Annotated in this window: 53 protein-coding genes, 4 tRNA genes, 1 pseudogene and 1 riboswitch (1 of these 59 running past the window's edge); of the genes and pseudogenes, 23 read left to right on the top strand and 35 right to left on the bottom strand. The window is 66.3% G+C overall.

Going from position 1 to position 55,382, the window contains the following annotated elements; translation table 11 throughout:
* The 4 genes from C7I84_RS23645 to C7I84_RS23630 all read left to right on the top strand — a co-directional run.
* Positions 1–1,366, top strand: partial view of a GcvT family protein gene (locus tag C7I84_RS23645; protein WP_106774686.1) — the 3' portion only. Its footprint begins 1,088 nt before the window's first position; 1,366 of the gene's 2,454 nt are visible here — the last part of the coding sequence; its start codon lies beyond the left edge, outside the window; its stop codon occupies positions 1,364–1,366.
* A 2-nt stretch (positions 1,367–1,368) separates the two neighbouring features.
* Positions 1,369–2,055, top strand: a complete 687-nt coding sequence (locus tag C7I84_RS23640; RefSeq protein WP_106774685.1) for an HAD-IA family hydrolase — start codon at positions 1,369–1,371, stop codon at positions 2,053–2,055.
* Position 2,056: 1 nt separating this feature from the next.
* Positions 2,057–3,238, top strand: a complete 1,182-nt coding sequence (locus C7I84_RS23635) for a pyridoxal phosphate-dependent aminotransferase (RefSeq protein ID WP_106774684.1) — start codon at positions 2,057–2,059, stop codon at positions 3,236–3,238.
* A gap of 148 nt (positions 3,239–3,386) precedes the next feature.
* Complete coding sequence (locus tag C7I84_RS23630) at positions 3,387–5,831, top strand: GcvT family protein (protein ID WP_106774683.1); 2,445 nt, start codon at positions 3,387–3,389, stop codon at positions 5,829–5,831.
* A 40-nt stretch (positions 5,832–5,871) separates the two neighbouring features.
* Here C7I84_RS23630 and C7I84_RS23625 read toward each other — a convergent pair whose 3' ends face one another.
* Positions 5,872–6,507 (bottom strand): LysE family translocator, encoded by a 636-nt coding sequence (locus C7I84_RS23625; protein ID WP_106774682.1) that lies wholly within the window; start codon positions 6,505–6,507, stop codon positions 5,872–5,874.
* A gap of 233 nt (positions 6,508–6,740) precedes the next feature.
* Between C7I84_RS23625 and C7I84_RS23620 the strand changes: the two genes are divergently transcribed.
* Positions 6,741–8,006 (top strand): serine hydrolase domain-containing protein, encoded by a 1,266-nt coding sequence (locus C7I84_RS23620; protein ID WP_245428583.1) that lies wholly within the window; start codon positions 6,741–6,743, stop codon positions 8,004–8,006.
* A 111-nt stretch (positions 8,007–8,117) separates the two neighbouring features.
* Here the strand turns inward: C7I84_RS23620 and C7I84_RS23615 are convergent, their stop codons facing one another.
* The 3 genes from C7I84_RS23615 to C7I84_RS23605 all read right to left on the bottom strand — a co-directional run bounded on the left by C7I84_RS23615 (position 8,118) and on the right by C7I84_RS23605 (position 12,042).
* Positions 8,118–9,695, bottom strand: coding sequence for a trimethylamine methyltransferase family protein (locus tag C7I84_RS23615; RefSeq protein WP_106774680.1), 1,578 nt, complete (start codon positions 9,693–9,695; stop codon positions 8,118–8,120).
* A 253-nt stretch (positions 9,696–9,948) separates the two neighbouring features.
* The gene (locus C7I84_RS23610) at positions 9,949–10,356 is read right to left on the bottom strand and encodes a DoxX family protein (RefSeq protein ID WP_425351388.1); all 408 of its coding nucleotides are present in this window, start codon (positions 10,354–10,356) and stop codon (positions 9,949–9,951) included.
* Between the two features lie 117 nt (positions 10,357–10,473).
* Positions 10,474–12,042 carry a serine hydrolase domain-containing protein gene (locus C7I84_RS23605; RefSeq protein ID WP_106774678.1) on the bottom strand — a complete coding sequence of 523 codons (1,569 nt, stop codon included), beginning with the start codon at positions 12,040–12,042 and terminating at the stop codon, positions 10,474–10,476.
* 506 nt (positions 12,043–12,548) lie between these two features.
* Between C7I84_RS23605 and C7I84_RS23595 the strand changes: the two genes are divergently transcribed.
* On the top strand, positions 12,549–13,247 hold the full coding sequence (locus tag C7I84_RS23595) for a corrinoid protein (protein ID WP_106774677.1): 699 nt from the start codon (positions 12,549–12,551) through the stop codon (positions 13,245–13,247).
* A gap of 70 nt (positions 13,248–13,317) precedes the next feature.
* On the opposite strand, the gene C7I84_RS23590 is transcribed toward C7I84_RS23595, so the two are convergent.
* Positions 13,318–13,455, bottom strand: coding sequence for an entericidin A/B family lipoprotein (locus C7I84_RS23590; protein ID WP_106774676.1), 138 nt, complete (start codon positions 13,453–13,455; stop codon positions 13,318–13,320).
* 63 nt (positions 13,456–13,518) lie between these two features.
* Here C7I84_RS23590 and C7I84_RS23585 point away from each other — a divergent pair, with 63 nt between their 5' ends.
* On the top strand, positions 13,519–14,142 hold the full coding sequence (locus tag C7I84_RS23585) for a DUF1638 domain-containing protein (RefSeq protein ID WP_106774675.1): 624 nt from the start codon (positions 13,519–13,521) through the stop codon (positions 14,140–14,142).
* On the opposite strand, the gene C7I84_RS23580 is transcribed toward C7I84_RS23585, so the two are convergent.
* Entirely contained in the window at positions 14,139–15,062 is a 924-nt protein-coding gene (locus tag C7I84_RS23580; RefSeq protein WP_106774674.1) for an NAD-dependent epimerase/dehydratase family protein, read from the bottom strand. The genes C7I84_RS23585 and C7I84_RS23580 overlap by 4 nt on opposite strands.
* Positions 15,063–15,244: 182 nt before the next feature.
* On the opposite strand from C7I84_RS23580, the gene C7I84_RS23575 reads away from it, so the two are divergent.
* A complete protein-coding gene (locus tag C7I84_RS23575) occupies positions 15,245–15,820 on the top strand; it encodes a DUF4893 domain-containing protein (protein WP_106774673.1) in 576 nt (191 codons plus the stop codon).
* A 168-nt stretch (positions 15,821–15,988) separates the two neighbouring features.
* On the top strand, positions 15,989–16,645 hold the full coding sequence (locus tag C7I84_RS23570) for an exopolysaccharide biosynthesis protein (RefSeq protein WP_245428582.1): 657 nt from the start codon (positions 15,989–15,991) through the stop codon (positions 16,643–16,645).
* A gap of 104 nt (positions 16,646–16,749) precedes the next feature.
* On the opposite strand, the gene C7I84_RS23565 is transcribed toward C7I84_RS23570, so the two are convergent.
* From C7I84_RS23565 to C7I84_RS23555, 3 genes are all read right to left on the bottom strand, one after another.
* Positions 16,750–16,823: transfer RNA gene (locus C7I84_RS23565), tRNA-Gly, on the bottom strand.
* A gap of 31 nt (positions 16,824–16,854) precedes the next feature.
* Positions 16,855–16,939 (bottom strand) — tRNA-Tyr (locus C7I84_RS23560).
* Positions 16,940–17,112: 173 nt separating this feature from the next.
* Positions 17,113–17,544, bottom strand: a complete 432-nt coding sequence (locus tag C7I84_RS23555; protein WP_106774671.1) for an SAM-dependent methyltransferase — start codon at positions 17,542–17,544, stop codon at positions 17,113–17,115.
* A gap of 295 nt (positions 17,545–17,839) precedes the next feature.
* Here C7I84_RS23555 and C7I84_RS23550 point away from each other — a divergent pair, with 295 nt between their 5' ends.
* Positions 17,840–18,691 carry a TrmH family RNA methyltransferase gene (locus tag C7I84_RS23550; protein WP_106774670.1) on the top strand — a complete coding sequence of 284 codons (852 nt, stop codon included), beginning with the start codon at positions 17,840–17,842 and terminating at the stop codon, positions 18,689–18,691.
* The gene (locus C7I84_RS30190) at positions 18,688–18,861 is read left to right on the top strand and encodes a hypothetical protein (RefSeq protein WP_165816191.1); all 174 of its coding nucleotides are present in this window, start codon (positions 18,688–18,690) and stop codon (positions 18,859–18,861) included. Before C7I84_RS23550 ends, C7I84_RS30190 begins: the two co-directional genes overlap by 4 nt.
* A gap of 366 nt (positions 18,862–19,227) precedes the next feature.
* On the opposite strand, the gene C7I84_RS23545 is transcribed toward C7I84_RS30190, so the two are convergent.
* The 3 genes from C7I84_RS23545 to gcl form a co-directional block, all read right to left on the bottom strand.
* Positions 19,228–20,112 carry a 2-hydroxy-3-oxopropionate reductase gene (locus C7I84_RS23545; protein ID WP_106774669.1) on the bottom strand — a complete coding sequence of 295 codons (885 nt, stop codon included), beginning with the start codon at positions 20,110–20,112 and terminating at the stop codon, positions 19,228–19,230.
* A gap of 167 nt (positions 20,113–20,279) precedes the next feature.
* Entirely contained in the window at positions 20,280–21,074 is a 795-nt protein-coding gene (gene hyi, locus C7I84_RS23540; protein ID WP_106774668.1) for a hydroxypyruvate isomerase, read from the bottom strand.
* A gap of 136 nt (positions 21,075–21,210) precedes the next feature.
* Positions 21,211–22,992, bottom strand: coding sequence for a glyoxylate carboligase (gene gcl, locus C7I84_RS23535; RefSeq protein WP_106774667.1), 1,782 nt, complete (start codon positions 22,990–22,992; stop codon positions 21,211–21,213).
* A gap of 189 nt (positions 22,993–23,181) precedes the next feature.
* Between gcl and bhcR the strand changes: the two genes are divergently transcribed.
* Positions 23,182–24,015: an HTH-type transcriptional regulator BhcR gene (gene bhcR, locus C7I84_RS23530; protein WP_106774666.1), complete on the top strand. Its 834-nt coding sequence runs from the start codon at positions 23,182–23,184 to the stop codon at positions 24,013–24,015.
* A 135-nt stretch (positions 24,016–24,150) separates the two neighbouring features.
* On the opposite strand, the gene C7I84_RS30180 is transcribed toward bhcR, so the two are convergent.
* Positions 24,151–24,318, bottom strand: a complete 168-nt coding sequence (locus C7I84_RS30180) for a hypothetical protein (RefSeq protein ID WP_165816189.1) — start codon at positions 24,316–24,318, stop codon at positions 24,151–24,153.
* Between the two features lie 163 nt (positions 24,319–24,481).
* Here C7I84_RS30180 and C7I84_RS23525 point away from each other — a divergent pair.
* The 3 genes from C7I84_RS23525 (at position 24,482) to C7I84_RS23515 (ending at position 27,137) form a co-directional block, all read left to right on the top strand.
* Positions 24,482–24,557, top strand: a tRNA-Thr gene (locus C7I84_RS23525).
* Positions 24,558–24,668: 111 nt separating this feature from the next.
* Positions 24,669–25,448, top strand: coding sequence for an NAD kinase (locus C7I84_RS23520; protein ID WP_245428581.1), 780 nt, complete (start codon positions 24,669–24,671; stop codon positions 25,446–25,448).
* 180 nt (positions 25,449–25,628) lie between these two features.
* Entirely contained in the window at positions 25,629–27,137 is a 1,509-nt protein-coding gene (locus tag C7I84_RS23515) for a DEAD/DEAH box helicase (RefSeq protein WP_165816188.1), read from the top strand.
* Positions 27,138–27,203: 66 nt separating this feature from the next.
* On the opposite strand, the gene C7I84_RS23510 is transcribed toward C7I84_RS23515, so the two are convergent.
* The 8 genes from C7I84_RS23510 to C7I84_RS23475 all read right to left on the bottom strand — a co-directional run bounded on the left by C7I84_RS23510 (position 27,204) and on the right by C7I84_RS23475 (position 33,345).
* Positions 27,204–28,007, bottom strand: a complete 804-nt coding sequence (locus C7I84_RS23510) for a class I SAM-dependent methyltransferase (protein WP_106774663.1) — start codon at positions 28,005–28,007, stop codon at positions 27,204–27,206.
* Position 28,008: 1 nt separating this feature from the next.
* The gene (locus C7I84_RS23505) at positions 28,009–28,452 is read right to left on the bottom strand and encodes a pseudoazurin (protein WP_425351386.1); all 444 of its coding nucleotides are present in this window, start codon (positions 28,450–28,452) and stop codon (positions 28,009–28,011) included.
* Positions 28,449–29,237 (bottom strand): ABC transporter ATP-binding protein, encoded by a 789-nt coding sequence (locus C7I84_RS23500; protein ID WP_106774661.1) that lies wholly within the window; start codon positions 29,235–29,237, stop codon positions 28,449–28,451. Before C7I84_RS23500 ends, C7I84_RS23505 begins: the two co-directional genes overlap by 4 nt.
* Entirely contained in the window at positions 29,234–30,259 is a 1,026-nt protein-coding gene (locus tag C7I84_RS23495) for a FecCD family ABC transporter permease (RefSeq protein ID WP_106774660.1), read from the bottom strand. Before C7I84_RS23495 ends, C7I84_RS23500 begins: the two co-directional genes overlap by 4 nt.
* Positions 30,256–31,272, bottom strand: a complete 1,017-nt coding sequence (locus C7I84_RS23490; protein WP_106774659.1) for an ABC transporter substrate-binding protein — start codon at positions 31,270–31,272, stop codon at positions 30,256–30,258. The genes C7I84_RS23495 and C7I84_RS23490 overlap by 4 nt, the downstream gene beginning before the upstream one ends.
* 195 nt (positions 31,273–31,467) lie before the next feature.
* A riboswitch (cobalamin riboswitch) is annotated at positions 31,468–31,678 on the bottom strand.
* A gap of 199 nt (positions 31,679–31,877) precedes the next feature.
* Positions 31,878–32,537 carry a YiaD family glycine zipper/OmpA-like lipoprotein gene (locus C7I84_RS23485; protein WP_106774658.1) on the bottom strand — a complete coding sequence of 220 codons (660 nt, stop codon included), beginning with the start codon at positions 32,535–32,537 and terminating at the stop codon, positions 31,878–31,880.
* 98 nt (positions 32,538–32,635) lie between these two features.
* The gene (locus tag C7I84_RS23480; protein ID WP_106774657.1) at positions 32,636–33,004 is read right to left on the bottom strand and encodes a GFA family protein; all 369 of its coding nucleotides are present in this window, start codon (positions 33,002–33,004) and stop codon (positions 32,636–32,638) included.
* A 98-nt stretch (positions 33,005–33,102) separates the two neighbouring features.
* Positions 33,103–33,345, bottom strand: coding sequence for a hypothetical protein (locus C7I84_RS23475; protein WP_106774656.1), 243 nt, complete (start codon positions 33,343–33,345; stop codon positions 33,103–33,105).
* Here C7I84_RS23475 and C7I84_RS31100 point away from each other — a divergent pair.
* A complete protein-coding gene (locus C7I84_RS31100; RefSeq protein WP_483423486.1) occupies positions 33,344–33,589 on the top strand; it encodes a hypothetical protein in 246 nt (81 codons plus the stop codon). The two genes, C7I84_RS23475 and C7I84_RS31100, sit on opposite strands and share 2 nt — an antisense overlap.
* Before the next feature lie 67 nt (positions 33,590–33,656).
* On the opposite strand, the gene C7I84_RS23465 is transcribed toward C7I84_RS31100, so the two are convergent.
* The 10 genes and pseudogenes from C7I84_RS23465 to C7I84_RS23420 all read right to left on the bottom strand — a co-directional run bounded on the left by C7I84_RS23465 (position 33,657) and on the right by C7I84_RS23420 (position 41,764).
* Positions 33,657–34,139, bottom strand: coding sequence for a hypothetical protein (locus C7I84_RS23465; protein WP_106774655.1), 483 nt, complete (start codon positions 34,137–34,139; stop codon positions 33,657–33,659).
* Positions 34,140–34,374: 235 nt separating this feature from the next.
* Positions 34,375–34,918, bottom strand: a pseudogene (locus C7I84_RS23460) (pyridoxal-phosphate dependent enzyme); the annotation flags it as partial.
* A 161-nt stretch (positions 34,919–35,079) separates the two neighbouring features.
* A complete protein-coding gene (locus tag C7I84_RS29805; protein ID WP_133170145.1) occupies positions 35,080–35,691 on the bottom strand; it encodes a hypothetical protein in 612 nt (203 codons plus the stop codon).
* A gap of 58 nt (positions 35,692–35,749) precedes the next feature.
* Positions 35,750–36,364, bottom strand: a complete 615-nt coding sequence (locus C7I84_RS23450) for a hypothetical protein (RefSeq protein ID WP_106774653.1) — start codon at positions 36,362–36,364, stop codon at positions 35,750–35,752.
* A complete protein-coding gene (locus C7I84_RS23445) occupies positions 36,361–37,242 on the bottom strand; it encodes a hypothetical protein (RefSeq protein WP_133170144.1) in 882 nt (293 codons plus the stop codon). The genes C7I84_RS23450 and C7I84_RS23445 overlap by 4 nt, the downstream gene beginning before the upstream one ends.
* Positions 37,243–37,255: 13 nt before the next feature.
* A tRNA-Ser gene (locus tag C7I84_RS23440) sits at positions 37,256–37,345 on the bottom strand.
* 340 nt (positions 37,346–37,685) lie between these two features.
* Entirely contained in the window at positions 37,686–38,279 is a 594-nt protein-coding gene (locus C7I84_RS23435; protein ID WP_106774651.1) for an ABC-type transport auxiliary lipoprotein family protein, read from the bottom strand.
* 99 nt (positions 38,280–38,378) lie between these two features.
* Entirely contained in the window at positions 38,379–39,752 is a 1,374-nt protein-coding gene (locus tag C7I84_RS23430) for an MlaD family protein (protein ID WP_106774650.1), read from the bottom strand.
* Between the two features lie 15 nt (positions 39,753–39,767).
* The gene (locus tag C7I84_RS23425) at positions 39,768–40,589 is read right to left on the bottom strand and encodes an ABC transporter ATP-binding protein (RefSeq protein WP_106774649.1); all 822 of its coding nucleotides are present in this window, start codon (positions 40,587–40,589) and stop codon (positions 39,768–39,770) included.
* Complete coding sequence (locus tag C7I84_RS23420) at positions 40,589–41,764, bottom strand: ABC transporter permease (protein WP_106774648.1); 1,176 nt, start codon at positions 41,762–41,764, stop codon at positions 40,589–40,591. Before C7I84_RS23420 ends, C7I84_RS23425 begins: the two co-directional genes overlap by 1 nt.
* A gap of 80 nt (positions 41,765–41,844) precedes the next feature.
* Between C7I84_RS23420 and dgcA the strand changes: the two genes are divergently transcribed.
* Positions 41,845–42,828, top strand: a complete 984-nt coding sequence (gene dgcA, locus C7I84_RS23415; RefSeq protein WP_106774647.1) for an N-acetyl-D-Glu racemase DgcA — start codon at positions 41,845–41,847, stop codon at positions 42,826–42,828.
* Here the strand turns inward: dgcA and C7I84_RS23410 are convergent.
* Positions 42,817–44,013, bottom strand: a complete 1,197-nt coding sequence (locus C7I84_RS23410; RefSeq protein ID WP_106774646.1) for an MFS transporter — start codon at positions 44,011–44,013, stop codon at positions 42,817–42,819. The two genes, dgcA and C7I84_RS23410, sit on opposite strands and share 12 nt — an antisense overlap.
* 142 nt (positions 44,014–44,155) lie before the next feature.
* A complete protein-coding gene (locus tag C7I84_RS23405) occupies positions 44,156–44,974 on the bottom strand; it encodes a UDP-2,3-diacylglucosamine diphosphatase (RefSeq protein WP_106774645.1) in 819 nt (272 codons plus the stop codon).
* Positions 44,975–45,097: 123 nt separating this feature from the next.
* Between C7I84_RS23405 and C7I84_RS23400 the strand changes: the two genes are divergently transcribed.
* Together C7I84_RS23400 and C7I84_RS23395 are read left to right on the top strand one after the other, a co-directional pair.
* Positions 45,098–45,877: an SDR family oxidoreductase gene (locus C7I84_RS23400; protein WP_106774644.1), complete on the top strand. Its 780-nt coding sequence runs from the start codon at positions 45,098–45,100 to the stop codon at positions 45,875–45,877.
* Positions 45,878–45,942: 65 nt separating this feature from the next.
* Positions 45,943–48,255 (top strand): NADP-dependent malic enzyme, encoded by a 2,313-nt coding sequence (locus tag C7I84_RS23395; RefSeq protein WP_106774643.1) that lies wholly within the window; start codon positions 45,943–45,945, stop codon positions 48,253–48,255.
* Positions 48,256–48,269: 14 nt separating this feature from the next.
* On the opposite strand, the gene C7I84_RS23390 is transcribed toward C7I84_RS23395, so the two are convergent.
* A complete protein-coding gene (locus C7I84_RS23390) occupies positions 48,270–49,280 on the bottom strand; it encodes an isopenicillin N synthase family dioxygenase (RefSeq protein WP_106774642.1) in 1,011 nt (336 codons plus the stop codon).
* A 4-nt stretch (positions 49,281–49,284) separates the two neighbouring features.
* On the bottom strand, positions 49,285–49,632 hold the full coding sequence (locus C7I84_RS29800; RefSeq protein ID WP_133170143.1) for a hypothetical protein: 348 nt from the start codon (positions 49,630–49,632) through the stop codon (positions 49,285–49,287).
* A 302-nt stretch (positions 49,633–49,934) separates the two neighbouring features.
* Between C7I84_RS29800 and secG the strand changes: the two genes are divergently transcribed.
* The 4 genes from secG (at position 49,935) to C7I84_RS23370 (ending at position 55,342) form a co-directional block, all read left to right on the top strand.
* Positions 49,935–50,507 (top strand): preprotein translocase subunit SecG, encoded by a 573-nt coding sequence (gene secG, locus C7I84_RS23385; protein ID WP_106774641.1) that lies wholly within the window; start codon positions 49,935–49,937, stop codon positions 50,505–50,507.
* 247 nt (positions 50,508–50,754) lie between these two features.
* Positions 50,755–51,909 carry a L,D-transpeptidase gene (locus C7I84_RS23380; RefSeq protein WP_245428580.1) on the top strand — a complete coding sequence of 385 codons (1,155 nt, stop codon included), beginning with the start codon at positions 50,755–50,757 and terminating at the stop codon, positions 51,907–51,909.
* Between the two features lie 153 nt (positions 51,910–52,062).
* A complete protein-coding gene (locus C7I84_RS23375) occupies positions 52,063–53,691 on the top strand; it encodes a CTP synthase (protein ID WP_106774639.1) in 1,629 nt (542 codons plus the stop codon).
* A 346-nt stretch (positions 53,692–54,037) separates the two neighbouring features.
* Entirely contained in the window at positions 54,038–55,342 is a 1,305-nt protein-coding gene (locus C7I84_RS23370) for an SIR2 family protein (protein WP_106774638.1), read from the top strand.
* Positions 55,343–55,382 lie beyond the last annotated feature (40 nt).

The following is a 55,382-nucleotide window of genomic DNA, read 5'->3' as shown; positions in this document are numbered from 1 at the left end:
CGGCGGCGCCGGAAAAGTTCTGGCCGAATGGGTGACCGAAGGTCAAACCGAATGGGACATGTGGTCCTGCGACCCGCGCCGCTTCACCGCCTTCGCCGCCGACAAGGATTATTGCGTCGCCAAGGGGCTCGAAATCTACGGCAACGAATACGCCATCCATTTTCCGCGCCACGCCTGGCCGGCGGGCCGGGACCAAAAGCTGTCGCCGATCCATGACCGCATCGCCGCGCTTGGCGCCCAGTTCAACGCCTACAACGGCTGGGAGCGCGCCACCTGGTATGCGCAGCCCGGCGACGACGTGTCGGAGGAATCCACCCAGACCTTCGACCGCGCCGGCCCGTGGGAAAGGCGCATTCGCGGGGAATGCCTTGCCGTGCGCGACGCCGCCGGCATTTTGGACCTGCCGGGCTTCTCGCGCTTCCGCCTGCAAGGTTCTGGCGCGCGCGACTGGCTGTCCGGCCTGACCACCGGCATCGTGCCGAAACCCGGCCGCATCGGCCTTGCCTATTTCGCCGACGACAAGGGCCGCATCGTCACCGAAATGTCGATCATGGCGCTGGACGAGGATTTTTTCTTCCTGATCACCGCCGCGGTCGCGCAGAACCACGACTTTGAGTGGCTGACGAAGAATCTGCCGCAATCTCATGAGATGACGCTGGCCGACGTCACCGAGAACTTCGCCTGCCAGATTCTTACCGGCCCCAAATCGCGCGAAATTCTCGCCGAACTCACCGACGCCGACCTGGCAAAACCCTGGCTGTCGCACCAGTCCTGCCAGATCGCGGGCCGCTGGCTGCAACTGGTGCGCGTCTCTTTTGCCGGAGAACTCGGCTGGGAGCTGCACACCAAGGTCGAGGACACGCCGGCCGTCTTCGATGCCGTCTGGGCCGCCGGCCAGAAGCACGGGCTGAAACCCTTCGGCATGTTCGCGCTGGATTCGCTCCGGCTGGAAAAGGGCTACCGCGCCTGGAAGGGCGACCTGTCGACCGACTATTCGGTGCTGCAAGGCGGGCTTGAGCGTTTCGTCAAATGGGACAAGCCGGAATTCACCGGCCGGGCCGCCCTGCTCAACGAGAAGCAGCGGGGCGTGACGAAAAAATTCGTCACGCTGACGCTGGACGATCCCGGCCCCTGCGACGCGCCCACCATGTCCACCCTCTGGCACGACGGAAAGATCGTCGGCGAGACGACCTCGGGAGGCTGGGGCTATCGCGTGGAAAAATCGATCGCGCTGGGCATGCTGCGCGCCGACCTGGCCGTTCCCGGCACGAAGGTCGAGGTGGAGATTTTCGGCGACCGCTTTTCCGCCACGGTCCAACAGGACAAGCCGCTGTGGGACACCGACAATCTGAGGATTCGAGCGTAAAAATGACCCTGCCCTTTCCCGACCGCGCCTTTGGCGCCTTCCTGTTCGACATGGACGGCACGCTGCTGAGCTCCATCGCCGCCGCCGAGCGCGTCTGGGCGGCCTGGGCGACGCGCCACGGCCTCGACGTCGCCGCCTTCCTGCCGACCATCCACGGCGTGCGCGCCGTCGAGACCATTCGTGCCCTCGACCTGCCTGGCATCGACCTCCATGCCGAGGTCGCCGCCCTCACCCAAGCCGAACTCGACGACGTCGACGGCATCGAATCGATCGCCGGTGCCGCCGCCTTCCTCGCCGCGCTGCCCGCGGACCGCTGGGCGATCGTCACCTCGGCGCCGCGCCAGCTGGCGATCCGCCGGCTGGAGGCTGCCGGCATTCCGCTGCCGCCGCTGATGGTGGCAGGCGAGGACGTGACCAATGGCAAGCCGGCGCCCGATTGCTTCCTGCTTGCCGCCGAACGGCTCGGGCAGAAGCCGCAGGACTGCCTCGTCTTCGAGGACGCGCCCGCCGGCATCCGCGCCGCCGAGGCGGCCGGGGCGCGGGTGGTGGTCGTCACCGCCACGCATTCGCACCGCTTCGAGACCGCGCATCCGACGATCCCGGGCTATGCGGCACTGGCGCCGCTGACCGACGCCGCGGGACGGCTGACGATCTCCGGCCTTGCTGGCCGGGCGGCGCAGGGTGCCTGACATGCCGAAGCCGTCGTCCCGTATCACCGGCATCATTCCCTCCGGCAGGGATGGCTGGGAGCTGCATTTCGCCGCCATGAACCGCAAGCAGGCGGGCGAGCCGGTCATCATGCTGTCGGTCGGCGACCACGATTTCGACACGCCGACGGAGACGGTGGAGGCCTGCGTGGAGGCGGTGCGCGGCGGTTTCCACCACTACACGCAGCTTCCCGGCATACCCGGCCTGCGCGCCGCCATGGCGAAGGTCTCGACCGAGGCGACCGGCGTGCCGACGAGCGTCGACCAGGTCATAGCGACGCCGGGCGGGCAGGCCGCGCTCTATTCCGCCGTGCAGGCCGTGCTCGACCCCGGCACCCACGCCATCGTCGTGGCGCCATACTACGCCACCTACCCCGGCACGTTCCGCGCCGCCGGGGCGGACTTCACCGTGGTCGAGACGCATGCCGAGACTGGTTTCCAGCCGCAGCCGGCGACGATCGAGGCGGCGGTCAGGGAAAACACCCGCGCCATCCTCATCAACACGCCAAACAATCCGACCGGCGCCATCTACTCGAGAAAATCGCTGGAAGGCATCGCCGACATCTGCCGCCGCCACGATCTCTGGCTGCTGTCGGACGAGGTCTACTGGACGCTGGGCGGCGGCGGGCATGTCTCGCCGCGTTCGCTCCCGGGCATGGCCGAACGCACGCTGGTCATCAACTCCATGTCGAAGAGCCACGGCATGACCGGCTGGCGCATCGGCTGGCTTGCCGGCCCGGCCGAGCTCATCCGGCTCGCCATCGATTTGAACCTCGTCACCACCTACGGCCTCACCGACTTCGTCTCGCGCGCCGCCACGCAGGCGCTGGAAAACCGCTTCGGGGTGGCCGAGATCGCCGCCCGCTACGACGCCCGGCGGAAGACGTTCCTGGCGGAGATGGCCGGCCTCAACCGCATCACCGTGCGCGGCTCCGAGGGCGGCATGTACGTCATGCTCGACGTGCGCAACGTCGAGCCCGACTGCGAGGCATTCGCCTGGGCCTTGCTCGACGCCGAAAAGGTCGCGGTCATGCCTGGCTCTTCCTTCGGCGACGCCGCCGCCGGCCATATCCGCATCAGCCTCTGCCAGCCCGAACCCGTGCTTGCCGACGCCGCCGCTCGGCTGAAGCGCTTCGTCGCCAATTACCGGAGGAAAGCGGCGTGATGTCAGCGCATAGTGCACCCCCACCCCTTGCCCCTCCCCTCAAGGGGGAGGGGGTTTCTGCAACGTTGGCGACCCCCTCCCCCTTGAGGGGAGGGGTAAGGGGTGGGGGTAACGTCGCTCCAAGGAAAGCATTCGGGGAGCGACCCGCATGACCACCCTTCCGCAAAAGGCCCGCGTGGTCATCATCGGCGGCGGCGTCGCCGGCTGCTCGATGGCCTATCATCTGGCGAAGCTCGGCTGGACCGACATCCTGCTGCTCGAGCGCAAGCAGCTGACCTCCGGCACCACCTGGCATGCGGCGGGGCTCATAGGTCAGTTGCGCGCCACCGCCAACATGACGCGGCTCGCCAAATACACGGCCGACCTCTACGTCAGGCTGGAAGAGGAGACGGGCGTCGCCACCGGCATGAGCCAGTGCGGCTCGATCTCGGTGGCGCTGACGTCCGAGCGCAAGGAAGAGCTCTACCGCAACGCCTCGATGGCGCGCGCCCGCGGCGTCGACGTCGAGGAAATCTCGCCGACCGAGGCAAAAGCGCGCTATCCGCATCTGGAGATCGGCGACGTTGTCGGCGCGCTCTACATCCCCAGGGACGGCCAGGGCGACCCTGCCAACATCACCCAGGCGCTCGCCAGGGGCGCACGCATGCTGGGCGCAAAAATCGTCGAGCAGGCCAAGGTCACCGCCATCCACCAGGACAAGGGCCGCGTCACCGGCGTCACCGCTGTCTTCGAAGGCAAAGCCACGACGATCGCCTGCGAGCACGTCGTCAACTGCGCCGGCATGTGGGCGCATGGCATCGGCGCCATGGCCGGCGTACCGGTGCCGCTGCATGCCTGCGAGCATTTTTATATCGTCACCGAGCCGATCCCCGGGCTGGAGCGGCTGCCGGTGCTGCGCGTGCCGGACGAGTGCGCCTACTACAAGGAGGACGCCGGAAAAATCCTGCTCGGCGCCTTCGAGCCGGTGGCGAAGCCCTGGGGCATGGACGGCATTCCGGAGGATTTCTGCTTCGACCAGTTGCCGGAGGATTTCGACCATTTCGAGCCGATCCTCGAAAAGGCGGTGAAGCGCTTTCCGCTGCTTGCCGAGACCGGCATCCATACCTTCTTCAACGGTCCCGAGAGCTTTACCCCAGACGACCGCTACTATCTCGGCGAGGCCCCTCAACTGCGTAATTTCTGGGTCGCCTGCGGCTTCAACTCCATCGGCATCCAGTCTTCCGGCGGCGCCGGCATGGCGCTGGCGCAGTGGATGCAGGACGGCGAGCCGCCCTTCGACCTTTGGGACGTCGACATCCGCCGCGTCCAGCCGTTCCAGGCCAACAGGACCTATCTCTACCGCCGCTCGGTCGAGACGCTCGGCCTGCTCTATGCCGACCATTTCCCCTATCGCCAGATGGCGTCCGCGCGGGGTGTCAGGCGCTCGCCGCTGCACGAGCATCTGAAGGCGCGCGGCGCCGTCTTCGGCGAGGTCGCCGGCTGGGAGCGCGCCAACTGGTTCGCAAGGCAGGGCCAGGAGCGCGAATACCGCTATTCGTGGAAACGGCAGAACTGGTTCGACAACCAGCGCGACGAACATCTTTCGGTGCGCAACGGCGTCGGCCTGTTCGACATGTCCTCGTTCGGAAAGATCCGCGTCGAGGGCCGCGACGCGCTGTCCTTCCTGCAAAGACTCTGCGCCAACGATATGGACGTGCCGGCGGGAAAAATCGTCTACACGCAGATGCTCAACGAGCGTGGCGGTATCGAAAGCGACTTGACCGTCAGCCGCCTGTCGGAAACCGCCTTCCTGGCAGTTGTACCGGGCGCGACCTTGCAGCGCGACCTCGCCTGGCTGCGCCGCCACCTCGCCGACGCGTTCGTGGTCATCACCGATGTGACGGCGGGCGAAAGCGTGCTCTGCCTGATGGGGCCGCGCGCGCGCGACGTGATCCAAAAAGTCAGCCCGAACGATTTTTCGAACGAAAGAAATCCGTTCGGCACGTGGCAGAACATCGAGATCGGCATGGGCGAGGCGCGCGCCCACCGCGTCACCTATGTCGGCGAACTCGGCTGGGAGCTTTACGTCTCCACCGACCAGGCCGCCCATGTCTTCGAGGCGATCGAGCAAGCCGGCGCGGATTTAGGGCTAAAACTCTGCGGCCTGCACACGCTGGATTCCTGCCGCATCGAAAAGGCGTTCCGGCATTTCGGCCACGACATCACCGACGAGGACCATGTGCTGGAAGCCGGCCTCGGCTTCGCGGTGAAGACCTCGAAACCGGGCTTCATCGGACGCGACGCGGTGCTGCGCAAGAAGGAGGCCGGGCTGGAGCGCCGCATGGTGCAGTTCCGGCTCACCGACCCGCAGCCGCTCGTCTTCCACAACGAGGCGATCGTGCGCGACGGAACGATCGTCGGCACGATCACGTCAGGCAATTACGGCCACCACCTCGGCGGCGCCATCGGCATGGGTTATGTGCCCTGCCCCGGCGAGGCCGAGACGGAGGTTCTGGCTTCGTCCTACGCGATCGAGATCGCCGGAGAACGGTTTGCGGCGGAGGCTTCGCTGAGGCCGATGTACGATCCGAAGGCGGAGCGGGTGCGGATGTGAGGCTGCCGTTTCCTGCCGGCCGCCCCTGCCCCGCGGCGACCTACGGGCCGGCGCGGCGATAGAGCGCCAGCGATCCCGCAAGCGCCAACAAGGCACCGCCGCAGAGCCGGTCGAGCCAGCGCGTGACCGATCCCTTCAGGACCCGCGCCGCCTGCGCGCCGAGCAGCGCGTACCCTGACATGACCAGAAAATCGACAGTGGCGAAGACCAGCGCCAGCGCGACGTACTGCGAAAACTGCGGCGCCGCCGGATCGACGAATTGCGGCAGGAAGGCCGAGAAGAACAGGTAGCCCTTGGGATTCGTCACCGCGACCAGGAAACATTTGGCGAACAGCGAGCGCGCCGACGCCTTGCCGGCGGCAGCCGCCTCGCCCTGCAAGCTGCCGAGCGTCCCGCTCGATCGCAGCATCATGATGCCGAGGAAGGCGAGATAGGCGACGCCGACCCACTTCACCACCGAGAACCAGAACTCCGAGGCCGCCAGCAGCGCGCCAAGCCCCAGCCCGACGGCGCCGATCAGCACGAAGTCGGACAGCACGGCACCGGCCATGCCCGGCAGCGCCGAGCGCACGCCGAAACGCGAACCGTTGGAGAAGGCGAGCAGCACCGTCGGCCCCGGCGTGGCGATGCCGATGAAGGCGACCAGGGCGAAGGCGGCGAGCGTCAGGTCGGGCATGGCGGCGGTCGCTCCGGAGCTTGAACGACAGGAATGGAAGCAGGTTCGCGGCGAAGGGGCAAGGGTGTCGAAGGCGAGGCTCCACGAACCCGGGCGGACGCCGGCTCATACGACTCTGGGCCAGCCGCGGAAAACACCGATCCAGACCGCCTGCCGCTGTGGATCGCCGGCACAAGCTCTCCTATCGTCACCCCGCCCGTGGCGGCGGGCGGGCGAAGCGGAGGAGCAAGCAAGTGTATGGGTGGAACAACAGGACCATGGCCGGCCCGCGCGAGCGAGCGGCACATCGGTGCGGCGCGCTGCTGGCGGCAACCGTCGTGATCGTGTCTGCGAGCCAGGGTGCCGCGGCGGCCGAACCGTATCCGCATGCGCAGGAGCCAATCGGCACGGTGGAACAGGTCTATGACGGCGCGCTGACGCCGGATCTGGCCGTCAGCACGTTCCGCAACATCGATCGGCTGTTCCCGACGCGCAGGATCGCACGCGGCGAGACGTCGAGCCCGCTTGAGAAGGCCGACAAGCAGTTGACCGACGTCGCGTTCACGCAGGGCGACAAGACATACGACCTCGTCGATTATCTGGCGCTCAACAGCATAACCGGCCTGCTGGTGCTCAAGGACGGCAGGATCGCGCTGGAGCTTTACCAGCGCGGCAACAGCGAAAAGACAAAATGGATGTCGATGTCGATCGCCAAGTCGATCACCTCGACGCTGATCGGCGCGGCGATCCGGGACGGCCATATCGGCAGCCTCTCCGACCCGGTCGTCAAATACGTGCCGAGGCTCGCCGGCAGCGCCTATGAAGGCGCCTCGGTGCGCGACATCCTGATGATGTCGTCGGGCGTGAAGTGGAACGAGACCTACACCGATCCGGCATCCGATCGGCGCCAGTTGTTGAGGGCGCAGATTTCGCAGCAGCCGGGCGCCGCGCTCGAGGTCATGCGCAAGCTGCCGAGGGCGGCCGAACCCGGCACGCAGAACACCTACAGCACCGGCGAGACGCAGGTCGCAGGCGAGATCGTCCGGGGTGCCGTCGGCAAGCCGGCAGCCGACTATCTGTCGGAGAAGATCTGGAGCAAGGTCGGCATGGAGCAGGACGCCAGCTGGTGGCTGGATTCGCCCGACGGCGCCGAGATCGGCGGCAGCGGCATCAGCGCCACCTTGCGCGACTACGGCCGCTTCGGGCTGTTCTTCCTCGATGGCGGCATCGTCGACGGCCAGCCGCTGCTGCCGGACGGCTGGACCACCGAGGCCGGGAACCCGACGATTCTCAAGGACGGCAAGCCGCTCGACTACGGCTACATGTGGTGGCCGGCCTGGACGGAAGCATCGAAGGCCGACGGCGCCTTCGCGGCGATCGGCATCTTCGGCCAGTACATCTACATCAACCCGGCCGAGAAGGTGGTGATCGTCACCTTCGGAGCGCAATCGAAGCCGACCGATGCGGCCCCGATCGACGACATGGTGTTCTTCGATGCGGTGACGGATGCGCTGAAATAGCCTCCGTCGCGGCGCATATCACCCCTCGTCCGGCGGCCCCTTGATGGCGCTGCGCCAGACTTCCTTGTGGATGATGTCGGCCACTTTAGCCCGGCCTGTTTCGGGCTCCCTTCACGTGAAGGCGTCGGGCATGGAGTTCTTCTTCCCGGCGATGAAGTCCGTCAAGGCCTCGTCGATGGCCGGGTCGAGATACGGCGCCTCGTAGCTCTCCAGCCAGCGGCGGGCCAGCTCGTTGGCGCGCTGCGAGGCGCTCTTCTCGCCTTCCGCCTGCCACTGCTCGTAGGAATTGTTGTCGGCGATCGACGAACGGTAGAAGGCCGTCTGGAAGTTGGCCTGCGTGTGGTCGCAGCCGAGATAGTGGCTGCCCGGCCCGACCTGGCGGATGGCCTCCATCGCCTGGCCGTTCTCGCTGAGGTCGACGCCCTCGGCGAATTTCTGGCTCATGCCGAGCTGGTCGACGTCCATCATGAACTTTTCGTAGCAGGAGGCGAGCCCGCCCTCGAGCCAGCCGGCCGAATGCAGCACGAAATTGGTGCCGGCCAGGATGGTCGAGTTCAGCGTGTTGGCGCTCTCATAGGCGGCCTGCGCATCCGGAATCTTGGAGGCGCAGAGCGAGCCGCCGGTGCGGAATGGCAGGCCGAGCCGCCGGGCGAGCTGCGCGGCGCCATATGAGACGAGCGACGGTTCCGGCGTGCCAAAGGTCGGCGCGCCCGACTGCATGGAGATCGACGAGGCGAAGGTGCCGAACAGAACCGGCGCGCCGGGCCGGATCAGCTGGGTGAAGGCAGCACCCGCCAGCACCTCGGCCAGCACCTGCGTCAGCGTGCCGGCCACCGTCACCGGGCTCATCGCGCCGGCCAGGATGAAGGGGGTGACGATGCAGGCCTGGTTGTGCCGCGCATAGACTTTCAGCGCGCCCAGCATGGTCTCGTCGAACACCATCGGCGAATTGGCGTTGATGAGGCTGGTCAGCACCGTGTTGTTCTCGACAAAATCGTCGCCGAACACGATCTTGGCCATCGCCACCGTGTCCTCGGCGCGCTCCGGCGCCGTCACCGAGCCCATGAACGGCTTGTCGGAATATTTGATGTGGCTGTAGACCATGTCGAGGTGGCGCTTGTTCACCGGCACGTCGACCGGCTCGCATACCGTGCCGCCCGAATGATGGATCGACGGCGCCATGTAGGCGAGTTTCACGAAATTGCGGAAATCCTCGATGGTTGCGTAGCGCCGGTTACCGTCGAGGTCGCGCACGAAGGGTGGGCCGTAGACGGGCGCGAATACCGTGCCCTTGCCGCCGATCTCGACCGAACGGGCCGGGTTGCGGGCATGCTGGGTGTAGACCGGCGGCGCCGTCTTCAGCAACGACCGCGGCAGGCCCTTGGGAAAGCGCACGCGCTCGCCCTTGATGTCGGCGCCGGCTTCCTTCCACAGCGCCAAGGCCTCGGCGTCGTCACGGAACTCGATGCCGATCTCCTGCAGCACCGTGTCGGCATTGGCCTCGATCAGGGCGAGACCTTCCTCGCCCAGCACCTCGTAGAGCGGGATCTGGCGCTTGATGTAAGTGAGCTGCGTGCCAGGCCCGCCGCCGGAACGCGCCGCCCGCCTGGCGGCCGCGCCGCCGCCACGATCCGCCCTGCCCCTCCGGCCGCCGCCGGCCTCCTGCTCGACCGCCACGTTGTCGCTCATGATCGTCTTCCCTAGAATCCGTACCCTGCCGGCTTGCGCCGTGCGCTTTGGCAGATCGTAGCCAAGCACCTAGGCCGAAACGGCCCGGCAGCGCCAAGCCCTGTCGCAAAACGGACAAGCGCGGCGCTGCCCGTCCAGCGGCCCATTTCGACGCCGTCCGGCGACGCGCCCGCACGCAAACTGCGCCGCTTGCCTAGGGACAAGCGGTGCAGTCGGGAATGCGGGAGACCGAAGCGCGGTCGGGGCGGAAAAACTAGTCCCGCCCCGCCGCCGCGTCGGCGCTCCACGGGCCGGGCCCTGCCGCGGCGATGTAGAGGAAGACGAAGCAGAACAGCATCGCCGCCTCGCCGCCGTTGAGCACGGGGAAGAAGCCCTGGCCGGCATGCCCCATGAAATAGGCGACCGCCATCTGGCCCGACAGGATGAAGGCGACCGGCCGCGTGAACAGGCCGACGATCAGCAGCAGCCCGCCGACGATCTCGAGGATGGCCGCCACGTAGAGGAGACCGTTGAGCGGATAGGGGAACGGCGCCGGCCAGCCGAGCAGCTTCATCGTGCCGTGCGTCAGGAACGTCGCAGCCGCGAGGATGCGCAAAATGCTGAGAATATGCGGCGCCCAGGGGCGAAGAAACGACAATTGCATCTTGGGATGTCTCCTCATGATCGATTCCCGAATCGAACCATAAGGTTACCGCTTCCGCAGGCAAGCAGGCACTTTCAGGTGCCCGCTCCTCGATGCGCTTCGATTCCGCCTTTTCTCCCGCCGCGCCGGACGACGTTACTGCCGAGCGAACGTGTAGGGCTGGCCGTTGTCGACCGAGATGAAGCGGAAACCGGCGACGGCGCCGTCCTTGTCGACCTCGAACTGGGCGATGCCGATCGGCGTCGGCCCGATGTTGGCGGCGATGCCGGCGAACCGGCCTTCCGGCACGAGGCTGACGCTGAACGCCCAGCCGTCGCCGGCCTCGAGCGTCAGCTTCGCGCCCGTCTCCAGTTCGACGACCAGCCCGGCGCCGTCCTGCGTCACCGCGGCCTTGCCGAAGCTCGGACTGTCGTAGTCGCCGGCGAGCGAGGCCAGCGCCGCCGCGGGTCGAGCGGCGGGCGATGCCTCGGTGGTTTTTTCCTCCGCCGCGAATGCCGCCTGCGCCGCCTTCAGCCGCTCCGCCACGTGGTCGACCTCGGGGTTGCCCAGCAGGCGGTCGAGCGTCCACGCGCCGATCGCATCCGGCAGGCCGACATTGGTCTCGTTGGTGAGCACGATGACGCCGACGTCCTTGTCCGGCGCCGTCCCGATATAGGCGCCGAAGGCGGTCGTGCCGCCATTGTGCCAGACGACCCGGCCGTTCGGCGTGCTCTGCACGACCCAGCCCATCGCATAGGATACCGAGTCCGACATACCGATGCGCGGCGTCTTGGTGACGGCGAGGTTCTTCGCAGAAACCAGTTCCCTGCCCTCGAAGGTGCCGTTGGCGAGATGCAGGCGCACCCAGGGCGCAAGATTCTCGATGGTCGAGTTGATCGACCCGGCCGCGCCGAAGCCGTAGGGGAAGATCGGGGTGAACGGCACTTCCACCGTGCCCTCGGGCGCCCAGCGATAACCCTCGGCGTGGTTGGGCGCGGCCTCGATCGCCTCCGCCGTGAAGGAGGAATCCGCCATGCCGAGCGGCTCGAAGATCTCGCTGCGCACCACCGTTTCCCAGTCCGGCGCGCCGAGCTGCCGGGCGACGATGCGCTGCGCCAGCATGTGGGTGACGTTGGTGTAGGCGAAGGTCGAGCGGAAGCTGGAGACCGGCTCGACATGCCGCATGGCACGCACCATGCCGGCCTGGTCGACGCCCAGCATGCCCATCACGTCGTTGGCCGATGGCGGCATGCCGGAACGCTGCGCCAGCAGGTCGAAGACGCGGAACTCGCTCGTCACCCACGGGTCTTTCATCTGGAAGTCGCTGTCCAGGTCGACGATCCGCGCGTCCCAGGCGAGCTTGTCCCGGTCGGCGGCGATCGCCATGGTCGTGGCGAGAAAAGCTTTTGTGGTCGAGCCGATCTGGAACACGGTTTTGGTGTCGACCGGCACGCCGCCCTTGCTGCGCACGCCAAACCCCTGGGCGAGCACGAGCCGGTCGCTGGTGACGATGCCGATGGCCAGACCGGGATTGTCGAACGCCTTCATGCCCTGGTCGATGTAGGCCCAGAGCGCCGGGACAAGCTCCTCGATACGCCGCTCCATCGCCTCGTCGGCGCTGGCGACCGGCGCCGCGCCAAGCGTACAAATTGCGCCCAGCGCCAGGACCAGAAGTTTCTGGCGGAGGCCTGTTGCCGCCATCGCAAGGCCGTCTGTTCCGATCATGCTGTCCCCCCTGGCTCGCCGGGCGCCTTCACAAGGCTGCCGGGCGATCAAGGCGCCAAGCCTCTTGCCGGCGCAGCGCGCTGACAAGGGCTCGCGTGTTCTCTCGCGGTAAAGTTGCGCGATTGGTTATCGAAACGTAACCGGAAGCCGGTCCGTCAATGGCCCCCCGAAAAGACCAGCGTCTTCACGGGCAGCAGCAGCGCCTGGATTCTCAATATGATGGCATGCACGACGCCGACGGCGTCGATGGCGTGCAGCGCGAGCCAGGTTCCCGTGCCCAGGCTGGGCGCCGCCAGCCTGTCGTGGTTGTTGGTGTAGGCGGTATGTGGGAGGGTCGTAAAAGGCCGGACCGGACGGCGGCGCCGACCGCAACCAAATCCCGGTCGCTTTCGTTTTGCAGCGCGTCGCAAATCAGCTAAGGGTTTGCGGCTCCCGCACGATAGAAATCAACGTCGCCGAGGCGGCCGGCATTATGCGCCGAATGCATCCATGGAGCCCCGAAGACCATGTCCGACGACGAGATCATCCTGTCCGAGCTTTCCGACGAAGAACTCGTGCAGCAGATGCATGACGACCTCTATGACGGCCTGAAGGAGGAGATCGAGGAAGGCACGAACATCCTGCTCGAGCGCGGCTGGATGCCTTATGCGGTGCTCACCGAGGCGCTGGTCGAGGGCATGCGCATCGTCGGCGAGGATTTTCGCGACGGCATCCTGTTCGTGCCGGAAGTGCTGTTGTCCGCCAATGCGATGAAGGCCGGCATGTTCATCCTGCGCCCGCTGCTCGCCGCCACCGGCGCGCCCAAGCAGGGCAAGATGGTGATCGGCACGGTCAAGGGCGACATCCACGACATCGGCAAGAATCTCGTCGGCATGATGATGGAGGGCGCCGGCTTCGACGTCATCGATCTCGGCATCAACAACCCGGTCGAAAAATACCTGGACGCGCTGGAGCAGCACAAGCCGGACATCATCGGCATGTCGGCGCTGCTCACCACCACCATGCCCTACATGAAGGTGGTCATCGACACGATGAAGGAGAAGGGCATCCGCGACGACTACATCGTGCTGGTCGGCGGCGCCCCGCTCAACGAGGAATTCGGGAAGGCGGTCGGTGCCGACGCCTACTGCCGCGACGCGGCGGTGGCCGTCGAGACAGCCAAGGAACTGGTCAAGCGCAAGCACAACGTGCGCGCCTCTGCCTGAAGGCGGCGTCCGTGCACGGCAATAAAAAAGCCCCGCTCGCCGGGGCTTTTTCGTATCGATCCGGCCGAGCTTATTCGACCGTGTCCTCGACAGCCTTGACGGTGCCCTTGATGTCCTTGCCGGCGCCGCGGACGGTGTTGGCGCAGGCGGATACGGCAACCGCACAGGCCAGCAGGACGGCGAGCGATGCGATACGAGACGGTGTCATGGAAGCGGGTTCCCTCTTGTGCCAGGACTGTTAGAATAAACAATTGAAGTGCAAAGAAGTTCCATGGACGACGCGCAGAGCCGGAAGGCCGAAAAGGCCGAGCGAGTCCTGATCATCGCCTGCGGGATGCTGGCGCGCGAGGTGCTCGCGGTCAAGAGCCGGCTTGCGTCCGACCACATCGATCTCACCTGCCTGCCTGCCGAGTACCATTTCCGGCCCGACCGCATCGCCCCGGAGATGGACAAGGCGATCGCCAGGGCAAAGGCGGAAGGCTACCGCAACATCTTCGTCGGCTATGCCGATTGCGGCACCGGCGGCATGCTCGACAAGATTGTCGAGAAGCACGGCGTCGAGCGCATGGCCGGACCGCATTGCTTCGCCTTCTACCAGGGGCTCGACGCCTTCGAGCGGCAAGGCGACGCCGACATGCTCGCCTTCTACATGACCGACTTCCTGTGCCGCCATTTCGACAGTTTTTTCATGAAGCCGCTCGGGCTCGACCGCCATCCGGAGCTGATCGAGGATTTCTTCGGCAATTACGAGAAACTGGTCTATCTCGCCCAGACCGACGATCCGGCGCTCGACAGAGTGGCGGAGGATGCCGCGAAACTGCTCGGGCTCGCTTATGAGCGTCGCTTCACCGGCTATGGCGATCTCGTGCCGGCGCTGGCGAACCTGCCGGCTTAGGTCGGGGCCGTTTCCCCGGCCAGCCGATCGAGAACAGCGCGAAAATCGGTACGGCAACGGAAGCCGAGCACGCGTTCGGCAAGTCCGGCGTCGTAGACGCGGTCGATCGACCGGAACATCGTCCAGCCGCGCCGGGCGTAGAGGCGGGGAAAGTCGGGAAAATAGCGCTCGACCACCGACGGCGCGTCGGCGATCAGAGCTTCGCAGTCGCTGCGGGAAAAAGGCGTCGGCGCCGAGACGATGAAGGTGCCGAAGCCGAGCACCGGCGCCCTCTGCAGCGCCACGACATGCGCCTCCGCCGCATCTTCGACGGTGAGCCGGCGGAACAGGAATTCGTTCGCCTTGGTGTTGTCGTCCGACTGCTCGATCGCATGCGCCATGTCGTCGGCCTCCGGGAAGAAGCGGGCCGTGCGCAGGATGATCACCGGCAGCCCGTGCATCTGATGAAACAGCCGGCACAGATGCTCGGCGGAAAGCTTGGTCACGCCATAGATGTTGCGCGGCATCGGGCAAAGCTCCTCGCTGATCCACTCGGCGCGAGCCGCACCGCCTGCGACGCCGGCGCGGATGCGCTCGGAGATCATAAGCGAGGTGGTGGAGGTCATGACGAAACGGTCGACGCCGCTGGCGATCGCTTCCTCCAGCAGATTGGCGGTGCCGACGACGTTCACGTCGAGGAAGGCCATCCGGTCGTTGCGCTCGATGTCGGGCTTGTGCAGGGCGCCGCCGTGGACGATCGCCTCGATGCGGTTCTCCCGGATGACGCGGCGGACGAGATCGCGATCGGCGATGGAGCCGGCCACCTGCGTCCATCCGGACGACGTGGGGTCAAGGCCGATCACCTCGTGGCCGAGCGACGCAAGGCGGGGCGCCAGGGTCCGGCCGAGCCAGCCGGATGATCCGGTGAGCAGGATGCGCATGTGAGTCTCGCCCTTGTTCCAACAGCGACAACGCGTCTAGCACTGGCCAGCGAAAGCTGGGAACGAATAAGATATGCACGTCGTGGTATTTCGGAGAGGCCGATGCGACGGCAAGCGCCTTCGTGCCAAGGGACCGGATCTGGCTTCCCGACTTGTCGAAACCCTTGGAGTGACATCCGACGATGTACAGAATTTTCATGGCCGCCTTCGGCCTTGCCCTGCTCTCGGCCCTGCCCGCCTTCGCCACCGGCGAGATCGTGTCGCTGATCACCGCCGCCGACCGCAAGCGGCTCGACGGCTACGACGCGACCCGGCGACAGGCGATTGATGAAGCGCGCAGGGGCGACGCCGCCGACATCGCGACGTTCGAGGCGCTGCTGGCGAAGCCGGCGGTCTCCTTCCAGGATTTCGACATGGTCGGCGACTGGCAGTGCCGCACCATCAAGGCCGGCGGCCCGGCCAGGCTCGTGATCTATGGCTGGTTCAAGTGCCGCGTCAGGGACGACGGCTCGGGCTGGCAACTGGAAAAGCTCAGCGGCTCGCAGCGAACGCTCGGCCGCTTCTTCGACGATGGCGACCGGCGGCTGACCTATCTCGGTTCCGGCTATATCGCCGGCAAAAAGCCGAAGCCCTATGGCTCCGGCCCGGAAACGGACCAGGCGGGTTATGCGTTCCGCACCGCCCCCGGCGAATGGCGCATCGAGTTTCCCGCCCCCGCCTACGAATCGAAGCTCGATGTTTTGGAGTTCAAGCGATAGCCTGCATCGGCGGACAGCACGGCGGGGCCGCGGGACGGCGTCCGACGGCCGGTCCCTTTGCAAGCCGGCATCCCGCACCCACATAGGGCGCCTGAACGAGGCGCGTCATCAAGGCTTAACCTGCGGCAGGGCACATTGCCGGAGAGGCCGGGAAATACAAGGGACGGCATGAGAACGGACATGGAGGGCTTCGACGCGGGCCACACCGGCGGTGCCCCCCGGCGCAAGCCGCGTCGGCTGTCGCTGCTGTTCGCCCGGCTCGCCGCCGAAGCCGATGGCCGCATCACCGTGGCGGAGATCGTCGACGCGCTCGGCGACCGCAGCTTCGCCGCCCTACTCGTGCTGTTCGCCGCCCTCAACCTGCTGCCGCTGCCGCCCGGCAGCTCGGCGGTGCTCGGCGTGCCCCTGCTGATCGTCGCCGCCCAGCTCATGTATGGCAGCAAGCGCGCCTGGCTGCCGCGCTTCGTCGCCGAAAAGTCGGTGCCGGCCGAGCAGTTCCGCAGCCTGATGAACCGGCTGGTGCCGCGCCTGGTATGGCTGGAGAAATTCGTGCGGCCGCGCTACTGGCCGTTCTGGCGCCGCCGCGGCGACCGCATCATCGGCGTGATGTCCTTCCTGCTGGCGGTCGTCGTCACCCTGCCGATCCCTCTCGGCAACTGGCTGCCGGCTTTCGCCATCGCCCTGCTCGGGCTGGCGCTTTCGGAGCGCGACGGCCTGATGTTCGCCGCCGGCAGCGCCGTCAGCATGGCCGCCGCCCTCGTCATCGCCTTCGTCATCGGCGCAGCCGGCGTGGCGACCCAGGCGGCGCTCGGCTGGATGTTCTGAAGCCACGTTGCGGCGAATTTTTCGAATCGAGGAGGATCGGCGCCGCGGGGCAGCGGCGAAGCGCATTCGCGACCAGGGAAAACCAGCCTATTTCAAGAGGTTGCTGGAGCGGGTGAAGGGAATCGAACCCTCGTATTCAGCTTGGAAGGCTGCTGCTCTACCATTGAGCTACACCCGCGCCGATATCACCCTACAGCATTTTCCGGCGGTGGTGGAGGGGGTTGGATTCGAACCAACGTAGGCAAAGCCAACGGATTTACAGTCCGTCCCCTTTAACCACTCGGGCACCCCTCCGACCGTCCGGAGCCTAGCTGCGAGGCTTCCGCGGCACCCGGAGCACGTACCCCGAAACCGCGATGCGCCTTATGGCGGCAAGGCGATGCGGTGTCAACCGACGACGCAGCCACAAGTTCACGCTTCGCCGCTTTTTGGACAGGCCGGTGTGCCCGGCCGGATCGTAGGCCCGATCAGGCTCGCAGCGGCAGCTCGCGCAGCGGATCGCCGCCGTCGATGAAGAGCCGGCCGGTCGGCGTCAGCGCGGCGGCAATGCGCCGGCGCGCCAGCTCGCCGGCGCGTGGATGCCGGCCGTCGAGCGCGCCGACGCGAACGGCAAAGGCAAGGTCGTAACGCGCTTCGCCGGGCAGCAATTCGAGCTCCTCGGCCGCCACCTGCCGCAGGCTGAGCCGGCCGTCGGCGATCTCGGCGGCGCAGGCGGCCCGTGCCTGGCTGATCGCCTTGGCGGAACGATCGATCGCCAGCACATGGCCTCCGCCGATTCGGGCGGCGACCGCCCTTGCCGCGGCACCCGGCCCGCAGCCGATCTCCAGCACCCGCATGCCCGGCTCGAGCGGCAAGGCATCGACGATGGCCGCCAGCCGCGGCGAAAGATCGCTCGTCATCGGAGGTCCTCCAGCAGAACATTCACGATACATCTCACAAGGCCGCCGCACCAGGTCCGGGCGGCGGCTCGCGCGACGGTCTCCCTCCCGCATCGGCGTCAGCGCGCATCTTCTCGACGGTTTCGACATAGCCGGCCTGGAAACTGAAATCGTCGACGGCCGGAATCTCTGGTAGCCTGCTGCGGCAAAGCGGGGCGCCCTGAAGGAACCCCGGCGGTTTACTTTGCCGCGGCGGCGTGACAGGTCAGGTCGCCGCCAGTGAGCATGCTGCGGCTTCACTCCCGCGGGACGCCAGATGACCGACGACAAGAAGACGGGCACGCCGAAAGACACCCACTACGCAAAGCTCAGGCGCGCGCATCGCGACCTCAAGGCCGCTGCACCGGTGCAGCGGACGCGTCCGGCCATCCCTGCCGGCGAAGGCCCCGGCGACGGGCTCGTGCGGCTCTACGGCCTGCATACCGTGCGCGCCGCCCTCGACAACCCGCGTCGAAAAATCCGGTCGATGCTCGCCACCCGCAACGCGCTGGAGCGGCTCGGCATTGGCGATCCGGCTGCCCTGCCCTTCCAAGCAAAAATCGTCGAGCCGAAGGAGATCGACAGGATCACCGGCAGCGAGGCCGTGCACCAGGGCGTGCTTGTCGAGGCGGAGCCGCTGCGGCCGAAGCCGCTCGCGGCGCTCGGCGACACGCCGCTGGTGGTCGTGCTCGACCAGGTGACCGATCCGCACAATGTCGGCGCGGTGCTGCGCTCGGCGGTGGCCTTCGGGGCCGGGGCGCTGATCACCACGTCGCGCCACAGCCCGCATGAATCGGGCGTGCTCGCCAAGGCGGCGTCCGGCGCGCTGGAGCATATCGACCTGATCGAGGTGAAAAACCTCGCTGCCGCGCTGGAGGAGCTGCACGCGGCCGGCTTCCAGACACTCGGGCTCGATTCCGACGGGCCGGCCGAACTGGAGCAGAGCTTTTCCGGCGAGCGCGTCGCGCTGGTGCTTGGCGCCGAGGGCAAGGGTCTCAGGCAGAAGACACGCGAGACGGTGACCACGCTGGCGCGGCTCGACATGCCCGGCGCCATCCGCTCGCTCAACGTGTCGAACGCGGCGGCTGTGGCGCTATACGCGGCGCGGCGGTGGTTGGCGGCACGATGAGCGGCGACATTCCGCGCATAGCCGACCGCCGCGAATGGCTTGCGCATGCCAGAGAAGCGTCCGCAACGCTTCAGAGCCGGCCCATGAACCCATTCTATGACCCGGCGACCAAGGCGGCATTGGATCGGCTCATCGCCGATTTCGACACGCTGTCCTTGACGCAAGATTGAGGCGGGCAACCGACCGGCGGGATCACGCCCTGGCAAAGAGTTCGTTACCGTCCAGGGACTTGCCTGTCGGCTCCGCATTCCTAGATATCGGTGGCAGGCCTTCTTACCCGCCATCTTGCGCTCGTCCGGGCGCGCTCACTCGAGGAAGTTCGGAATGCGACGATTTCTCGGAATCCTGGTCGTGGCCGGCTCGGCCATGGGTGCCCTGGCCGGCTGCCAGAACCTTGCCGGCACTCCCGGCAACGAACCGGCCAATTGCGCGGTGCCCGGCTCGTCCTGTTCCCGGGACCGATAGCCTGATCCCCGTCCGGAGGTAGGTGTCTCGACCGGCCCGCCGAGCCGCCCCGATCCCGTGAGGAAAGGGGTTCATCCCACCTCGTGGCCTGCCAAGCGCTCCAGCGCGCGCACCAGCGCGGAGTGATCCTCCTTGGCTCCCCCATTGGCCGCGCAGGAATTGAACAGCTGCTGCGTGGTCGAGGTGTTGGGCAGCGCCACGCCGAGCGACTTCGCGCCTTCCAGCGCAAGGTTGAGGTCCTTCTGGTGCAGCTCGATGCGGAAGCCCGGCGCAAAAGTCCGCTTGACCATGCGCTCGCCATGCACTTCGAGGATCCTCGACGCGGCCAGCCCGCCCATCAGCGCCTGCCGAACCTTCGCCGGATCGGCGCCGGCCTTGGAGGCGAACACCAGCGCCTCGGCGACGGCCTCGATGGTCAGCGCGACCACGATCTGGTTGGCGACCTTGGTGGTCTGGCCGACGCCGTTGCCGCCGACCAGAGTGATGTTCTTGCCCATCTTTTCGAACACCGGCTTCGCCCGCTCGAATGCCTCTTCCGGGCCGCCGACCATGATGGTGAGCGACGCCGCCCTGGCGCCGACCTCTCCGCCGGATACCGGCGCGTCGAGATAGTCGCAGCCGAGAGCGTTGATCCGTTCCGCGAATGTTTTTGTCTCGATCGGCGAGATCGAGCTCATGTCGATGACGAGCTTTCCCGCCGAAAGACCTGAAGCGACGCCGCTTCTGCCGAACAGTACCTCCGCCACCTGCGGCGTGTCGGGCACCATGGTGATGACGATGTCGGCGGCCTCCGCCACCGCCGCATGGCCCGCGACGGTCTTCAGCCCCTTGGCGACGAGGTCCGCAGGCGCCGGTTTGCGATGGTCGGAGGTCACCACCGGATAACTCGCGTCGAGAAGGTGGCCGGCCATGGGCGCGCCCATGATGCCGAGGCCGATGAAGCCGATTGTCTGCATGATTGTTCTCCGGTTCGTCCCTCCCCCTTGAGGGGAGGGTGCCGAGCGCAGCGAGGCGGGTGGGGTCGCCGCGGCAGCGCTCTACGTTCCTTGCGTGGAGACTGGCCGCAACGACCCCACCCGGCCGCTTCGCGGCCACCCTCCCCTCAAGGGGGAGGGAATTTCGGCTACGCCGCGCTCTTCCTGCCGGCCAGCGCCTTGAACCACTCCAACCCCGTTTCCGTGCCGTTGCGCGGCTTGTATTCCGCCCCGACCCAGCCGGCATAACCGATGCGGTCGAGGTGTTCGTAGAGGAAGGGAAAATTGATCTCGCCCGTCCCCGGCTCGTGACGGCCGGGATTGTCCGCAAGCTGGATATGCGCGATGCGGCCGAGATTCTTCTCGATCGTCCGGGCGAGATCCCCCTCCATGACCTGCATGTGGTAGATGTCGTATTGCAGAAAGAGATTGTCCGAGCCGACGCGTTCGATGATCGCCAGCGCCTGGGCCGACGTGTTCAGGAAGAAGCCGGGGATGTCCAGCAGGTTGATCGGCTCGATCAGCAGCCTTATCCCGGCGTCCTTCAGGCGCGGGGCTGCATATTTCAAGTTCCCGACCAGCACGTTTTCCAGCGCGGCGCGGTCGACGCCGGCCGGCGCGATGCCGGCAAGGCAGTTGACCTGGCCGCAGCCGGTCGCCCTGGCATAGGTTATGGCCGTGTCCACGCCGCGCCGGAACTCGTCGACGCGGTCCGGCAGGCAGCCGATGCCGCGCTCCCCGCCCGCCCAGTCGCCGGCCGGCAGGTTGAACAGCACCTGCGCAAGCCCGTTCCTCTTCAGCCGCGCCGCCACCGTTTCCGGCGCATGGTCGTAGGCGCCGACATATTCGACACCGGCGAAGCCGGCGCGCGCCGCGGCATCGAAGCGGTCGAGGAAATCATGCTCGGTGAAGAGCATGGACAGGTTGGCGGAAAACTTGGGCATGACGTTTCCTTGAAATCACTGGCACGACGGCGACATCATCCTCGGGCTTGTCCAGAGGATCTGCGACCGCTCATCGCAATTGTTCTTCGGTTCCATATCTGCAGGACGAGCCCGAGGATGACGGCCAGGGCCTCACTCAATCCAGCAGCGCGATGGCGGTCGGCGCGTCCTCGTTGCGCTCGGCCAGGTCCTCGAATTCGACCACGGCGTCGATCTCGGTACCCATCGAGATGTTGGTGACACGCTCGAGGATGAACTCGACGACGACCGGGACCCGGTGCTCGGCCATCAGCCGCCTGGCTTCCTTGAAGGCGGCGGCGCAATCTTCCGGCCGGCGCACGCGGATCGCCTTGCAGCCCATCGCCTCGGCGACCGCGATATGGTCGACGCCGTAGCCTGGCTCGGCGCCCTCGGCCCGGTTGATGTTCTCGAAGGCGAGGCTCACCTCGAAATCCATGGAAAAACCGCGCTGCGCCTGGCGGATGAGGCCGAGATAGGCGTTGTTCACGACGACGTGGATATAGGGCAGCCTGTGCTGCGCGCCGACCGCCAGCTCCTCGATCAGGAACTGGAAATCGTAGTCGCCCGACAGCGCCACGATCTCCGCATCCGGATCGGCGGCGCGCACGCCGAGGGCCGCCGGCAGCGTCCAGCCGAGCGGTCCCGCCTGGCCGCAATTGATCCAGTTGCGCGGCTTGTAGACGTGCAGGAACTGCGCGCCGGCGATCTGCGACAGGCCGATGGTGGTGACATAAGTCGTGTCGCGGCCGAAAGCCTTGTTCATCTCCTCATAGACGCGCTGCGGCTTCATCGGCACCTCGTCGAAATGCGTCTTGCGCTTCAGCGTCTTCTTGCGCTGCTGGCATTGCTTCGACCAGCCCGACCAGTCGCGCAGCTTTCCGGCCGTCTTCCACTCGGTGGCGACGTCGAGCAGCGCCTTGAGTGCGGCGCCCGCGTCGGAGACGATTCCGAGATCCGGCGCGAACACCCGGCCGATCTGGGTCGGCTCGATGTCGATATGGACGAATTTGCGCCCTTCCCGGTATTTTTCGACCGAGCCGGTGTGGCGGTTGGCCCAGCGATTGCCGACGCCGAGGACGAAATCCGAGGCGAGCAGCGTCGCATTGCCGTATCGGTGCGAGGTCTGCAGGCCGCACATGCCGGCCATCAGTCGGTGGTCGTCGGGGATGGAACCCCAGCCCATCAGCGTCGGGATGACCGGCACGCCGGTGATCTCGGCGAATTCGATCAGCAGGTCGGAGGCGTCGGCGTTGATGATGCCGCCGCCGGCGACGATCAGCGGATTTTCCGCCGCGTTGAGCAGGGCCAGCACCTTCTCGGCCTGGCCGCGCGTCATCGCCGGCCTGGCGACGGCAAGCGGCTCGTAGGCGTCGATATCGAACTCGATCTCGGCAAGCTGCACATCGATGGGCAGGTCGATCAGCACCGGTCCCGGACGGCCCGAGCGCATGAGATGAAACGCCTTCTGCAGCGTCATCGGCACCTGGTAAGGCTCCATGACCGTGACCGCCCACTTCGCGACGGGTGCGGCGATGGCGGCGATGTCGACGGCCTGAAAATCCTCCTTGGTCAGCCGCGCGCGCGGCGCCTGCCCGGTGATGCAGAGGATGGGGACGGAATCGGCGGAGGCCGAATAGAGCCCGGTGATCATGTCAGTGCCGGCCGGGCCGGAGGTGCCGACGCACAGCCCGATATTGCCGGCTTTTGCCCGCGTAAAACCTTCGGCCATGTGCGAGGCGGCCTCGACATGGCGGGCCAGGATATGACGGATCGAGCCACGCGCCTTGAGCGCCGAGTAGAACGGATTGATCGCCGCGCCCGGCACGCCGAAGGCGCAGAAAATGCCTTCCTTTTCGAGCACGAGAACAGCCGCGTCGACGGCACGCATCCTGGGCATTTGTCCGGCCTCCCTTGATCCAGGCGATTGAGATGGGCTGGAGGATGACATCGGGTGCGGTATTTTTCAATTTTTCCAGAATATTTTTTCAGTTTCTGGATTGATGCCTTACCACTTGAATGCACACATGTTTCCGTTTTCCGGTTTTCCCTCGTTCCAATTTCCAGAAAAGTTTTTTATCGTGCATGGATGCAATCGCCCGAAAAACGCCAGCGCGGCCGCCCGCGCGCCTTCAACGCTCAGCCCGAAGCCAATGCGGTGCAGTCGCTCGACCGCGGGCTGCGCATCCTGGCGGTCGTCGCCGCCGCGGACGGCCTGTCGCTCTCCGAAGTCGCCGCGCGCTCCGGCATCGCTGCCTCGACCGCCTACCGCATGCTCACCACGCTGGAGACGCACGGCATGGTCGAGTTCGAGAAGACCGAGCAGCTGTGGTCGGTGGGGGTCGCCGCCTATCGCACCGGCGCCGCCTTCCTGCGCCGCAGGAAGCTCGCCGACCGGGCGCGCATCGTCATGCAGGAGCTGATGGAGAAATCCGGCGAGACCGCCAATCTCGGCCTGGCGGAGGACGATTGCGTCGTCTTCGTCAGCCAGGTGGAGACGCATCAGGCGATCCGTGCCTTCTTCCGGCCGGGCACGCGCAGCCCCTTCCATGCCAGCGGCATCGGCAAGGCGGTGCTGGCACATCTGCCGGCCGAGCGGGTGACGGCCATCATCCGCGGCACCGGGCTGGAGGTTTTTACCAGCAAGACGCTGCCGGACGCCCCTGCCCTTTCCCGCGATCTCGCCGACATCCGGCGGCGCGGCTGGTCGGTCGACGACGAGGAACGCTTTCCCGGCATGCGCTGCGTCGCCTCGGCCATCTTCAACGAGTTCGGCGAGCCGATCGGCGGCATTTCGGTGTCGGGGCCGACCGTGCGGGTCACGCCCGAGCGGGTCGCGCAACTCGGCCCGCTGGTGCGCGACGCGGCGACGGCGGTGACGGACATGATCGGCGGGAGATTGCCTGAAGGCAGTAGGCAGTAGGCAATCGGCAGTAAAGAACGGCAACGGAGCCGCCTCCTACTGCCTACTGCCTACTGCCTACTGCCTACTGCCTACTGCCTACTGCCTACTGCCTACTGCCTACTGCCTACTGCCTACTGCCTACTGCCTCCCCCTTCATCCCATCCCCGTCACATGCCTGAGATAGAAGGCGAGCGCGACGAAGCCGCAGATGAAGGCAATGCCGCCCCAATCCACATTCGCCCGGCGCAGCACGCCGGCCAGCTTGACCAGCAGTAGGGCAAGCAGCGCCAGGACGGTGGCGATCACCACAAGCCGGATCATCGAGGCCTCCCGAGGTCGCGTCAGGGCACTTGGTGATATGGTGCGCGAACCCCGCTCTTTTTAGGGCGTGCCTGCATCCCCGTCCGGCGTTTGAAGTCTTCCCTGCCAATACGCGCCACTTTTGTCTTTACGACCGGCTCGGATGGCGGTACCGGAGCGGCATGCCCTTGTAGCTCAGCTGGTAGAGCAGCGGTTTTGTAAACCGAAGGTCGCGGGTTCGATCCCTGCCGGGGGCACCATCCCTAAGACATCATCCGGAACCGGGCGCAGGAACAAGCCTTCACCTTGGCATTCAGGCTCCCGCCATGCTAACCCGGCGTCGCCGTACGTGCTGCGTTGGGAACAGGCCGTTGCACCAGCAGAGACTTCGCAAGACGCTCGCTTTCGTCTCCTCCGGGACGGCCGATGCCGACGAGGCCGCCGCCCAACTGTCCGGCGCCTACGGCCAGGCCGGGGTCGCCGATGCCGACGTGGTCGTGGCGCTCGGCGGCGACGGCTTCCTGCTGCAGACGCTGCGCGACACGATGGGCAGCGGCCAGCAGGTCTACGGCATGAACCGCGGCACCGTCGGTTTCCTCATGAACGAATACCGGCTGGAGGGCCTGCCCGAACGCATCGCCGCGGCGCATGCCGAGACGATCCGGCCGCTCGAGATGGACACGCTCTCCAGCGACGGTGCCACCAGGAAGGCGCTCGCCGTCAACGAGGTCTCGCTGTTCCGCCAATCCTACCAGGCGGCCAAGATCCGCATCAGCATCGACGGCAAGGTGCGGCTCGACGAGCTGATCTGCGACGGCGTCATGGTGGCCACGCCGGCCGGCTCGACCGCCTACAACCTGTCCGCCCACGGCCCGATCCTGCCGCTCGACGCGCCGTTGCTGGCGCTTACGGCGGTAAGCCCCTTCCGTCCAAGGCGCTGGCGCGGCGCGCTGTTGTCCAACCGATCGGCGGTCCGGTTCGACATCCTCGAAGGCGCCAAGCGGCCGGTCAACGCCGTGGCCGACCACACCGAGATCAAGTCGGTGGTTTGCGTCACCGTGCAGGAATCGACATCGTTGACGGCCACCGTTCTATTCGATCCCGACCACTCCTGGGACGAACGAATCCTCGCCGAACAGTTTCGTTACTGACCGTATTGCAACGCAAAAACCACAACACCATATGTTGAATGGTCGCGATCAGTCGAAACCCGGCTGATAATATTGACAAAACCGGATTCAAGCCCTAACGGCAGGTTGCGATCCGCGAAAGCGTGACTTTGCAGCGGCATGATGACCGCGCCCCTGAACAGCTAAAAGCAGCCAAGACACTTGTCCTCAGACAGCACGACCGCTCCAGAAGCGTTGACTTTCTCCGATCTCGGCCTTTCGCCGAAGGTCCTCTCGGCAGTCACCGACGCCGGCTATACGGTGCCGACGCCGATCCAGGCGGGCGCCATTCCGCACGCCTTGCTCGGCAAGGACGTGCTCGGCATTGCCCAGACGGGCACCGGCAAGACGGCGGCCTTCGTGCTGCCGATGATCACCCGGCTCGAAAAGGGCCGGGCGCGGGCCCGCATGCCGCGCACGCTGATCCTCGAGCCGACGCGCGAGCTTGCCGCGCAGGTCGAGGAGAACTTCGTCAAATACGGCAAGAACCACAAGCTCAACATCGCGCTCTTGATCGGCGGTGTCTCCTTCGACGAGCAGGACAAGAAGCTGGAGCGCGGCGCCGATGTGCTGATCGCGACGCCCGGCCGCCTGCTCGATCATCGCGAACGCGGCAAGCTGCTGCTGACCGGCGTCGATATCCTCGTCATCGACGAGGCCGACCGCATGCTCGACATGGGCTTCATCCCCGACATCGAGCGCATCTGCGAGATGATCCCGTTCACCCGGCAGACGCTGTTCTTCTCCGCGACCATGCCGCCGGAGATCACGAAGCTCACCGAAAAATTCCTGCACGCGCCGGTGCGCATCGAAGTGTCGAAGGCTGCGAGCACCGCGACCAACATAACCCAGCGCCTCGTCAAGTCCGGGCCGAAGCCGTGGGACAAGCGCGAGGTTCTGCGCGACCTGATCAAGGCCGAGGAAGACGGCCTCAAGAACGCGATCATCTTCTGCAACCGCAAGATCGAGGTGTCGGAGCTGTTCCGGTCGCTGCTCAAATACGAGTTCGACGCCGGCGCCCTGCACGGCGACATGGACCAGCGGGCGCGCATGCAGATGCTGGACAATTTCCGCTCCGGCAAATTGAAGCTGCTCGTCGCCTCCGACGTCGCAGCGCGCGGGCTCGACATCCCCGACGTCAGCCACGTCTTCAATTTCGACGTGCCGATCCATGCGGAAGACTATGTGCACCGCATCGGCCGCACCGGCCGCGCCGGCCGCTCCGGCAAATCCTTCACCATCGTCACCCGCAACGACACCAAGTATCTCGCCGCCATCGAAAAACTGATCGGCCAGCAGATCGAATGGCACGACGGCGACCTGACGTCGCTGCCGCCGCGCGAGGAGAGCGAAGAGGCGCCGCGGCGCCAGCGCGCCGGCCAGCGCGATCGCGACCGCAAGGGACGCGACGGCAAGACGCGCGACGGCCGTGGCCGGCGTCAGGACGCAGCCGCGCCCGCCGCCCCTGCCGAGAAGCGCGAGCCGGTCGCCGCAAACGACGATCGCTCCGTCCGGCGCGAGACGATCCGTGCCGAGAATGCCGAGCGCAAGAGCCATGCGGCGGACAGGCACCAGCCGCGGCGCCGGCATGAGCGCGAGGACGACGACCATCCGGTGGTCGGTTTCGGCGCCGACATGCCGGCCTTCATGATGGTGGAAGGCAAGGTCTGATCGGCAAGGCGGTACGCCGGGTCGGCACGCCCGCCCTGCCTGGCATGGGAGAGCCGCCAGGCCCGCTCAGGGTACGGTTTCGCCGGCAGGCTTCTCCGCGCACAGGATGAAACGTCGATAGACGTAGGTGCGCAGGCGGTTGCGCAGCGTCGCCGTCTTGCGCTGCGCAGCGGCGATCCCGCCGTGCGATAACCGCCTGAATTCCACGAATCCCGCTTCGGTGAGCATGTTTTCCACCGCCTCGTAACGCAGCCCGGCGCCGAAGGGCAGCGCGCGCATGATGGCGCCGTGGCGGTCGCCGAGCGCACCGTCATAGTTGCGGTCCGGACCGGTGAGAAGATCGATCAGCCTGATCGCAGTCGCGGCGGCGCGGCCCAACGGCGTGGGTGTCGCCCAGTCGCCGTCATAGATCACCAGCTTTCCGCCGGGCTTGAGGATGCGGAACCATTCGGCGAAGGCCGCCCGCGGCTCCGTCAGCGTCCAGACCAGGTGGCGGCAGACGATCGCGTCGTAGCTTTGGTCGGGCTCCAAAGTCCGCTCGGCGTCCGCCAGCAGGAAGCGCAGCCGCGGGCGCCCGCGATGCTTGATCCGGGCGACCGCCAGCATCGCTTCGGAGAAGTCGAGCGCGGTGACGTCATGGCCGAGGTCGTGGATGAGCCGGGTGACCTCGCCGGTGCCGCAGGCGAGCTCCAGCACCTTGAGCGGGTCTGCCCCAAGATGGTCGCGGATCGGGTTCTGCCATGCGCTGAATTCGGCGTCGGAGAAGATGCCGTGCCCGAAAGCCAGGTCGAACGTCCTGGCGCGTTCCGACCAGTAGGAGCGGATTTCCTCCTTCAGGTCGAAGTTCGGCGCGGGAGGGCGGACGGCCATCCTACTGCGACAGGCCGTTGCGGGCAAAAATCTCGTCGAAGCGCTTTCGGGCGCGCGGCGGCGCATCGAAGCCGCGGAAACTCTCCGGCATGGACACCTCCCCCACCCGCACCACCATCACCATGCCCATGCCGTAATGCGGTGAGCATTTGATGCCGTAGAAGCCGGGCTGGTCGAAACGGACCTCGATCTCCTCGTTGATCCTGCCCTTGAAGCCGGCATATCGCTCCGGCACCATGCCGTCGATCGACGCAGCGTTATGGCTCTGGTTGGCCGCGACGAATTTCAGCCAATCGCCGGGTTTCAACGCCACATAGTCCGGCTCGTAGGCCATCGAGCCGTGCTCGCCGCGATTGAGCATCCTGACTTCGATCGTCTCGGCTTGCGCCCCGACGGACATGGCAAGCACGGCCGCCAAGGCGAGCCGACAGGCGGAGCGTTTCATTGCAGGCATTTCTCCTTGACCGTACCCGGTCGCGCATAGCGCACCAGGCAGTTGCCGTTGCCGTCGGCTTCGACGGCCGCGTCGACGCGGAAGACGTCGGCGAGCATCGTCTCGGTCAGAACGTCGCGTGGCGCGCCGAGGGCGACCAGCCTGCCCTGGTCGAGGACGGCGATGCGGTCGCAGAACATCGCAGCGTGGTTCAGATCGTGCAGCGCCGCGACGACGGTGAGGCGGCGCGACCTGACGAGGTCGAGCAGGCCGAGCTGGTGATGGATGTCGAGATGGTTGGTCGGCTCGTCCAGGAACAGGATTTCCGGCTGCTGCGCCAGCGCGCGCGCGATGTGCAGCCGCTGTCGCTCGCCGCCCGACAGCGTATGCCACCGCCGTCCCGCGAACGACGCCATGCCGACCTCCGCCAGCGCCGTATCGACGATGTCGTCGTCCTTCGCCTGCCACGGCGACAGGGCGCTGAGATGGGGCGTGCGCCCGAGCTCGACGGCCTGCCGCGCGGTGATGCGCTCGGCCGTCTCCGCCTGCTGCTCGACGAAGGCGATGCGGCGCGCGATCTCGCGGCGGGTGAAATGGCGCAGGCTGCGTCCGGCCAGCGCCACGGTGCCGGCATGCGGCGCCCGCAGGCCCGACATCAGCGCCATTAGGCTGGTCTTGCCCGACCCGTTCGGTCCGACGATGCCGAGGAACTCGTGCTCGACGACGTCGAGCGCGATCTCGTCGATGATCGGCCGCCCGCCTGCCCGCCACACGACACCGCGCGCCTGGATGGTCATTGCACATGCCTCCCGCGAATGAGGATGAGGGCGAAGGCCGGCGCCCCGACCAGCGCGGTGATCACCCCTATGGGGACGACCTGGCCGGGAATGATGGTGCGCGAGACGACATCCGCGACGACCATGAAGACGGCGCCGGTCAGCGCCGACACCGGCAGCAGCACGCCGTGGCGGACGCCTACCAGAAGCCGCGCCGCATGCGGGATCACCAGCCCGACGAAACCGATCGAGCCGACGATGCTGACCATCACCGCCGTCATCAGCGCCGCGACCGAGATCAGCACCGCCTGCACGCGCCGCACCGAAATGCCCAGCGACGCGGCCGATTCCGCTCCGAAGGTGAAGGCGTCGAGGGCGCGGGCGTGAAACAGGCAGACCAGCAGCCCCAGCAGGGCGGCGGGCACTGCCAGCCAGGCATCGTCCCAGCGCACGCCCGACAGGTTTCCGAGCAGCCAGTACATGATGCCGCGCGCCTGTTCGGCATTGGCCGAGCGCGTCACGATCAGCGAGGTGATCGCGTTGAACAGTTGCGAACCGGCGACGCCGGCCAGAATGATCGCGCCGGGACCGCTTCCGGCACGCCGCGCCAGAAGCGTGATCAGCCCGAATGCCACCAGCGCGCCAACGAAAGCGCCGAGCGACAGGGACAGCATGCCGGCGCCGAAGCCGAGGATAGCGACGGCCACGGCCCCGGTCGACGCGCCGGCCGAGATGCCGAGGATGTAGGGATCGGCCAGCGCATTGCGCAGCAGCGCCTGCAGCACGACCCCGCTGAGGGCGAGCGTCACGCCGCAGCAGCAGGCGACGATCGCCCGGCTGAGGCGATAGTTCCAGACGATGCCCTCATCGATCGGGTCGACGGCATAACCGGCGTCCCAGAGGCGGTTGGCGACCGACTTGGCGACGACGTCCAGGTCGATGGACGTCTCGCCGATCGCCGCCCCCAGGGCAAGCGCCGCCACCAGGATCAGGGGCGCGGCGAGAACGAAGCCCAGCCGCGCCGTCGCTGCAGGACGCCTCACTGGGCGATCCCGGCCTTCTCCAGGGCCTCGGCCAGTGTCTCGATCCCCTCGATGGTGCGGATCGTCGGGTTCATGGCCTGGGCGTCCATGACGACGACTTGGCCGCCGGTGACCGCCGGCATCAGGCTGGTGACCGGGTCGGACTTCAGGAACTTGAGCTTGATCTCGTGGTCGTCGGCGGGAAAGCGGCGGCGTTCCATCTTGCCGGCGACGATCACCAATGGATTGGCCTTCGCGATCGTCTCCCAGCCGACCGTCGGCCACTCTTCGTCGCTCTCGATCACGTTTCTGATGCCGAGCGTCGACATGATGTAGCCCGGCGCGCCGTTCCTGCCGGCGACATAGGGGTCGATGTCGAGCTCGGCGCTGGAGAACCAGAAGACGGCCGACAGCTTTCCGTCAAGCGAGGCGATCTTCCGCCTGGCGGCTTCCTCGCGCGCCTTGAGTTCGGCGACCAGTTTCTCGCCCTTGTCCTGCACGTCGAAGATCTGCGCGAGTTCGGTGATCTCGCGGTAGATGAGATCCATCGTGAATTTTTCCGTGCGCACGCCGTCGCCGCCGCCGGAATTGTCCTTGCCGGCGCAGTCGGCCGGCGACGTGTAGACCGGGATCTTCAGCTCCTCGAACTGCTCCGGCTTGGCGACGATGCCTTCCGGCCCGACATGCCACTGGAACTGCGCCGTCACCAGATCCGGCTTCCTGCCGACGACGCTCTCGAAGCTCGGATCGTTGTCGGCCAGCCGCTCGACCTTGGCGTTGACCTCCTCATAGCCGGCGATGACGGGGCCGATCCACACAGCGGTGCCGGCGACCTTGTCGGCCAGCCCGAGCAGGTAGAGGATTTCCGTGGTGCTCTGCCCGATCGAGACCACGCGCTCCGGCGCATGCTCGATGGTGATCTCGCGGCCGCAATTCTGCAGCGTCAGCGGATATGGGGTGCCTTCGGCGGAGGCCGGCAGCGTCCAGGCGATGGACGCGGCGGCGAGCAACGACAGATGGGTCTTTTTCGGCATGACATGACCTTTCTGGAAACCGGGAGGGAGCGTCGGCCGCCGCGCAAAGGACGGCGCCTCGCGACGCGGCAAAAACGCGGCGAGACTGGCTCGAAGAATCAGGGTGTGAAGAAATGGGCGCGGCCGGTCGAACCGCCGCACGGCAAAAAGATGCCCGCCATCAATTATCCTTTCTCGGGCATCCCCGCCCGGACATTGGACCAAATTGCGACGGCAGGTCTCCTGGCTCGCGGATTGTCTCCGACCATCGGCCTTCCCGCGGTAGTCGCAGTGGCCCGGTGCCTTCCGGCACCGCAAGGACGATCGGCATCCGCTTACAGTTGCGGGGGCAGCGCCGGTTTCGCACCGGCTTCCCTTTTGATCCCCTGGGTCATGCCTTTGGGGAACCGTCGCGCGACACTTAGTGCCGGCGACACCGCCTCGTCAAGGCGATCTCCGGGAGGAGGCGTCCGCCTCCACAGCTTCCGGCTGCCGCGGGCGGAAAGCGCACCCTCCGGATGCGGCGGCGGACACACCATGACGTGATCGGCAGACGCACGCCTGATGCATCTGCCGCCACAGTCAGCTTTCTGGAAGTCCGCCCTGCCGGGCCGGCGGCGAACGCGCTATTCGGTGAGCGGCGAGATCTGGATCTCGACGCGCCGGTTCTGCGCCCGGCCCGAGTCGGTGGCATTGGATGCGATCGGCCGGGTCTTGCCGAAGCCGGTAACGGCGAAGCGGCGTTCGTCGACGCCCTGGGCGCCGAGATAGTTGGCGACGGCCAGCGCGCGGCGCTGCGACAGGTCGAAATTGTGGCTGTCGCTGCCGGTCGAATCGGTATGGCCGTAGACGTCGACAATGGTCTGCCGGTAACGCTTGAGCACGATCGCGACGGAATTCAGCACCGGGTAGAAATTCGGCCTGATCGCATCCTGATCGATGCCGAATGTGATGTCGGAGGGCATGTTGAGGATGACCTGGTCGCCGACGCGGGTGACGCTGACGCCGGTGCCCTGGAGCTGCGCGCGCAGTTCCGACTCGTTCTTGTCCATGGTGGCGCCGATGGCGCCGCCGGCCAGCGCGCCGACGCCCGCGCCGATCAGCACCGCGTTGCGCTGCGCCACCCTGCTGCCACCGACGGCCATGCCGGCCAGCGCGCCGAGGCCGGCGCCCAGCGCCGCGCCGCCCGCCGTATTCGAGATCTTCTGCTCGCCGGTATAAGGGTCGGTGGTGCAGGCCCCAAGCAACGCGGCGGCGGCCACGACGGCGACGATCTTGCTCTTCATGCTGATATAAATCCCTCACAAACCGGCCGGCGGCCGGCACGAATCCCTTCTCGTCCTTTTAGCATGAATTGCGGCGAAATCCGGAACCGGCCGGCCTGCTACCAGAGGTTCTTGCCGTCGATCACCACAACCTCGACGGCGTCGAGGTCGAAATCGTCGAGCAGGCGCGCATTGATGCTGACGCGCGGGTTGTCGAAGTCCGGCTCGCCGCTGGTGAAATCAGGCGTGTCGGTGAAGGTGCCGCAGCCGCAGACCGGACAGAAATGGTGTTTTATGGTCCTGGAGCCCCACTGATAGGTCGCGACATTTTCGCGCGGCGTCAGCAGCCGGAACTGCGGCGGCTGGTAATAGGCCCAGAGCGCGCCGCGTTTCGAGCACAGCGAACAGGTGCAGCGCGTGACCGTGGTCGGGGCCTCCGTCACTTCGAACACCGTCGCCTTGCAGTGGCAGCTTCCGCGCAGGCTCATATGTCCGTCCTCCCTGAAGAAGACGATCTTATCCGAGCTCGTTCGTCTGAAAAATCCCGATACTACCGGAATCCTAAGGCCCACGCCGGAGCGAAGTTCTATTCGCGCTTGCCGTCGTGGTGGCGGCTCTTCGCGCCGCGGTCGTCCATCGGCTCTGTCAATCCATAAGGCTTCTTCGGACGATCACCGCGGTCGCCGGTGTCGACCGGATCGGGCTGCCGGTGGGCCGGATCGGGTTTTGGCGCGCGGGCTCCGGTTTCCCGATCGTTCCCGTCAAAGGGACGCCCGCGCTCGCTGGCCTTTCGTGTGCCGCCTTGCGGCGGCTTGCCGGCGTCAGGCATGGCGCACCTCCGTGAGCCGCGCGGCCGCCTGCATCAGCGTCTCGCGATCATTGCCGTGCACGGCGATCAGGTGACGCGCCTGGTCGAGGCTGATGCCCGCCTCCTGCGCGAGATGGCGGACCTCGTAATCCTGCTCCGCCGCACACGCGAACGGTCGCGGCTGTCGGTGACGGTCTTGTCGTCGGCCATGGTCTTTCTCCTTTCAGCTGGAACCTCCAACGAAGCCCGAATGTTCCGAAAGTGATTGAATCCCTAGCGTCGGCGCCACGTTCCGCGCTCCGACACCGCAGGACCCCCGGGCCGAGCTGCCGTCAGCCGGCCTTCTTGGTCTGCGCCTCGCGTTTGCGGCGCAAAACCTCCTCCACGCCTTCCAGCTTCTTGCCGCCGCCCGAGATCGCCGTCGAGACGACGGCCGGCGGGTCGCTCGCCGGAAACGTGTCTTCCAGCCCGTGCTGCAGCTGCTCCTCCAGCGTGTCCGGGTTTTCCGACCGTCCGGCGGTGCGCCGCGTCTGCGTGTCTTCCGGCGGCTGGCGGGTATCCGGATTGGAGCGGACCTCCTTGACGATGGTATAGAGCCGCTGGATCGCATATTCCTTCATCAGCTCGAAATCGGGATCGTCCCCAGCCATGGCCTCCAGCCGGTCGACCATGTGCTTTTCGTAGGAATCCAGGCAGGCCGCGGTTTCGGAACGGCAAAGCCGCTTGAGCGCTTCCTCGAGCAACACCGGCCCGAAATGCAGGACGGCTTTCGTCTCGATCTCGGCGATCTTGTCAGGACGCAGGGTCGTGCTCATCGTGACGTGCTCCCATGACTCCTTCGGTCGGAATCAACCCGCACCGGCCAAGCTCGGTTCCATGGATCGGATGAATTCGCGGGGCGCAGAGTGCCGATCAGCCAAGCAGGCAGATGACGTTCATCATTCCCGGCGCGGCTCGACGGAGAAACCGTCGGGAGTCGAATGCGGAGTTTGCACCCGACTTCTGCGACGGGATCTTCCCCTGACTTTCAGCGGCGATCTCGCCGCAAAGTCAGGATTTCGGCGCTGTTCCGGGCAACCAGGTCCTGATCTGCCGGTCGGTGAGATTGCCCCCGCACAACGCCGTCGCCACGCGCAAGCCCTGCAGCGAACTTGCCCCCGCCAGAACACCGGCGAGACCCGCGGCACCGGCCGGCTCGACAAGCCGGCCCCAGGTCGCATGGGCGAAACGCATCGCTTCGATCATCTGATCGTCGTCGACCAGAACGACATCGTCGATGGTATCGGCCAGCCAGGTCACGGCCGATGGCACGGGAATCCGGACGGCGATCCCATCCGCGATGGTTCGGGCTTCGTCGGTCGGAACGGACGTTCCGGCCTGCCATGACAAGGCCATGCACGGTGCACCTCGGGCGGCAACGGCAATCACTCTGGTCGCGGGCGATACCGCTCTGAACCAGCAGCCGACACCAGCAGCGAGCGCGCCGTTTCCCAAAGGAACGAAGACGGCGTCGATGTCGGCGCAAGCATCCGTCAGCTCCGCCGCGATCGCTCGCACCGTCCTCCACGAATGGCAAGCCGCCTGTGGACGCGTAGTACGCGCTCCACTTCCCCCCGGGCGCAGTGGTCCACCGCGCCGAGGTCAAGGCAACCGACCCTCGTTAATCGATCGGAGCCAGTCAGGGCGCGTGAAACGAACTCTCTCCCGCGCGTGACCTGTCCAGCGCCTCGCGCCTTCGGGTGCGGGGCGCTGTCGCTACCCTCTTAGTTCCAAAAATCTTTGGCGAAACTCATCGAGATAGTGCTCTACGTGAGCCGCCGAGTCTGCCAAGTATTTCGCATGGCCCTCCAGTTTTTTGACCTCCTCAGGAAAGCCTGCGAGCGGCACAATCGCGTATTTCAGCTCATCAGGCGATTGTGGGGTGCCGTCTCGGCGTTCTGCTTCACGCGCATTTTTCGTAAACAGAACCAATGCTTCTTCGCTTCCGACGCGGCGAGCGGCCCAATGCGCGAAGTTGTGCCGGTGAATACGATGCATTTCGACCGTATCAGATGCCTTGAGCAGCCCCTCCTTGAGGTTCGATTCCCACAACTCGCTTGCTGCTTCACGAAGCTTCGGGAAGACCTGCGCGTCCTGAAGCCGTGAGGCATAACGTGCTTCCGGTCCAACGGCAGCATGTCGCAGGGCGTCTATGATTCGTCTCGCGTTCAGATCAGCATAACAGTACAGCTGGATCAGCTTTCCCATCAGAGCAAAATCTGAATCACGAAGGTCTGTCGTTCCCGCTAGGAATTTGCCCGGGTCAGCCTCAAAACGCTTCTTGATCTCTGTAATTTGCGCTTGGAGCAAGCCGGTTACGTCGTTCATTACAGTTCCCTACAGGCTCAGCGCGGCCATCAAATAGTGAATTGGATGGACCAGACCCTCAATCGGCTTGCTCTGCGCCGGTTTCGTCGGCACGCCCGTTCTTTGGCAAGCCTGCCGTAAGCGACCGCTCCGCAACCTCGGTCGCCAGAGCGGCGGTGCGCTCGATCAATCCACCGATGAGCTTGTTGACCTGCTCCATGAAAGCCGTGGTCAGGGGAAGGGGAGCCTTGCCGCGCTGGATCATCGGCAGCAGGTCCAGCACCTCGCCTTTGTCGTTCAGTTGCGGGTGGAACCAGAACGGCTTGTGCGCCATCGCGTTTCGCAAGGTTCGTAGCTCGTTCAGATCGGCCTTAAGCGATGCCACTTCGTCAGGCGTGAGGACGTGCGGTGCGATCAGCATGACCACATTGATGCGGCGCTCGAAAGTGAGCGGCCCTAGCAGTCCCTCGTCAAAGGCGTCCTGAACCTCGGGAAGGGCGATGCGGTCGCCGAGCATGAAGTAGATGATGGCCCCGCTGATATGTCGCTCGACCGTGAACGCGCCAGCGAGGACGCCGCCCCGTACCTGCCTGACCCATTCGTAGATCGACTTCGACCGCGCCTCGATGTCGAAGCCCTTGGCAGTAGGCCGGGGACCGGCTGCGCCCCAATTCGTCGCACCGTCGATAATCATTCGCTGTTACCGCAGAACAGGCGCTTCTCAAGCTCCGCCTGCGTGGGAACCGCCCCTTCATCTACCATCCGAACGAGGGCGTTTCGCAGGATTATGAAGCTCTGGAGCAATGCGCCGACCTCCGCATCCTGCGCCGTGTGCGCGGCCTTCGAGCGGGCGTTGTATAGGGCTGCGACCGTCTTGAACAATTCGAGTCGCTTCGGCCCGACCGGTTCAAGGTACGCCGCGATGTGCGCGGACACTCGAAAGCGAAGCTCGGCACGCGACGGCGCGAACAGTTCTTCGAGCGCTCCCCACGCGGTGAGCAGTGCCGAGGCCGGACGGCCCTGAACGGTGCAAGCGTCCGCCGCGCGAAGCGCCATGCTGAGTGGCGGGCATGTCCGCATGAGTTCCGCGGTGCGTGGCCAGACCGATTTCACCCATGACAGGTTCTCCGCGCTGAGGCGCGACACCTGATCGCCGCCCGCATGGAGTATGCGAGGCTCGATCTCGAAGGGCCGAAGAACCGGCTCCTGCTTCGACGTTGGCGCAGCGTCGAACGACACATCCGAAATGACCGGGACCATGAGATAGGCGTATTCCGCCAACCTCAGGAGCGCGGCGATCAACCACACGCCATCGTCAGCACTGAGGCCTCCCGGCAGCTTCTCACCTGTCGCTAGCTCGGCTTCAATATCGTAGCCGAACCCGCCACGCGCTGCCCGCCAAGGTGCCGGGTGATGCTTCCCCTCGGTCGCTCTCGCGAACGCCATCATGTTCGCGGCGAAGAGATGGGCATAGGTCGATCTGAGGGTAATGCCGTGGCCGAGGTCGAACGGCTCGCCGTCATAGGTGACGTGCGACAAGCCCGCATACGATGTCGGTCGTGCTTCGGTCATCACCCGCCCCAAGTGGCGGAAGCGGTGGGATTCGAACCCACGAACGGGTTGCCCCGTTGCTGGTTTTCAAGACCAGTGCCTTCAACCACTCGGCCACGCTTCCATACCGATTCAGGGGTTTAGCTGCTTACGACTGGCTTATGGGCGGCTTTGCCACCGAAGCTGACCTAACGCTAACCCCCTGCAAATACTCCCTATTCATTCGGCCACGGCCGCCACCTCCAGCAGCTTTCAAGACCGGTGCCTTAAACCGCTCGGCCATCCCTCCCGCGTGACCATGGATCGACCCATGGGCGCTTCGAACCGCCAGCCCGCCGCGGCGTCGAATCGGCTCCGGAGCCGCCACGGACGGGTTCGCGTCATTCCTCTAGTGCGCTAGCCGGTGCCGCGTCAACCACGGCCGCAGCGCAGTTTGGCCGCCGCCAACCGGCACGCGAGCCGCGCTAGACCTGCGACTGCGTCCAACTCACGATCTCGGCGCCGGCCTCGCCGAAGGCGGCGTCGAGCGCCCGCACATAGGCGTCGTTGCCGCTGCCCGAAAGCGGCGCTGCGGCGCTGAAGACGCGCGAGGCGCGCACCACGCCGTTGCGGTCGTTGAGGATGCGCACGAAGATCTCGACCTCGGCGCGGCGGGCGCCGTCGACCCTGACCTGGAAGGTGCGAATCTCGGCGACGAGCTGATAGTCGATGGCGAGCCCCTCGCCCGGCGTGCCGACGCCGGTGAAGCCGCCGGAGCCCTGGAATGCCTGCGCCAGCTTGGCCTGCACGACCAGCGGCAGCCGGTCCGACCATTGCGCTCCCTTGAGGAACTGGATGGCGCCCGGTCCCGTGCGGATGACCACGTTCTCGCCGTCGAAGGCCTTCAGCGCGCCCGGCTCGGCGATCAGCAGCTGGGCGTTGCGGCGGTGCGTCGCCGCCGGGGCGTCGGGCGTGCTCAGATCGTAGGTGTCGAGCGGCGCTGGCCCGCCGCCCAAGGCGGCGCAGCCGGCGAGGGCGAAGGCGAGCAGCAGGATAGCGGACGGCTGTTTGACACGCATGTGGAGAAGGCTACCCGCTCGCTTGAGAACCCGGACGCGCCAGCGGGCGATGTCCCCCCGCCCCTGCTGATTCCTTCTTGCGGCGCGCTGCAATCGCTGTCAACGCCGCGCCCGCCCGTCATACTGGCGCACGGTACCGTCTCCACCGGTAATGATGCGCTGCGGATTGCGTTCGAGGTCGGTGATCGCCCGCTCGATGCGGGTGATGGAGCGGCGGGCGTCGCGGATGAGCGCCTCGGCGTCGCGCAGTCCCGATCCGGAGAAGCGCGCCAGCCCGTCGGTGATGGTGCCGAGCCGTGCGTTGAGCGTGTCGGCGACCTGTCGAAAACCCTTCAGCGTCTCGTTGGCGTTGGCGACCAGGCCCTTCGCATCGTCCGAGCCGAGCAGGTTGTCGACCTTGGCGAGCACGCCGTCGACCCGCACGGAAGCCTGGTTGAGGCGGCGCATCAGCTCGGTGGCGTCGCTGATCATCTGGTCGATGTCCTCGGCCTTGTTGCCGAATTTCGAGGTGACCTTGGCGACGTCGGCCGCCGCCGCATTGGCGCTGCGGCTGGCCTGCTCGATGTTGGACAGGGCCGTGCGCACCTTGGCGGGGTCGACGCCGTCGAGAATGCCGTCGACCTTGGCGATGGTCTGCTGCGTACGGTCCGAAAACTCCTTGATGGAGGCCACCGTCTCGCGCACCTCGCGCACCGTGTCGTTGAACTGGCCGCTGGTCTGCGCCAGGTCGCGCGAGAATTTCTCGGCGTTGCCGACCACGGCCTCGACCTTCCTGGGGTCGACCGCCTTCAATATGTCCTCGGCGGCCTTCAGCGAGCCGTCGAGCTTGCCGGACAGGCCGGCCAGCTCCTCGGACAGCTTGGAGGCGGCTTCCAGGAACTTGTCGACGCCATCGGCATTGCGCGCCAGCGCGCCCGAAAAGGTCTGCACATTGCGCACCGTGTCGGTGAGCGGACCGCGCACATCCGTTGTAAATCCCTCGAGCTGGGTCAGCACCGTGTCGGCGCGGGTAAAGATGTCCTGCGCCTTCTGCAGGAGGTTGGTCACCGCCGAGGGGTCGGCGTTGATTTCGGCGACGGTCCCGTTCGCCTCCGCCTCGTCGAGCAGGTTGGGCTCCTGCACCTCCGAGCCCTTGATCTCGATATTGGCCTGGCCGGTCAGGCCGGCGATGCCGATGACCGCGGAAGTCGAGCGGGTGATCGGCGTCAAGCGGTCGATCTGGGTGTCGGCGATGGCGACGGTGGGATTGGTCACGTCGATGTAGACGCGCTGCACGTCGCCTACCTTGACGCCGTTGAACAGCACGGCGCTGCCGCGCCCCAGGCCCGAGGCCGAGCCCGGGATGCGCACGCGCAGCAGCGTCGTCTCGCCGCGGTCGCCGATCGCCGCCGTCCAGTAGATGAAGGCGAAGGCGGCAACAATGGCGACCAGCGTGAAGATACCGACGACGACGTAATTGGCTCTGGTTTCCATCCCGCAACCGTAATTCTATGTCCGGCCCGCAAGATCAAGCTGGCGCGCACGTTTTCCGCGAAAATAGGATTTTACCCACGGCTCCTCGCTGGCCAGCATGTCTTTGATCGTGCCCTCCACCAGCACTTTCTTCTTGCCGAGCACGGCGACGCGGTCGCACACCGAGAACAGGCTGTCGAGGTCGTGCGTCACCATGTAGACGGTCAGCCCCATCGTGTCGCGCAGCTTGGCGACCAGCTCGTCGAACTCCGCGGCGCCGATCGGATCGAGGCCCGAGGTCGGCTCGTCGAGAAAGACCAGGTCGGGATCGAGCGCCAGCGCCCGGGCGAGCGCGGCGCGCTTGATCATGCCGCCCGACAGCTCCGAGGGGAATTTCGGCGCCGCGTCGGCCGGCAGGCCGACCAGCTCGAGCTTGAGGTAGGCGAGTTCGTCCATCAGCGAGCGCGGCATGTCGAGGTATTCGCGCATCGGCACCTGGATGTTCTCCAGCACCGTCAGCGAGGAGAACAGCGCGCCATGCTGAAACAGCACGCCCATGCGCATGTCCATCCGCAGCCGCTCCTCCTCGCTCGCCTCGTCGACGTCGAGACCGAACAGCCGGATGGTGCCGGCGCGCTTCTTGTTGAGGCCGAGAACCGTGCGCAGCAGCACCGACTTGCCGGCGCCGGATGCGCCGACAAAGCCGAGTATCTCGCCGCGCCGGATGTCGAGATCGAGATTGTCGAGCACGATCTTGTCGCCGAAGCCGACGGTGACGCCGCGCACCGACAGGATCGGCTGGTCGTCCGCGACCGCCGCTCCGTTTGTCGTCGCATCCGACCTCGCCGCGCCACGCATCAGAAATTGATCTGCGCGAAGAAGATGGCGAACATGCCGTCGAGGATGACGACGACGAAGATCGACTTCACCACCGAGGCGGTGACGTGCAGGCCCAGCGATTCGGCGCTGCCGCCGACCTTCATGCCCTCGACCGAGGCGATGATGCCGATGATCATGGCCATGAACGGTGCCTTGATCAGGCCGACGAAGATGGTGCCGACGTCGATCGCCGAGCGCAGCCGGTCGATGAAGGCGGTGGGCGTGATGTCCGAATAGGTCCAGGTGATGCCGATGGCGCCGCCGATCGCAGCGAAATTGGCGAGCACGGTGAGGCAGGGCAGCGCGATCACCAGCGCCACGAGGCGCGGAAACACCAGCACGCCGACCGGATTGAGGCCGATGACGGTCAGCGCGTCGACCTCCTCCCGCATCTTCATGGAACCGATCTCGGCGGTGATGGCGCTGCCGGAGCGGCCGGCGATCATGATCGCCGTCATCAGCACGCCGAGTTCGCGCAGCACGAGGATGCCGACGAGGTCGACAACGAAGATGTCGGCGCCGAAATAGCGCAGCTGGAAGGCGCCCTGCTGCGCGACGATGGCGCCGACGATGGTCGACATCAGCAGGATCACGGGAATAGCGCCCACGCCCATCCGGTCGATCTGGTGGAAGATCGCGGTGAAATTGATGCCGTGGCCGCGGCCCGACTTCATCTGGCCGCCGCGGATGGTGGCGCCCAGAATGTTCATGGCGGCGAGGAAGTCGTCGCGGGCGCCGTAGACGGAGCGGCCGATCCCCTCGAGCAATCGCAGCACGACGTTGGGCCGGGCCGCCTTCTCCGGCCGCTCCAGCGCCCGCGCGGCGTCGATGGCGTTGAGCAGGACGTCCATGGAGGGGCTCTGTCCTTCGACCGCCACCTCGCCGCCGCCGGCCTTCGCCCGCTCGCACAGCCGGTCGATCAGCCAGGCGCCGGCGGTGTCCATGCGCTCTATGCCGGACAGGTCGAGCACCAGCGGCCGGCCGCCCATCCGGCTGCCCAGCCGGTTCATGGCGTCATCCACCCCGGCGACGTTGCGCGTTGTCCAGCGGCCGGCGAGCCGCAAGACCAGACGGCCGTCCTCCTCGACCTCCTCGACGGACGGCCGGTTGACGGTCCCCGACAGGCTTGCCTCGCTGGAACGGTTGTTCAACATAAGACCCAAGTCTTAGCTGCGGAATCACGGCCTGTCACTTTATGCGGCATCGCGCGCGATCACATCCGGAGGAGAAAATCATGGCGCGTGTCCTTTCGGTCGAGGTCGAACGTTTCCCGATCGCCGGCACCTTCACCATCTCACGCGGCTCCAAGACGGAAGCCGAAGTGATCTGCTGCACGATCCGCGAAGGCGACGTGGCCGGCCGCGGCGAATGCGTCCCCTATCGCCGCTACGGCGAAACGATCGACAGCGTGCTTTCGGCGATCGAGACCGGCCGTTCTGCCATCGAGAACGGCATCGACCGGAAGGGGCTCGCCGCCGCCATGCCGGCCGGCGCGGCGCGCAACGGGCTCGACTGCGCGCTGTGGGATCTGGAAGCCAAGGCTTCCGGCCGCCCGGCGGCCGACGCGGTCGGCGTGTCGGCGCCGCACCCGATCACCACCGCCTACACGCTCTCGCTCGACACGCCGGAGCGGATGGCCGCGCAGGCGCGCGCCAACGCGGCGCGGCCGCTGCTCAAGGTCAAGATCGGCGGCCGTGGCGATGCCGAGCGCATCCGCGCGGTCGTCGAGGCGGCGCCGAAAAGCCGCATCATCCTCGACGCCAACGAAGGCTGGAACGAAGGCAACCTTGCGGAAAACCTCGCGCTTGCGGCGGAACTCGGCGTGGCGCTGGTCGAGCAGCCCCTGCCGGCCGACAGGGACGAGGCGCTGCGCGGCATGGCGCGGCCGGTGCCGGTCTGCGCCGACGAGAGCGTCCATGTCGCGGAAGACCTCGAGCGGCTGGCCGGCCTCTACGACGCCGTCAATATCAAGCTCGACAAGGCGGGCGGGCTCACCGCCGCCCTGGCACTGCGCGACCGGGCGCGGGCGCTCGGCTTCCGCATCATGGTGGGGTGCATGGTCGGCACCTCGCTCGGCATGGCGCCGGCCGTGCTCCTGGCGCAGGACGCCGATTTCGTCGACCTCGACGGGCCCCTTCTTCTGGCAAGAGACCGCCAGCCGGCGCTCGCCTATGCCGGGTCGCTGGTCTTCCCGCCCACGCCGGCCCTATGGGGCTGAGCGGCGCGCCAGCGCGATCAGGCCCATTCCGGCGGCCGCGACGGCTGCCATCGGAAAGAAGCCGCCGACGCCGAAAGCCGCATAGAGCGGACCCGACAGCAGCGTGACGGCGGCCATCGAGAAGCCGTTGGCGAAGAAGGCGATGCCTTGCGCCGCCCCGGTGCGTTCCTCCGGGACCGTCTCGACGATCAGCTTCTGCACGCCGATCAGGATGAGCGCGGTCGACAAGGCATGCAACGTCTGCACCGCGAAGAAGCCGGCGACGCCGGCGCCGGACGGCCAGACCAGCGGAAAGGCGATCCAGCGCAGCACCGCCCCTGCCCCGGCGAGGCCGAGCACGGTGGTCGCCGAGCGGTGCGAGAACAGCCGGGTGAACAGCATGAACATGACGATCTCGGCGGCGACCGACCAGGCCCACAACATGCCGATCACCGTGTCGGCGATGCCGATCGACGTCCAGTAGATGGACACGAAGCCGTACAGAAAGCCGTGGCTGCCGGTGATCAGGCCGGCGCCGGCGACGAACAGCACGAAATAGCGGTTGAGCAGCCGCGGCCCGCCCTCCTGGATGTCGACCGCAGACAGGGGCGAAGCCCGCCGCGGCCGGCCGAGCCGCGGCGCCAGCAAGGACACCGCCAGCGTCAGGCACAGGCTGCCGGTGATGATGAGCGGAACGGCCTGCACGCCGGCCACGGACAGGAAGAAACCGCCGCCCAGATTGGCGGCGAGGAAGGCGATGGAGCCCCAGATGCGCATGCCAGGATAGACCGAGCCGAAGCGCCGCACGCCGGAAAGCGCCAGCGAATCCGACAGCGGCGAATGCGGCGTCCAGGCGACCGCCAGCGCCAGCGACGCGGTGAGGACCACCAGATAGGTGGGCTGCAGGAAGAAGCCGAGCGAGACGGCGAGCGCTGCCGCGATCAGCAGGATCAGCACATTGGCCCGGTCCTTCGCCTCGTCGGCCATCGCCGTGATGAACGGGGTGGTGACGACGCGCAGGAACATCGGCGCCGACAGCATGAGCGCGATCTCGCCGGCGCCGAAGCCTTTCGCCTCCAGCCAGAGCGGGAAGTAGGGCAGATGGATGCCCTGCGGCACGAAGATCGCGGCGAACAGCAGCGACATCCGGAGTTCGAAATGGCGCGGCTTGACGAGTTGTTCCGGCGAGAGCGGGGGCAGAGACATGAAGCGGTCCGGCCGGCTGTTCGGGCGATGCGGCCCGGTGCTGCTCGTCGGCCCATATCATGCCGGCAATGAGTCGCCCAACGGCCGGCGTCCGGCCTCGCCCGAAGCTCCGCCGCTGTGGCCGAAACGCCACGCAGGCGCGTCAGGCGGCTTCCGCCGCCGTGCCCTCGATCACCCGCGGCTCGAAGCCGCGCCCCTTCGACGCGGCGACCGCCACATGCGGCCAGTGCAGGATTTCCAGCGCCCCGTCGAAATGCTCGACCACCGCGGTGCAGCTTTCCACCCAGTCGCCGGTGTTGACATAGGTGATGTCGTCGAAGCGCTCGATCACGGCGTGGTGGATGTGGCCGCAGATGACGCCGTCGACCTCCGAGCGCCGCGCCTCCTCGCTCAGCACCTGCTGGAAGGCGCCGATGAAGTTCACGGCCTTCTTCACCTTCACCTTGGCCCAGGACGAGAACGACCAGTAGGGCAGGCCGAGCGCCCGCCGGATGCGGAAGACGACACGGTTGACGGTGATCGCCAGGTCGTAGGCGCGGTCGCCGAGATAGGCGAGCCAGCGGACGTTGTGGACGATGGTGTCGAACTGGTCGCCGTGGATGACGAGGAAACGCTTGCCGTCGGCGGTCTCGTGGATCGCCCGGTCGCTGACGACGATGCCGCCGAAATGCGTGCCCTGGAACTGCCGCAGGAACTCGTCGTGGTTGCCGGCGATGTAGAAGATGCTGGCGCCCTTGCGGGCCTGGCGCAGCAGCTTCTGCACCACGTCGTTGTGCGCCTGCGGCCAGTGCCAGGAGCGGCGCAGCCGCCAGCCGTCGACGATGTCGCCGACCAGGTAGATGGTGTCCGCCTCGTGATGGCGCAGGAAGTCGATGAGGAAATCGGCCTTGGCCGCCTTCGAGCCGAGATGCAGGTCGGAGATGAAAAGCGTTCTGTACCTGCGGGGCGCCGTGTCGGTCATGGCGGCCTGCTCCTGTTTCTGCTGGAGCGGCAATGCCCAGATTCATGCTACATCCGTATGACGGTTGCGGTTTCGCGGCGGCCCGCTATAGGGTGCGCGCCTTCGCAAACGGAGGACGGCGAGATGGATCTCGGCATTCGCGGACGCAAGGCGATCGTCTGTGCATCGAGCAAGGGGCTGGGCAAGGGCTGCGCCATGGCGCTGGCGGAAGCCGGCGTCGACCTGGTGATGAATGCCCGCGACGCCAAAATCCTTATTCAGGCGGCTGCCGAGATTCGCGAGCGTTTTCAGGTCAGTGTGACGGAAGTCTCAGGTGACGTCTCCGATCCGGCCGTGCAGCGCGAGCTGCTTGCCGCCTGCCCCGAGCCGGACATCCTGGTCAACAACAATGGCGGTCCGCCGCGCCGCGATTTCCGCGAGCTCGACCGCGCCGCCATCCTGCAGGGCATCACCGGCAATCTCGTGACGCCCTTCGAGCTCATCCAGGCGGTGGTCGACGGCATGGCGGCGCGCGGCTTCGGGCGCATCGTCAACATCACCTCGCTGTCGGTCTACGTGCCGATCGAGGGGCTCGACCTTTCCTCGGCGGCGCGGGCCGGCCTGACCTCGTTCCTGTCCGGCATCGCGCGCGGGGTTGCCGACAAAAACGTTACCATAAACAATCTGTTGCCGGGAAAGCTTGATACCGATCGGCTGCGCGGCCCGCACGATCCGAGCGTGCCGGAAGACCCGGACGCGGCGCGCGAGCGCAAGGCCCGGCTCGCCGCCGACATACCGGCCAGGCGGCTGGGAACGCCGGAGGAATTCGGCCAGATCTGCGCCTTCCTGTGCTCCGCCCATGCCGGCTACCTGACCGGGCAGAACATACCGGTCGACGGCGGGCTCTATGTGAGCGCGTTCTGACGCACGGGCGGAAACCGCTCGAAAAGGTGATAAAAACTCCGCAGGAAAGAACGAAGGTCGCGTGAATGAGCAGCGAAAACAGCAAGTCGGCCCGTTTGGACCTCGAAGAAGCGGCACTTTTCTTCCACAAATATCCGACCCCCGGCAAATTGGAGATCCAGGCGACCAAACCGCTCGGCAACCAGCGCGATCTGGCGCTGGCTTATTCGCCGGGCGTCGCCGCGCCCTGCCTCGCCATCCGTGACGACCCGGCGACGGCCGCCGACTACACCGGCCGCGCCAATCTGGTCGCCGTCATCTCCAACGGCAGCGCCGTGCTCGGCCTCGGCAATATCGGGCCGCTCGCCTCCAAGCCGGTCATGGAAGGCAAGGCGGTGCTGTTCAAGAAGTTCGCCGGCATCGACGTCTTCGACATCGAGATCGACGCGCCGCAGATCGACCGCATGGTCGAGACGGTCGCCGCGCTCGAGCCGACCTTCGGCGGCATCAACCTAGAGGACATCAAGGCGCCCGAATGCTTCGAGGTCGAGGAGCGGCTGAAGGCGCGTATGGGCATCCCGGTCTTCCATGACGACCAGCACGGCACCGCCATCATCGTCGCCGCGGCCATCCTCAACGGGCTGGAGTTCGCCGGCAAGAACGTCGCCGACGTCAAGATCGTCACCTCCGGCGCGGGTGCCGCGGCGCTCGCCTGCCTCAACCTGCTGGTGTCGCTCGGCGCCAAGGTCGAGAACATCTGGGTCACCGACCGCTTCGGCGTCGCCTACAAGGGCCGCGTCGACGAGATGGACCGCTGGAAGGACCCCTACGTCAAGGACACCGAGGCGCGCACGCTGGCCGACGTCATCGCCGGCGCCGACGTCTTCCTCGGCCTGTCGGCGGCCGGCGTGCTCAAGCCGGAACTGCTCCAGCACATGGCGCCGAAGCCGCTCGTCCTGGCGCTCGCCAACCCGACGCCGGAGATCATGCCGGAGGTGGCGCGCGCCGCGCGGCCCGACGCCATGATCTGCACCGGCCGCTCGGACTTCCCCAACCAGGTCAACAACGTCCTGTGCTTCCCCTACATCTTCCGCGGGGCGCTGGACTGCGGCGCCAGCGCCATCAACGAGGAGATGAAGATGGCGGCGGTGCGCGCCATCGCGGCACTCGCCCGCGAGGAGCCGTCGGACGTGGCGGCGCGCGCCTATTCGGGCGAGACGCCGATCTTCGGCCCCGACTTCCTGATCCCCTCGCCCTTCGACCCGCGCCTCATCCTGCGCATCGCGCCGGCGGTGGCCAGGGCGGCCTGCGAGACCGGCGTGGCGACACGCCCGATCGCCGACTTCCCGGCCTATATCGACCGGCTGAACCGCTTCGTCTTCCGCTCCGGCCTGGTCATGAAGCCGGTGTTCTCCGCCGCCAAGACCTCACCCGCCAAGCGCGTCATCTATGCCGACGGCGAGGACGAGCGCGTGCTGCGCGCCGCCCAGGTGGTGATCGACGAGGAGATCGCCACGCCGATCCTCATCGGCCGTCCCAACGTCGTGGAAGTGCGCCTCAAGCGTTACGGCCTGCGCATCCGCCCCGGCACCGATTTCGAACTGATCAATCCCGAGGACGATCCGCGCTACCGCGACTATGTCGACCTGTTGACCGAGCTGGGCGGCCGGCGCGGCATCACGCCCGAGGCGGCGCGCACCATGGTGCGCACGGAAGCGACGGTGATCGCCGCGCTCGCGGTGCGCCGCAACGAGGCCGATGCCATGATCTGCGGCCTGGAGGGGCGGTTCGCGCGGCACCTTCGGCACGTCTCGCTGCTCATCGGCGCGCGCCCTGACGTCACCGACCGCGACCTCTCGGCGCTGTCGATGCTGATCTCCAGCCGCGGCGTGGTGTTCTTCACCGACACCTACGTCACCGTCGATCCGACCGCCGAGGAGATCGCCGAGATGACGATGCTCGCGGCCGAGGAGATACGGCGCTTCGGCATCGAGCCGAAGGCGGCGCTGCTGTCCTTCTCCAACTTCGGCTCGCGCGAATCGCCCAGCGCACTGAAGATGCGGCAGGCCGCCGAGATTCTGCGCGACCGCGCGCCCGACCTCGAATGCGACGGCGAGATGCACGCCGATTCCGCGCTGTCGGAGGCGCTGCGCCAGCGCATCAACCCGCATTCTCGGCTGAAGGGCGAGGCGAACCTGCTGGTCTTCCCCAATCTGGATGCCGCCAACATCGCGCTGACCACGGTCAAGCAGATGATGGACGCGCTGCATGTCGGCCCGATCCTGCTCGGCACCGACCGGCCGGCACACATCCTGACCCCCTCGGTGACCTCGCGCGGCATCGTCAACATGACGGCGCTGGCGGTGGTGGAGGCGGCGCAGCGCAAGGCCGAGGGCTGAGGGCCGCCCACCTCTCACGCCGCCGGCTTCACCGTCGCCTGAAACTTCGACATCAGATACGGCCCGGAAAACACCGGCTCGTAGCGCGGGCTCTCGCCCGGCGCCAGGCAAGACGGGATGCAGGCGATCTCCTGGTGCCAGTTGGGCTGGTGGAAGAAGGCGAGCGACTGGCGGCGGGCCGCGCTGCCGTCGGAATTGACGACGCGGTGCAGCGTCGACACCCAGCGGTCGTTGGTCCAGCGCGCCATCAGGTCGCCGATGTTGATGACGAAGGCGCCGTCGAGCGGCGGCACCTCGCGCCAATCCCCTTCCGGCGTGAATATCTGCAGGCCGGACGAGCCGGGCTGCGGCAACAGGATGGTGAGGCTGCCGTAGTCGGTATGGGCACCGGCGCGCAACTGCCCCGGCTGCGGCGCCACATGCGTCTGCGGATAGTTGAGCGCGCGCAGGGCGCTGACCGGACGGTCGATGGTCTTGTCGAAAAAGGTTTCGCGCAGGTCGAGCGCCGCCGCGAAGACGCGCATGATGCGGCCGGCAAGGTCCTCCATGGCGCGGTAATAGGCTTCCCAGGCCGCGCGGAAACCCGCCGGCTCCTCCGGCCAGATCGTCGCGGCATAGCAGAAGGCGAGCGCCTGGGCATCGTCCAGCCCTTCCGGCACGGAAAGCGGGCCGCCGTTAAAACTTTCCTTGAGGTCGGGCGGCGTGTCCTGCCCCTTCGACTTCGCCAGCGCTTCCACGCCAGGGCCGAGATAGCCATAGGGATAGCCGGGATAAGGCGCCCTCGCCTTCTCCTTGACCTCGGCAGGCAGGTCGAAGAAGGCGTGCGCCTTCCGCCAGACGGCGTCGATCACCGGCCGCGGCACCGAATGGCCGGAGATCGCCAGGAAGCCGGTGCTGCGGCAGATGGCGTCGACCTCGGCGCCCAGGGCCCGGCGGCCGGCGGCATCGGCCTGCTCGAAGCGGGAGAGATCGAAGATGGGGAAGTTGCGGGCGGGGGCCGGATTTTCCGACAGATCGGACGGCATGTCGTCACCTTTCCCGGTAATTTCGCTCGAAAATCACAACCTTGCCGTGATCTTTCGGATCAATTTTCACAGAAAACCTATGCCCGATAACGACGCCAACGGTATTTATATTAAGATCATTGTCGGCAAATGCATGGCAATCCTTACCTTTATATCTGTATCTTACTCTATATGAAAACGCCGGAGGATCTTCAGGCAAATGGATACGATTGACAACCACTGCTTCAACCAAATCCCATCCCCCCATCTCCTTTATTAGTCTTGGCTTTATGTACACTTCGTTGTATGTAAAATACGCTGCGAATAGGATCAGTATTATCCAGATAATCCATGCTGTAGTGTCTGCATCCACGGGCGGCATCGATATACCGGACCTCGCTGGCTCCCTCGGCTTTCGCGAACATAGCCGAACCTTGGCTTTGCGGACAACCGGGGACCGGTGGTTCCGGCATCCGGCGATGATCAGCCCTCGCCACTATCGCCTGAAGCGAATGGAGCGGTCGCGAAGCGGCATTTCTGTCAAAAAACCCTTTCACCCCCGCCGGCACTGCCCCATATAGGCCTCGGGCTTGGAAATGCGGCGAAAGCCATGTATTGAGCCGCCACGTTCGGCAGGGCGCGCCTGTCCGCGTCCTGGAATCCGCCGGAGAAGTCATGCAAACCGTCGTTATCGTCGTCCACCTGATGATCGTTCTGGCTCTTGTCGGCGTCGTGCTTCTGCAGCGCTCGGAAGGCGGCGGTCTCGGCATCGGCGGCGGCTCGGGCTTCATGACGGCGCGCGGCGCGGCCAATGCGCTGACGCGCACCACGGCGATCCTGGCGGCGGCCTTCTTCGTCACCTCGCTCGGCCTGTCGCTGATCGCCCGCTACGGCGAGCGGCCGATCGACATCCTCGACCGCGTGCCGACCACCCAGGGACAGGGCGGCGCCGGCGTGCTCGACCAGCTCGGCGGATCCTCCGACGTTCCTGCCCCGGCGGCGCCTGCCGGCGACACCCCTGCCCCGGCTCCCGGCGCCGATGCGCCCGCTCCGGCAATCCCGACGGCTCCGACGGCTCCCGAGGCGGCCCCGAGCGAAGGCTCCGCCACGCCGCCCGCCGGCGAGCAGGCCACGCCGCCCGTCGCCACGCCGGTGACCCCGCCCGCCGCCGACGGCACCACCGCGACCCCGCCGGCCGCCGAGCCGGCGCCTGCCCAGCCGGCGCAGCCGCAGGTTCCGAATCAGTAACCATAAGCTGTGCTTCTTTGATCACACCCCGGCTAAATGCCGCCGTGATCACGCGGAATCGATCTCGCCGGCACCGCGCGGCGCCTTGAGCAGGCCCGGAATTTGCGCTTATAACGCGTCCACGGCCGCCATGATGGGGGGCGAAGCGGAAATGCCGCTCGTCTGAGCGCCGGGCGCATTACGTTTTCGGGATATTAGCATGCTACCTCGCAGTCTCCTGCTGTTGGGCCTCTGTGCCGCGTTGGGCATGGCCACGCCGGCCCTTGCCGAACCGGCCAAGCCGCAGAAATCCACGGTCGTCCAGGCCAAGAAGAAAACCGCCGAAGCCAGGACTTCGGCCAAGAAGAAGGTCGTCGCCAGGAAGAAGGCCGGCCAGACCGAGGAGGAGAAGGCGCTCGCCGCCCAGGAGAAGGCCAAGGCGCGGCAGGAAGCACTCGAGAAGCAGCGCCAGGCAAAGCTCGCCGCCATGCGCGCCAAGGCCAAGGCCGACGCGGACGCCCGCCGCACCGCCTTCCTGGGCTCGAAGGAGACGGCCAGGGGGGCAGCGGCCAAGGAGAAGCCCGGCAAGAAGGGCAAGGCCGCCGAGGTGGCGGTGGCCGAGCAGCCGAAGAGGAGCACATTCCGCATCTTGTTCGGCGACGAGCGCAAGCCCGAGCCCGAGCAGTCCCAGCCGGTCGCCCTGCGCAGCGCCAAGCCGGTCACCGGGCTGACCGCCGAGCGCATCGCCGCGCAGAAGGCGGCCGCCGTCGGCGCCGAGACCGTGGTGCGCAGCGGCAACAATGGCGAGCTGCGCAGCGGCGAGGTCGGCAACCCGCAGTCCGGCTTCTTCCAGGTCCTGTTCGGCGACGAGCCGGCCGGCACCAACCTTTTGCCCGAGACCCGCGCCCTCGATTCGGTGCTGGAGCAGAAGCAGCAGACCAAGGGCCGCTTCAAGCTGCGCCCCGAATACGAGGCGCAGACCGTCGCCTTCTCCGGCTATCCCCGCGGCACCATCGTCGTCGATACCGCCAACCACTTCCTCTACCTCGTCGAATCGGCCGGCACCGCGCGGCGCTACGGCATCGCCGTCGGCCGCGAGGGCCTGCAATACAAGGGCCGGGTGACGGTCGGCGACAAGCAGGAATGGCCGCGCTGGATCCCGACCAAGGAGATGCAGCAGCGCGAGCCGAGGAAATACGGCCAGTACAAGGACGGCATGCCCGGCGGCGGCCAGAACCCGCTCGGCGCCCGCGCCATCTATCTCTACAGCGGCAAGCAGGACACCTATCTGCGCATCCACGGCACCATCGCGCCGCAGTCGATCGGCACCAACGCCTCCAATGGCTGCTTTCGCATGACCAACGAGCACGTCATCGACCTCTACAACCGCGTCCGCCCGGGCACGCCGGTCGTCGTGCTCTGATCCCACGCGCCACGCAATAAAGGGCCGGCCCGCGCCGGCCCTTTTGTTTTGGGCGCAAAATCCTATATCGAGCGGGGCCCGCCGGGGATTATTCGGCCAGGGCCTGATTTTTTTCTGGCGGAATCGGACCGCCCCAGCTAAGCGATAATTCCCATGGCGCGATATGTTTTCATCACCGGCGGCGTGGTCTCCTCTCTTGGAAAAGGCATAGCGGCGGCAGCCCTCGGGGCGCTGCTGCAGGCACGCGGCTACCGCGCCCGCATCAAAAAGCTCGACCCCTATCTCAACGTCGATCCCGGCACCATGTCGCCCTACCAGCATGGCGAGGTGTTCGTCACCGACGACGGCGCCGAGACCGACCTCGACCTCGGTCATTACGAGCGTTTCACCGGCCGCTCGGCCAACCAGTCCGACAACATCACCACCGGCCGCATCTACCGCAACATCATCGAGCGCGAGCGCCGCGGCGACTATCTCGGCGCCACCGTGCAGGTCATCCCGCACGTCACCGACGAGATCAAGAATTTCGTGCTGTCAGGCAACGAGGACTATGATTTCGTGCTGTGCGAGATCGGCGGCACGGTCGGCGACATCGAGGCCATGCCCTTCCTCGAAGCGATCCGCCAGCTCGGCAACGACCTGCCGCGCAACAACGCCGTCTACGTGCACCTCACCTTGATGCCCTATATCCCCAGCGCCGGCGAACTGAAGACCAAGCCGACGCAGCATTCGGTGAAGGAATTGCGCGGCATCGGCATCGCCCCCGACATCCTGCTCGTGCGCGCCGACCGCGCCATCCCCAAGGAGGAGCGGCGAAAGCTGTCGCTGTTCTGCAACGTGCGCGAGAGCGCCGTCATCCAGGCGCTCGACGTCGGCCACATCTACGACGTGCCGATGGCCTACCACCAGGAAGGGCTAGACTCCGAGGTGCTCGCCGCCTTCGGCATCGACCCGGCGCCGAAGCCGCGCATGGAGGCCTGGCAGGAGGTCTCGCGAAAAATCCACAATCCGGAGGGCGAGGTCACCATCGCCGTCGTCGGCAAATACACCGGCCTGAAGGACGCCTACAAATCGCTGATCGAGGCGCTGTCGCATGGCGGCATCGCCAACGGCGTACGGGTAAAACTCGACTGGATCGAGAGCGAGGTGTTCGAGAAGGAGGATCCCGCGCCCTTCCTGGAGAAGGTGCACGGCATCCTCGTCCCCGGCGGTTTCGGCGAGCGCGGCTCGGAAGGCAAGATCCTCGCCGCGAAATTCGCAAGAGAGAGAAAGGTGCCGTATTTCGGCATCTGCTTCGGCATGCAGATGGCCTGCATCGAGGCGGCCCGCTCGCTGGCCGGCATCGAGGCCGCCTCCTCCACCGAATTCGGCCCCGCAAAAGAACCCGTCGTCGGCCTGATGACCGAATGGCTGCGCGGCAACATGCTGGAGAAGCGCCAGGCGGCCGGCGACCTCGGCGGCACCATGCGGCTCGGCGCCTACGAAGCGTCGCTCGCCCCGGACTCGCGCATCGCCTCGATCTATGGCGACACCCGCATCTCCGAGCGCCACCGCCACCGCTACGAGGTCAACATCGACTACAAGGAGCGGCTGGAAGGCTGCGGCCTGGTGTTCGCCGGCATGTCGCCCGACGGCGTGCTGCCGGAGACGGTCGAATATGCCGACCACCCCTGGTTCATCGGCGTGCAGTACCACCCGGAGCTGAAGAGCCGCCCGCTCGACCCGCACCCGCTGTTCGCGAGCTTTATCGGCGCGGCGGTGGAGCAGAGCAGGTTGGTTTGAGGGGCTGCGCCTTACCCTCCCCCTTGTGGGGAGGGTCGATCCGCGCAGCGGATCGGGGTGGGGGTGGTGCCGGGTACCATGGCAGAGCAAAGCTCGCGGCGCTACGCCGCCTTCAGCCGCTTCACCTCCGCCTCGAACGCGAAGCAGAGCTGCGCCGCCTCGTCCTCCGGCAGAAAGCCGTCCATCTGCGGCACCAGCCGCTCATAGAGCCTTTTGCCTCGGCGATGATGTTGGCGAGCCGCCGCCGGCATTGTCGCTGCGATAAATGGAGGAGAACCCAGGCAGCAGTCTTGGCAGAGGCAACGCTGCGAGCAAAGTTGCTTGTTGAACTTTGTGGGAGAAACACATGCGCTTCATTGCAGGCGGCCCTTCCATTCCCGACGAACTATTGCTTGCGCGAGATCAGGGGCGCGTCATTTTTTTTTGCGGCGCTGGCGTTTCGCGCGCCAAAGCTAATCTCCCCGACTTCTTCGGGCTGGCGACCGCGGTAACGCATGCGCTTGGTGTAAAGCCGGACGATCCAGCAAGGAAGATCATTTCGGAGGTCGCAGAGGTCGCACGGCGCACGGGTGTCGATGGGTTGATCTCGGCTGACCGAATCTTTGGCCTCTTGGAGCGGGACTTCCTCCCTCGCGACATCGAAGCAGCGGTCGCAAGGGCACTGACACCTCGTCAAGTAGCGGATACAAGCGCTCATGAGACGCTTGTAAGGCTAGCGACCACGCGCGAGGGTATTGTTCGCATAGTTACGACAAACTTCGATCGACTCTTCGACGGATGCCGTCCAGGTTTACGCAGCTTCCTTCCACCGAACCTTCCTAGCCCAGCTCGTGCAACGGACTTCAACGGAGTAGTCTACCTCCATGGAAAGATGAACGCACTTGGCGACGGCGCTGATGGCGACGGCTTCGTTCTATCCAGTTCTGAGTTCGGTAGAGCCTACTTGTCAGACGGCTGGGCAACTTTATTCGTCAAAGACTTGTTGAGCCGGTACTTCGTCGTATTCATCGGATACTCGGCAGATGATCCTCCCGTGCAATATCTCTTGGAGGCGTTGAACCGCGCAAACGGCCCGATGGAAGGTGTCTACGCCTTTCAGGCGGGAGATTCGAACTATGGGAATCTTCGGTGGAGCCACAAAGGGGTTACGCCGATTGCCTATGGCAGCGCCGAAGGGCACGCAATGCTATGGAGTACGCTGGAAGCATGGGCCGCCCGCGCGGACGACCCGGACGCATGGACTTGTAAAGTCGTTTCAATGGCCGGAGGCAACCCGGCCAAGCTGCAACCTCATGAGCGTGGACAGGTGGCGCATGTGGTTTCGACCATCGAGGGACTACGAAGATTCACCGACGCTGAACCAGTCCCGCCCGCATCTTGGCTTTGCGTATTCGATCCTTACCGAAGGTATGCTAAGCCTAACTACATCGGGCGCTGGGATCAGGAAGAACGTCTGTTCGTTGATCCCTTCGAGTGCTTCTGCCTCGACTCAGACCCGGTACCCGAAAAGATCGATCCGGAAGACGCTTATGCAAAGCGGGAGACTCCACCTGACGCGTTTGATTGTCAAACGGCTTGCAAAACTGACCCCGGATCGGCGTCCAATTTTGACCCCCTTTTGGTGCACGACGTTGAGCGCCCGACCGGGTAGAGCTGGTCGGGGTTGCGCAGCCCGGTCGGGCGCGTTGATT

This window comes from Kumtagia ephedrae (genome assembly GCF_003012745.1).
Taxonomy (GTDB): Bacteria; Pseudomonadota; Alphaproteobacteria; order Rhizobiales; family Rhizobiaceae; genus Kumtagia; species Kumtagia ephedrae.
This window is presented reverse-complemented; position numbering and strand designations above follow the sequence as displayed.

Coding starts and splice junctions, on each gene's coding strand:
- C7I84_RS23640 (WP_106774685.1), top strand. CDS start 1,369: ATGACCCTGCCCTTTCCCGACCGCGCCTTTGGCGCCTTCCTGTTCGAC.
- C7I84_RS23635 (WP_106774684.1), top strand. CDS start 2,057: ATGCCGAAGCCGTCGTCCCGTATCACCGGCATCATTCCCTCCGGCAGG.
- C7I84_RS23630 (WP_106774683.1), top strand. CDS start 3,387: ATGACCACCCTTCCGCAAAAGGCCCGCGTGGTCATCATCGGCGGCGGC.
- C7I84_RS23625 (WP_106774682.1), bottom strand. CDS start 6,507: ATGCCCGACCTGACGCTCGCCGCCTTCGCCCTGGTCGCCTTCATCGGC.
- C7I84_RS23615 (WP_106774680.1), bottom strand. CDS start 9,695: ATGAGCGACAACGTGGCGGTCGAGCAGGAGGCCGGCGGCGGCCGGAGG.
- C7I84_RS23610 (WP_425351388.1), bottom strand. CDS start 10,356: ATGAGGAGACATCCCAAGATGCAATTGTCGTTTCTTCGCCCCTGGGCG.
- C7I84_RS23605 (WP_106774678.1), bottom strand. CDS start 12,042: ATGATCGGAACAGACGGCCTTGCGATGGCGGCAACAGGCCTCCGCCAG.
- C7I84_RS23595 (WP_106774677.1), top strand. CDS start 12,549: ATGTCCGACGACGAGATCATCCTGTCCGAGCTTTCCGACGAAGAACTC.
- C7I84_RS23590 (WP_106774676.1), bottom strand. CDS start 13,455: ATGACACCGTCTCGTATCGCATCGCTCGCCGTCCTGCTGGCCTGTGCG.
- C7I84_RS23585 (WP_106774675.1), top strand. CDS start 13,519: ATGGACGACGCGCAGAGCCGGAAGGCCGAAAAGGCCGAGCGAGTCCTG.
- C7I84_RS23580 (WP_106774674.1), bottom strand. CDS start 15,062: ATGCGCATCCTGCTCACCGGATCATCCGGCTGGCTCGGCCGGACCCTG.
- C7I84_RS23575 (WP_106774673.1), top strand. CDS start 15,245: ATGTACAGAATTTTCATGGCCGCCTTCGGCCTTGCCCTGCTCTCGGCC.
- C7I84_RS23570 (WP_245428582.1), top strand. CDS start 15,989: ATGAGAACGGACATGGAGGGCTTCGACGCGGGCCACACCGGCGGTGCC.
- C7I84_RS23555 (WP_106774671.1), bottom strand. CDS start 17,544: ATGACGAGCGATCTTTCGCCGCGGCTGGCGGCCATCGTCGATGCCTTG.
- C7I84_RS23550 (WP_106774670.1), top strand. CDS start 17,840: ATGACCGACGACAAGAAGACGGGCACGCCGAAAGACACCCACTACGCA.
- C7I84_RS30190 (WP_165816191.1), top strand. CDS start 18,688: ATGAGCGGCGACATTCCGCGCATAGCCGACCGCCGCGAATGGCTTGCG.
- C7I84_RS23545 (WP_106774669.1), bottom strand. CDS start 20,112: ATGCAGACAATCGGCTTCATCGGCCTCGGCATCATGGGCGCGCCCATG.
- hyi (WP_106774668.1), bottom strand. CDS start 21,074: ATGCCCAAGTTTTCCGCCAACCTGTCCATGCTCTTCACCGAGCATGAT.
- gcl (WP_106774667.1), bottom strand. CDS start 22,992: ATGCCCAGGATGCGTGCCGTCGACGCGGCTGTTCTCGTGCTCGAAAAG.
- bhcR (WP_106774666.1), top strand. CDS start 23,182: ATGCAATCGCCCGAAAAACGCCAGCGCGGCCGCCCGCGCGCCTTCAAC.
- C7I84_RS30180 (WP_165816189.1), bottom strand. CDS start 24,318: ATGATCCGGCTTGTGGTGATCGCCACCGTCCTGGCGCTGCTTGCCCTA.
- C7I84_RS23510 (WP_106774663.1), bottom strand. CDS start 28,007: ATGGCCGTCCGCCCTCCCGCGCCGAACTTCGACCTGAAGGAGGAAATC.
- C7I84_RS23505 (WP_425351386.1), bottom strand. CDS start 28,452: ATGAAACGCTCCGCCTGTCGGCTCGCCTTGGCGGCCGTGCTTGCCATG.
- C7I84_RS23500 (WP_106774661.1), bottom strand. CDS start 29,237: ATGACCATCCAGGCGCGCGGTGTCGTGTGGCGGGCAGGCGGGCGGCCG.
- C7I84_RS23490 (WP_106774659.1), bottom strand. CDS start 31,272: ATGCCGAAAAAGACCCATCTGTCGTTGCTCGCCGCCGCGTCCATCGCC.
- C7I84_RS23485 (WP_106774658.1), bottom strand. CDS start 32,537: ATGAAGAGCAAGATCGTCGCCGTCGTGGCCGCCGCCGCGTTGCTTGGG.
- C7I84_RS23480 (WP_106774657.1), bottom strand. CDS start 33,004: ATGAGCCTGCGCGGAAGCTGCCACTGCAAGGCGACGGTGTTCGAAGTG.
- C7I84_RS31100 (WP_483423486.1), top strand. CDS start 33,344: ATGGCGCACCTCCGTGAGCCGCGCGGCCGCCTGCATCAGCGTCTCGCG.
- C7I84_RS23475 (WP_106774656.1), bottom strand. CDS start 33,345: ATGCCTGACGCCGGCAAGCCGCCGCAAGGCGGCACACGAAAGGCCAGC.
- C7I84_RS23465 (WP_106774655.1), bottom strand. CDS start 34,139: ATGAGCACGACCCTGCGTCCTGACAAGATCGCCGAGATCGAGACGAAA.
- C7I84_RS29805 (WP_133170145.1), bottom strand. CDS start 35,691: ATGAACGACGTAACCGGCTTGCTCCAAGCGCAAATTACAGAGATCAAG.
- C7I84_RS23450 (WP_106774653.1), bottom strand. CDS start 36,364: ATGATTATCGACGGTGCGACGAATTGGGGCGCAGCCGGTCCCCGGCCT.
- C7I84_RS23445 (WP_133170144.1), bottom strand. CDS start 37,242: ATGACCGAAGCACGACCGACATCGTATGCGGGCTTGTCGCACGTCACC.
- C7I84_RS23435 (WP_106774651.1), bottom strand. CDS start 38,279: ATGCGTGTCAAACAGCCGTCCGCTATCCTGCTGCTCGCCTTCGCCCTC.
- C7I84_RS23430 (WP_106774650.1), bottom strand. CDS start 39,752: ATGGAAACCAGAGCCAATTACGTCGTCGTCGGTATCTTCACGCTGGTC.
- C7I84_RS23425 (WP_106774649.1), bottom strand. CDS start 40,589: ATGCGTGGCGCGGCGAGGTCGGATGCGACGACAAACGGAGCGGCGGTC.
- C7I84_RS23420 (WP_106774648.1), bottom strand. CDS start 41,764: ATGTTGAACAACCGTTCCAGCGAGGCAAGCCTGTCGGGGACCGTCAAC.
- dgcA (WP_106774647.1), top strand. CDS start 41,845: ATGGCGCGTGTCCTTTCGGTCGAGGTCGAACGTTTCCCGATCGCCGGC.
- C7I84_RS23410 (WP_106774646.1), bottom strand. CDS start 44,013: ATGTCTCTGCCCCCGCTCTCGCCGGAACAACTCGTCAAGCCGCGCCAT.
- C7I84_RS23405 (WP_106774645.1), bottom strand. CDS start 44,974: ATGACCGACACGGCGCCCCGCAGGTACAGAACGCTTTTCATCTCCGAC.
- C7I84_RS23400 (WP_106774644.1), top strand. CDS start 45,098: ATGGATCTCGGCATTCGCGGACGCAAGGCGATCGTCTGTGCATCGAGC.
- C7I84_RS23395 (WP_106774643.1), top strand. CDS start 45,943: ATGAGCAGCGAAAACAGCAAGTCGGCCCGTTTGGACCTCGAAGAAGCG.
- C7I84_RS23390 (WP_106774642.1), bottom strand. CDS start 49,280: ATGCCGTCCGATCTGTCGGAAAATCCGGCCCCCGCCCGCAACTTCCCC.
- secG (WP_106774641.1), top strand. CDS start 49,935: ATGCAAACCGTCGTTATCGTCGTCCACCTGATGATCGTTCTGGCTCTT.
- C7I84_RS23380 (WP_245428580.1), top strand. CDS start 50,755: ATGGCCACGCCGGCCCTTGCCGAACCGGCCAAGCCGCAGAAATCCACG.
- C7I84_RS23375 (WP_106774639.1), top strand. CDS start 52,063: ATGGCGCGATATGTTTTCATCACCGGCGGCGTGGTCTCCTCTCTTGGA.
- C7I84_RS23370 (WP_106774638.1), top strand. CDS start 54,038: ATGCGCTTCATTGCAGGCGGCCCTTCCATTCCCGACGAACTATTGCTT.